The following is a 57,671-nucleotide window of genomic DNA, read 5'->3' on the forward strand; positions in this document are numbered from 1 at the left end:
GTGCCGCACATTCTTTTTTGTGAACCCCTCTCCATAGAACACATGCCCCAGATGAGCACCACAATAAGCGCAAACAATTTCTGTTCTTATTCCATCTCTATCAATTTGCTTAAATACCGCACCAGGAATCTCATCATCAAACGCAGGCCAACCACATCCAGAGTGAAATTTATCAGAAGAATTGTACAATGGGATTCCGCAGTTCTTACACACGTAAATGCCTTTTTCGAAGTGGTTTTCGTATTCCCCAGAAAATGGTGGTTCGGTACCTTTTTCAAAAAGCACGAATCTTTCAAATTCGCTCAGTTCTGGATTGATGATTTTCTTTCTCATACTCTTCCCTCTCTGTCCTTCTGAAATTCCTACTTATCACCAGGGAACTCTACCTGGAGCTGTCCTTTTCTCAATAGCCTTCTTTGCTTCCAAGATAACAAACTCATCACTTGAGTAAACAACGACACCGGTTGTTGCAAATGGCTTTCTTATATGTATTTCTCCTTGGCTTATATAGATAACTGAGTTAATCAAGACGGCTCTTCTCAAAGTGTCAAGTTCCGGAGGTTTAGTAGACCAATACAACTTTGCTGGCACACCGTTTAAGAACAAAAAAACATCCTTATCTTTTTTGATGAAAAGTGCTGAATATCCAAGGTTTCGTAGTAAATTCGCTTTACCTTCATCTTCAACTAATACTGGATATGTGAGTTTACGTGTTACAAGTGACGAAATCAAATTTACGTCGATTTTCCCTCTTCCATCAAAAATAGGAATTACTCCCGCAATGGAAAGACCAGTAGAGAACTTTTCGTAGATATCGGCGGTTATATAGGGAGACTTGTGTACTCTGTAGAAATAGTCTTCATCATCTACGCTTAATGTATCAAGTGGACCAACAAGATAATAAGAAAATCCTTTAGATTTTACATACCATCCGACATATTTGCCAACGTCTTGGGCAAGTAGAGTATTTCCAAGGCTCCCAAGTGTCAATAAACTGATATCTTCAATAATTTCTTCTAACCTTTGTGTGCAAATCAAACCGGTTTGAATTTTCAATGTTCCTATTTCCGATGTTCCAGGATTACTTGGAAAATTCAATTCCCCGAAGATACTCAGGGAAAAGGTGAACAAAACTATAAAGAACACCATTTTCTTCATTAGATTTACTAACAAAATCCGCCACCTCTTTTAACTTGTCTACGGCGTTTTCAACGGCAACTTTTGTGCCTGCAACTTCGAACATATAAATATCGTTCTCGTTGTCCCCAAAAACGACAGTGTTTTTAAGGTCGAAGCCCATATAATCCGCTAAAAACTTAAGGGCATTACCTTTATTAGCATTGGCAGGGACAATGTCCAAAAAGATTGGAAAACTCTTGAAAACGTTCGCTCTTCCATCCACAATTTCTTTGAGAGGTTCGATTAAGTTGTCGAGAATACCTTGCTCAGCAATCGCTAACATTTTTATCGGTGGATGTTTGATTGCTTTCAAGTCATCAACTACGTAGTAAGGAACATCCGCATGTTTTGAGTACAATTTTATTTCTTCGTTGTCTTTTTCGCTGTAAAGTCTATCATCGACATACGTTTGAACATGGACGTTCCTTTGCCTGAGAAATTCTATAACATTGTGTGCTGTTTCCATATCTAATGTTTTCTCATAAATAAAACCCACGTTCGGAACGTATACAACTGCTCCATTGTAGGAAATTATTGGGAAAATATCCTCACCAAAAACATTTTCCAATAATTTTTTAGCTGAGATATGCATCCTTCCAGTTGCAAAAATTACGTTATCACCGTTTTCAAGAATGTTCATTATCAATCGTTTCGTTTCCTGCGGAAATTCATTTTTAGAATTCAGCACGGTTCCGTCCAGGTCAAAGACGAAAGTTTTTGTATTTTTCAATTTTCGAATATTACTCAACCTACTTCCCTCCGTTCCTTTAATTCTCATTTGTAAATTTTGACCAAGTTTTCCACAGCATCAGAAATTGTTCTTCACTGAGTTGTTCAGGCCTTGCATTTGATGGAATGTTTGCTTCTTGGATTATCAATTCTAAAACCTTCGTATCTTTGGTTATGGTTTTTAGATTATTGTATATCGTTTTTCTCTTTTGAGAGAAGCTATCGGAAACAAATCTCCAAAAAGATTCAAGTTGTGAGCTATCTACGAATGGAAAAGGTTCTTTCCTTGTAATTTTCAGAACAACGCTATCCACTTCCGGATTTGGCACAAATGCACTTTTTGGAACCACCAGAATTTTTTCTATGTTCGCAACCGTTTGGAGGACAACAGTTAGGAATCCTCTATTTGAGCTGCCAGGTTTTTCCAGCAATCTTTCTCCAACTTCCTTTTGCATCATGATAAAGAGTGCTGAAAATGGTGTAAAAATAAGCCTTTTAAGTATGGGAGCGGTGATGTAATAGGGAATGTTCGAAACGCATTTGTACCCACTTGGAAGAAACGATAGGTCAAGGGCTAGGAAATCGGAGAAAATTAGATGGACATTCTGAAATGTTAATAACCGTTCTTCAAGGATAGGCTTGAGCCTTTCGTCAATTTCTATAGCATAAACCGTTGCACCAGTTTCAGCCAGTGCAACGGTTAAAGTTCCAGCTCCCGCACCTATTTCAAGGACTGTATCATTCTTGTCCACTTCTGATAACTCGACGATTTTTTTTGCAAAAACTTCGTTTGACAAAAAATTTTGACCCAAAGATTTCTTTAAAGTAACACCGTATTTTTTCAAATAATCGGACGTTTTCAGTTGGAAGCTCACCATCCTATGAATTTGTTTCGTTGTAACTATTTTCTACTTTTCATATTATTTTTATTTTTCATATTTTCTTGATTTTGGTGCATTGGTGGAAGTGTTGTTTCAGGTTTCTTTTCTACCACTCGTTCCACCACAATTCCGTTGTTGTATTCCATCCTTACTATACCCTTCTCGTCTGTTGTTATCTTTATTTCCGTTCCCTCGTAGCTAAGAACATAGGAACGGTCCGATAATCGTTTCAGCATTGCAATTCCTGATGCTTTGTCTGTTTTTGATGGATTAAAGAGCGCTTGAGGTATGATAATTTGGAAACGTGGCTGAGGCATTCTCAATATCATCTCAAAGTGAGGGATAATAAAATTGTTATCTAATAAAACGATATTTGGTTCTGTGAATGTAAATGTTTTGACAGATGGCGCTTTTGGATCATAATACGCATATAATGTTATTGTAGTTTTACCTGCTTTGTTAACACCAAGTATTTTAGCGACCAACTCTCCGTTTGTCCTAAACGTTGCTTCGTAGACCTGGAAGAATCCATTAGGACCATAAGCAGTTCTTGTTTCAATAGTATATTTCTCACCGTACTGTATTTCACTAACACTTATCCACCCGTTTTTTGTGTATTCAACTCGAATACGCCCCAGTTCCATGTTGTCGATACGCGCGATGTATTCAACGCCAAACGTTGTCGCAGAAATGGCAAGTAACAACACTCCAACGTATATCAACCTTACAATATGTTTTCTCATATGATTCACCTCCAGGATAATCATACAGGAAAAACCTTAAAAAATCATTAGAATTTCGAATAAATCTTACTTCAGCTTACACTGTTGTCAGACATTCAAGCACTTTATCCCAATACCTCTTCAACGGTTCCATACAACGGACCTGCTGTGATTTTGTTTATCTTTACTATGACAGTTTTTCCAATAAGTTCGTGAGAACCTTCAAAAGAGATAATTTTGTTACGTATATCCCTTCCGTAAAATAGGCCATTTTTTGCTTGTGCCTCAACTATTACCTCAACTCTTTTGTCTCTATAGGCTTCATTCAACTCTCTGTTTATCATTTTCTGCAGATTCAATAAGTAAGACATTCTACGAACCTTTGTCTTATATGGTACATCGTCCTTAAAGTATTTCCATGCAACGGTTCCTTCACGTGGAGAGTAAATAGCAAGGTTGAGTCTCTCGAATTTTATAGCCTTTACAAGTTCAACAGTTGCTTCAAAGTCCTCGTCAGTTTCCCCGGGGAAACCTACGATGATATCACTCGAGATAGAGGCATCCGGAACAATATTTCTTATGTTATTTATCAATCCAATATATTCGTCGCGAGTGTACCTTCTATTCATAGTTCTGAGTATCTTATCACTTCCGTGTTGGACTGGAAGGTGTATGGATTTCGCAATCTTGGGATTTTCAACCATAGCTTGTGGTATTTCTAAAGAAAAGTCAGTGGGGTATGATGTCAAGAACCATAGTCGCTTAACTCCATCAATTTTTGCTGTTTCTCTCAGCAATTTAGCTAATGATGTTCCATCATTCAGGTCTTTCCCATATGCATCTACATTTTGCCCAAGGAATGTGAATTCCTTGTAGCCTTTTTCAACTAAGGAACGCACTTCAAGTAATACACTTTCCATTGGTCTTGATTTTTCCCTACCTCTTGTATACGGCACTATACAGTAAGTACAAAATCTGTCGCATCCGTATATGATGGTTATCCAGGCGTGATGTTTTGAACTTCTGGTTTCCACCTTATGGTAATCAATCTCATCGAGTGTATCATCAAGATAAATTTGTTTGGCACCATCTTTAGCGTTCAAGACAGCTTCTGGAATTTTGGCAATCGCACGAGTTCCAATAACAAACGAAACGCCTCTTTTAAAGAGGTTTTCTTTTTCCTTATCGGCAACACATCCCATTATTCCTATTTTTTTCCCTTTTTTTCTGAGTTTTCCAATATGACTATAAACCTTATCTTCCGACTTCTTTCTTACGGCACATGTATTGAGAATTACTATGTCAGCTTCATCCTCGCTATCAACAACTTCAAATCCTCCATTTAGAAGCAGTTGCTTAGCTATTTCCGTGTCATTTTCGTTCATTTGGCAACCGTACGTATAAATATGGACTTTCATACTGAACCTCCTTAAGATGCACATGTCGTAGTTGTATATTTTCGTAAAGTAATTATACTTTATATACTCAAAAATTCAATCTATTTACACTGAGAAAGATAAAAAATTCGTCCATCTAATTAAATAACAGATAGACGAATCTGAGATATTCGTTAGAAGGTTGTATACAGGACTATATTAAATTCTGCACATATTCAACCACAACTTCGATAGCCTTTTCGTTGTATCCTCCACGCGGTATGATTATATCTGCATGCTTTTTCGTAGGTTCAACATAAGCATCATGCATTGGTTTTACAGTATTTAAATATTGGTCTATAACCGACTCGATAGTTCTTCCACGTTCGAAAATATCCCTTTGTAACCTTCTTATAAATCGTTCGTCTCCTTCAGTGTCAACGTATATTTTCAAGTCAGCCAATGCTCTCAGCTCGTCATAGTAAAGAGCGAAGATGCCCTCGATTAACAGAATTGGCTTCGGTTCAATTTTTGTAAAATTCCCCGTTCGCGTATACAAAGTAAAGTCGTAGTCAGGTAATTCTATGGCTTTTCCTGTTAAGAGTTCCTTCACATGTTTCACAATCAAAGTGTGTTCAATCATATCCGGATGGTCATAATTGTATTTCTTCCTCTCTTCCAAGGGTATATGCGACATGTCTCTATAATAATTATCCATTGGGAGCATGACACATTTTTCCGAGCCCAAACGTTCCATAATACGCTTAGCAACTGTTGTCTTCCCTGAGCCTGTTCCTCCTCCGATAAGTATTATATACATTCTTTACTACCTCCTGAAAGTGGTATCAAACTCTACAGTTTGGACGCTCGAGATTTTGAAAAGGTCTTTTTTACATAATTTACAGCAGCCTCTAATGAAACTCCTCTTTCGACAGCGTCATGTATATGACCGTATCGAACAGAAAAGTTGAAATTTGGAGAGAGGCTTTTTGCTTTCATTTCGATTTGCTGGGCTAGCCATTCGGAGCTTCCTTCTCCGTAAATCGCAATATTGCTAACACCTAAAATCAGCGAAAGATTTCCAAGAACGTATGCGAGCTTATCTATGACTTCAGAATAAATCTCCTTTGCTTTACTTTCGTCGGTTTTATATAAATTCCTAATTGTTTTCAGTTCATTGAGATAATTTTCCTCGTGGGCTATGAAATCAACAAATGATATCGGACTCCCGGTATATTTCTTGAAAACAACAAAATCAGAAGCGACAGTTTCAAGGCATCCATAAGCTCCACAATAGCACTTTTCATCTCCACCAAAGTATGTATGTCCTAAGGCAATGTTCTTAAACTCATCTTTACTGAAAAGAGCGTGGTATTCGTAATAGCACGCTCCGATACCTGTCCCGTAGTTCAAAACAAAGACACGTTCTCTTCCAGTAGTTTTGGACTCGTAAGCTGCGATTGCTTCAACATCCGATAAAATTACGTAAGGAACACCCAATGATTTGAGTTTCAACAATTTCACAGGGTCGTATCGCTCAAGCTTTAGAATCTTTGAGTAGACCTTTTCGTCGACAACACTTCCGGAAAACGCTATTCCAATGCTATCAAAATCATAAAACTTCTCTAAGGTCTTCTTTAGAAGTTCGTTTATACCATCATTGTTCAAAAACTCACTTTTTACTTTATACTCCGCACTTTCCAATTCTTCACCTTTCCCATTGTAAACAACAGCTCTTATACGTTCTCTACCAACGTTTATTGCTAGTATATGCCAAGCTTCTTTTGAGATCGAAATCAATTGAGGAGGTTTTCCCATTGCTGGGAATTCCTCCTCAATTTCTACATAATCCCGTAATTTATCAAGTAGATACGTCATTGTTGAAGGATTAACGCCAATAATTTTCTCAAGTTCCTTTCTCCTAAGTTTTTTTTCTCTCAAAATATGAAGCAGTATTTTGGCTTCGTTCTTCAATTCCCTACCTCCAATCCAAATAAAACAAAGAGTCAACTATTTTCTGTCCACCCTGATTTATATTATACAGAATAACTTTCATTTAACAACAGACTTTATAACTTCCAAATATCTTTTCACGTGTGCGGTTGATAAATACGTTTTTCTAACCTTTTCTTTAGCATTTTTCCCAAATTCGCGGAGTCTACTTTCACTTTCCAAAAGGTCACAGATAGCATCCGCAAGTTCTTCAACACTTTGTCTCAAATATCCGTTTACACCGTCATCAATCTGAATTTTAACACCACCGACTGGTCGTGCAACAACAGGATGTTCTTTCCACATCATTTCACTAATTACAAGTCCAAAGCCTTCCCTAGTAGCTGTGTGTAACCCTAAAGTAGAAAGTCTTTGAATAGCGTTAACTTCTAAATGACCCACACCTTTAAGGTCAGTGAGGAATAAGATGTCCTTATCAACACCTGCGTAGCGGAGGATTTCTTCAAAGAAAATCCAACCTTCCGGATCATCCTTTGCCATAGCTGAGACTATTGCAAGTTGTACATCATATCTTTCTTTCACTTTACGATACACATCGATAGCTGAGAATAAATCCTTCCATGGGTCAAACCTGGCAACAACAGTTATAAGTGGTCTTGAAACATCAATTTTGTAACGCTCAACTACACTCTTTAACTCTGCTTCTGAAAGTTCTTTGTTCTTTGGGCTGAGAGGGTCAATGCTTGGAGGAAATTCAACTGCAATGTTGTCAAATGGTGCTCTTACATAGTCCATTATATGGAATAGAGCTTTTTCATACTTTGTCATCTTAGAAGTTAATCTGTTCCAGACTTTCAGATTGGGGGTGCTTGTGTCAATATGGCATCTCCAAATGTATTTCGTATGTGTATCAGACCTGAAATATGGGATGTAGGCAGGTTGAGGGTCGTGGATTATTACAACGTCGGCATCGAGATTCAGTCTTTTGGCATTTTCTTCGTTCACTTTTTCGAAAAGTTCCCATTCTTCTTCTGAAATTTCAATATCAGCACCCTGGAGGGTATTGTGAAGTTTTTTAGTTACATTGAAAAATTCCATGGGCGCTTCAAGTACTTCCCAAGATGCATCCAACCCTGCATCCTTCATTAAGGGAACAATAGTCATGAGCAACTCGGCGACACCACCACCATATGCAGTTGCGTTAACGTGCACAACTTTGAGACCTTTCAGTTTTTCTCCAAGTTCGAATATAGCTTCCACATCCTCTTTCGAGAATACGCTGTAATCAGCAAGCCTTTTAACCGGTAGTTCTACAGTCATAACCAACGCCTCCTTCTAACGGTTTTGTGCTAGAAAGAATAGATTTTGTTCCACGGTAAGTTCGAATTTCGAATACAGTTCCAAGAGTATTGTACCATATATCTTGAACGGTAGACTAAGTAGAAAAATAGTAAAAAAGATGTAAATTGTTTCATAGTAGCTTTCTATTTAATCTAAATAGCTTTTAACTATATCTTATACGTTATTTCTTGCTATTTCTATATTTCTTTATTTCAGGTACCTCATGCTATACTACATTTGAAATTCGAAGAAACCCACACTACTTAATGGGAGGTGTAAGTATGAGGAAGTTCTTATTTGCAGTTTTATTGTTGACGCTTGCGGTAGCGGTGTTTTCCAGTTCTCGAGTTACGATTACGATGACGGCAGGTGCAGTTGGTAAAGAGCTTGAGGTTCTCTATGCTCAGCTCGATGTTTTCATGAAACAGAACCCAAATATCAAGGTTTCCGTCATGCCTATGCCAAACTCATCGACGGAAAGGCACGACCTTTATGTTACCTACTTAGCTTCTGGAGAAAAAGAACCCACAGTTTTAATGCTTGATGTTATCTGGCCAGCAGAATTTGCGCCGTATCTTGAAGATTTAACAGCTGATAAAGATTACTTTGAGCTAAACAAATTCCTTCCTGGTACAGTTAAAGCAGCAACAGTAAATGGAAGAATTGTAGCGATTCCATGGTTCACTGATGCAGGCTTATTGTACTATAGAAAGGATTTACTTCAGAAATATGGCTTCAAGAACCCACCAAGGACTTGGGATGAACTCGTACAGATGGCAAAGACAATAACAGCAAAAGAAAAGAATATGGTTGGTTTTGTATGGCAAGGTGCAAGGTATGAAGGTTTGGTATGTGACTTCATGGAATACCTTGTCTCATTCGGTGGAGATGTTCTTGATGACGAAGGAAATGTTATCATAAACAGTCCGGCTGCTGTAAGAGCACTTCAATTCATGGTTGACCTTATTTACACGCATAAGGTTTCTCCACAAGCGGTCACAACATACATGGAAGAAGAAGCGAGAAGAGCCTTCCAGAATGGTCAAGCAGTGTTCATGAGAAACTGGCCATACGCGTGGGCTCTCTTGAATGATCCAAAAGAATCGAAAGTAGCTGGAAAAGTTGGAGTTGCACCACTTCCAGCAGGTCCAGCTGGAAAGTCAGCAGCAACACTTGGTGGATGGATGCTTGGTATTAACAAGAATGCTACTCCTGAGGAGAAGGAAGCCGCTAAGAAGCTCATTAAGTTCTTAACTAGCTATGAGCAACAACTCTACAAAGCAGTCAACGCAGGACAGAACCCAACAATGATGGATGTTTACAAAGACCCAGCACTCAAAAAGGCAGCTCCATTTATGGTTGAATTGTATGGAATGTTCATTAACGCTGTTCCAAGACCAAGGACAGCGAAATACAGTGAAATATCCGATGTTATTCAAAAGTATGTGCATGCAGCTTTGACAAAGCAAACAACACCACAAAAAGCAATCGAAGATATGGCTAAAGAATTGAACAAAGTTCTTGGAAAATAAAGTAAATCGAGAACCAGTGTGATTAACCAAAATGATGAAAAGCACGACCGGGGGTTTGCCCCCGGTTTTTCAAGAAAGTGGAGGTGAAGCCTTTGAAGGCAAAGACCAAAGAAACCGTTGTAGCATGGTGGATGGTTTTACCCGCACTATTGGTGATTTCTGTCATTGCTTTCTTCCCTCTGTTTAAAACATTCTACGATAGCTTCTTTGAATTTGGATTGAGACCAGATATAGAAAAAAAGTTCGTTGGACTTAAGAATTACGTAGATTTATTCCACGATGATCGTTTTCTCGCAGCTTTAAAGACAACGATAATCTTCACTGTCGTCTCTGTGGCTCTTGAAACCGTACTCGGTCTTTTAATAGCTATTATTGTGAACCAGCCTTTCAAGTTCAGAGGAGCTGTTAGAGCAGCTATGCTTATCCCTTGGGCGATACCAACCGCGATATCATCGCAGATGTGGAAATGGATGTTCAATGACCAGGGAGGAATAATGACAAAGCTTCTTGAAAAGCTAAATATAATTGAGCCGGGTTTTCCTATTCTTGGCTCACCAAATACCGCACTCTGGGCGATTATTGCAGTAGATGTATGGAAAACAACACCTTTTATGGCTTTGCTCATACTCGCAGGTTTACAGTTAATTCCAGAAGAGTTGTATGAAGCTGCAAGAATAGACGGAGCTAATTTGTTACAGCGGTTCACAAAAATTACTCTCCCAATGTTGAGTTCAACGATAGCTGTTGCTTTGATTTTTAGAACGCTTGACGCTTTAAGGGTCTTCGATGTCGTATTTATAATGACCCGAGGAAGTGTAGGCACAGAAACTTTGGCTGTTTATAACCGCGTATTGCTGATGGATAGGGCTTTTACAGGTGCATGGTTTGGTTACGGTTCAGCACTTTCTGTGATTATATTCCTCTTAATCTCAATATTTGCAATAATTTACATAAAAAGCTTGAAGCTAAAACTGGATTGATTACCAAAAAATAAGAGGTGATAACCGTGTCCACGAAGACAAAAAAGTTGATTTTCAAGGTAACATTGACCATTGCAGTTATATTCGTTTTAATATGGTGCATTTTCCCATTCTACTGGGCGGTGGTATCATCCTTAAAACCCAATATAGAACTCTTTGATCCAAATCCTACTTTATTGCCGAAAAATCCGACATTTTCGAACTATATCAAGGTCTTCGCGGAAAGACCATTCCATGTAAACATTTGGAATAGCATAGTTGTTTCTGGTATAACTACATTAACTACACTTATTTTTGGTTCCTTTGCCGGATATGCGATAGCACGCCTACGTATGAAAGGTAAAGCATTCGTAATGGCTCTTATTCTCTCTGTTAGTATGTTTCCGCAGATTTCTATCTTAGGTTCTCTCTTTGTTATCCTTAGAAAACTTGGAATGATAAACACTTACCAGGGCTTGATTTTGCCGTATGTGGCTATAACCTTGCCGCTGACTACTTGGATACTCCAAAACTTTTTCAGGGACCTTCCAAAAGAGATAGAAGAGGCTGCAGCAATTGATGGGTGCTCTCGTTTGAGGACTCTTTTCCAAATAGTTTTTCCCATGTCTGCACCGGGTCTTGTTGCAACGGGACTTTTAACGTTCATAACTGCATGGAATGAGTTCCTTTTCGCATTTACGTTCATGCAAAAACCCCAGTATTACACCGTTCCTGTTGCTATAGCTATGTTTGCCGGTAGGACTCAGTACGAACAGCCGTGGGGTCAGTTAATGGCTGCCGCTGTTATTGTAACTGCCCCATTAGTAGTCTTGGTTTTAGTGTTTCAAAATAGAATTATATCTGGTTTGAGTGCAGGAGCAGTGAAAGGATGAAAAAATCGAAAACAGGCATGGTGCTTTTTGTTGGAGAACTCTTGGCGGATCTCATAACCTGGCAAGATTTTCATGCTGCTGAGGAATTTGTTATGAAAACAGGGGGCTCTCCAGGAAATATAGCACGGTTCGCCTCTCAACTTGGAGTTCCAACTAAAATCATTTCTCGTGTAGGAGATGACCCTATTGGTAGTAGAATTTTGAAAAAATTGAGGCAAGCAGGGGTGGACATTTCATCAGTTCAGATAGACAAAGACCATGGGACAACACTTGTGTTCGTTCAAAAAACTCCAAACAGTCCTGACTTTTTCGTAATTCGAGGTGCGGATAGGTATCTTAAATTGGAGGATGATGAGATTGAGAATATCTTAGATGGTGCTAGTATCGTTCACTTGAGTTGCTGGACGCTAACACATGAGCAATTGTATGAAACAACAATGAGCATAGTTCACAAAGCGTTAGAAAGGGGAATTCAGATATCATTTGATCCAAATTGCCGGGATAAATTATTCAGTTGCAAAAAAATAAATCTTTCAAGAGTTTTTGAATTATTAAAACACACAACGTACTCAAAACCTTCCATTGACGATGCACTAGCCTTATTTGGAATGCCTGACAATCCAGTTTCTGACTGTGAAAAACAAAAGGAAGGGTTATTTTCTTCAAACGAAATAGACATTGAACTGGTCAAATATTATGTAAGCAAGTTTCACGAACATGGTGTAAAGTACGTTGTGCTCACAGCAGGAAAGGATGGAGCATTTGCTTCTAATGGAGAAACTTTGGTCCATATCCCAGCTTCTGCAAGAAAAGTAGTTGACGCAACAGGTGCCGGTGATGGATTTTGGGCTGGTATATATTATGGACTAATTAATGGTTGTGATTTTCTACAATCTTGTAACATAGGTTCAATGGTCGCTGGTTACATAGTTGGTTTTGTTGGTGCGGAGGTAGATATAACTAACTTGAAAAAAGAACTCGAAAATAATATTCTAAGAAGATAGAGGTGAGACTTTGAGCACAACAAATACAATAAAAAAGGTAGCTTTCTTTAATCCACAGGGGAATTTTGATAAAGATGATAGTCACTTAACAGAGCATCCCGACTTCGGGGGACAGCTAGTTTATGTGAAAGAGCTTGCAAAAGCCATGGGAGAACTTGGCATAGAAGTTGATATTATAACGAGGCAAATTATCGACGAAAATTGGCCCGAATTTGCAGAACCTTTCGATTATTATCCAGACGCTCCTAATGTTAGAATAGTCCGAATCCCGTTTGGCGGAGATAAATTTTTGTGCAAGGAAGATTTATGGAAATATTTGCCAGATTACGTTGACAAAATTTACGAGTTATACAAATCAGAAGGAAGATTTCCAGACTTTGTAACTACCCATTATGCTGATGGTGGTATTTCAGGGGTAATGTTCCTTAAAAAAACAGGAATACCGTTTTCCTTTACGGCGCACTCGCTCGGTGCATGGAAAATGGAAAAGGTCTTAGAATCAGGCATGTCGCGTGAAGATGCTGAGAGAAAATACAAATTTACAGTGCGTATCACAGCTGAGAATCTGTCAATGCATTACGCCTCGTTCATAGTTTGCAGTACGAGTCAGGAAAGATATGAACAGTATTCCCACAAGCTTTACGATATAGACCCTTACGCCGATAAGTTCAAAGTTATTCCTCCGGGAATCAATCACAAAATCTTTAATCAAGAATCCAAATCCGAAGACAAGCAGATGGAAGAGTATGTAAGTCAACTACTTTCGAAAGCACCTATAAAAAGGCACAGATTGCCGTTCATAATTATGTCGAGTAGAATCGATAGAAAGAAAAACCACATTGCTGTAGTGAAAGCTTTCTTGCAGAATGGATATCTCAAAGATAGAGCGAACTTACTTATCGTTGTGCGTGGCATTAACAACGTTCTGGAATATGTAAACACTGAAAAAACAGAGGAAGCAACAATTCTTAAAGAAATAGTTGAAAGTTCCGGTAATGAAATAGGAAAGAGCATATTTTTTGCAAACATATCCGACCAAAGACATTTGGCAAGTTTGTATCGTGTTGCTGCTGCAAGGGGGTCAGTATTTGCACTTCCAGCTCTCTATGAACCTTTTGGGCTGGCTGTTGTTGAAGCCGCTGCTTGTGGACTGAAAATTGTCGTGACAAAGAACGGAGGACCAGCGGAAATATTTTCACATGGAGAAGGGCTTCTGATAGACCCAACTAATATCAATGATATCGCAACAAAACTACTACTGGCTTTGGAAAAATTTGACTGCCGAAAGTCAGTAGAACTTGCAAAGACGTTCAGTTGGGAAAACACGGCGTTAGCATATTTGGAAAATATAAAACATGTCTTGGCTAATCTAGATAGTATAGTTAGTGTAGACGAGCAAAGGCTTAAAAAATTCTATGACTTAATTAATACACTCTGAAAAATGTCAGATTTTCTAAAATCGATAAGTCCCTCAAGATAAGCCGAGGGACTTTTTTCTTTTTTAACGAACCACATTAAACAAATATCCTTTCGTATCAGTTGAATAATTATGTAGGGGTGGTATAATTTAAGCGGTGACCCAATCTTGCGATAGGAAAAAGGGGTGGATTACTTTGAAACTGAGACATCTTTTGGAAAGTATTCAAAAATTTGTTGTTTTTGACAACATACCAGAAGAATTAAAGGATAAGGACGTAACTGGTGTCTTCAACAATTCAAGAAAGGTAGTTCCAGGCTCTCTTTTCATTTGCAGGAAAGGGACAAAGTTTGATTCACATACCATTGTTGACACACTTCACAAAGAAAGCGGAGTAATTGCATTTGTTACAGAGAGAGAAATCAATAATAACCTTCCTTACGTCCAGGTTTATGATAGTAGACTTGCGGAAGCTTACCTTGCAGCTGAGTTTTACGAACATCCCTACAAGAAGCTAATAACTTTTGGAGTGACTGGTACGAACGGAAAAACTACATGTGCGCATTTGTTCCACCATATAATGCAGCAACTGGGGCTCACAGGAAGTTTATCTGGAACAGTCATGAACGACATAATGGGTGACAAATTCTACATACATAACACCACCCCTGATGCGCTCACGATAATGGAAAACATGGCAAAAACGGTAAAGAGTGGTGGGAGCTATTATTCAATGGAAGTCTCCTCCCATTCGTTGGACCAAGCACGCGTGGAAACCATCAGATTTGATATAGCAGGTCTTACAAACATAACCAGAGACCACCTTGATTATCACCCAACTTTTGAACACTACGTGAATTCAAAGCTCCACTTGTTTGATTTGCTTAAAAAAGACGGAATAGCAGTTGTTCATGAAGATTACGCATCACTTGTCTCAGGTAAAAAGGTGCCTAAGCTTGTCACATTTGGAACGAGTGAAAACGCAATTTATAGGATTTCAGATATATCAACCACTTGGAATGGAACAACCTTTACACTCACATCACCTTACGGTACAAGGAAAGTCTATACACAGATGATAGGTGATTACAACGCTTTCAATGTTACGTTGGTCATTGCCGGGTTATTCGAGCTTGGATACGAACCCGACGAAATCATCAGTTATGTAAGCACGTTTAGAGGTGTTGACGGAAGGTTTGAACCAATTCCAGAAGCAAGAAAACTTGGAATTGAAGTAATAGTAGATTTTGCTCACTCACCAGATGCCTTGGAAAAAGTAATACTTGCCGCAAGAAAACTGGCAAAAGGAAGACTTATAGTTGTCTACGGAGCTGGTGGTCAAGCAGATAGAGGGAAAAGACCGATGATGGCAGAAGTGGTAACGAAACTCGCGGATATAGCTATACTTACAACAGATGACCCTCGTGGAGAAGATCCAGAGGAGATTATAAAAGAAGTTGAAAAAGGTGTCCAACCTAATTCCCTTTCACTCACCGTCCTTGATAGGCGCGAGGCTATAGACACAGCAATAACACTCGCAACAAGAGGAGATGTCGTGCTTATTACCGGAAGAGGCCATGAACCATACCAGATATTCACAGAAACATTAAAGATACCTTTCAAAGATAGAGATGTTGCTCTGGACATAATTCTTTCAAAAATTAACAAAAATCACTCAAGAGACGTGGATAAATAATATAACTAACAATGGGGTGTGAGTGAACGAAATGGAACTGAAAGACTTGGTTGGTCATCGTTTTGTTACAGATTCCAGAGAAGTAAAACCTGGCGATGTGTTTGTTGCGATAAAAGGTAACCGTGTAGATGGACATGACTTTGCACATCAAGCAGTTCAAGCGGGTGCGTTTGCTGTTATCGTTGAAAAAGACGTGTCACTGCCTAATCAAGTAATTGTTCCAAACACAGTTGAGTTTCTTGGAATGTACGCTAGTAAGATACTAGAAAAATTCCGTCCGAAGATTGTTGGCATAACAGGGTCTAACGGTAAGACAACAACAAAGGAGATAGTTGCAAATGTGCTCAGTGCGGAAATTCCTACGTTTAAAAATGAGGGAAATCTTAATTCGGAGATAGGACTTCCTCTTTCGATTATAAACTCCTATCGCGGTGAACCTGTTGTTGTGTTGGAAATGGCTCAAAGAAATGTTGGAGATATTGAATACCTTTGTAAGCTCTTCCCTCCAGATATAGGTGTTCTTCTCAATGTAGGAAGTGCACATGTTGGTGTTGCTGGTAATATTGAGAATATATTCAAAGGCAAATGGCAAATTGTTGAAAATTCGAAAGAAGCTTTGGTTAATTTCGATGACGAACGCATGAGATGTGAAAAGTGCAAATACTTTGGCACAAAAGGTGGAAACTACGTATTGAAAGAAAGAAAATTTGATGGAAAAAATACATTACTAACGTTCGAAACACATGAAGGTGAATTTTATTACGCTTTGCCAGGCTTTTGGCCAAAAGCGATGGCCATTTCTGTTCTTGTAGCATTCGCAGTTGCCGATATGTTGGACATTTTATTCAATCCTGTAAAACTTTTGACTTTCAAACCTCTCAAAGGTCGCTTTAACATCTATAGGTTGGGAAAAACTTTCGTAATTGACGATACATACAACGCGAGCTATGAATCTTTTAGGCACGGGATAGAAGAAATCAAAGAACATTTTCCAAGGCCAGCTTATGCAGTTGTTGGTGCGATGAAAGAGCTTGGAGAATACTCCACATATTATCATCAGTCGTTATCAAAACTGCTTGAGGAAATTGATGGTGTCGTAGTGTATGACAAAGAACCGGAATCCAAAGATATAGCCCCAACCAATCTTTTATTCAGAAGTGAGAAAGAAGATGAGATTGTAAAGTTCATTAAGGATAAGATATTGGTATCTGAGTTTTCTGGAACTCTTTATTTCAAGGCATCCCGAGCAGTTGAGTTAGATAAGATTGTTGACAAACTTTTAGAGCATTTAGATGGATGAATATAACTTTACGGAGGTCTGAAAAATGCAAACTTCGAATCTTTTTTTGGCAACGGTCCTAATTGCGGAATTCCTGATAGGCCTCTTGGTCTTTCCAAGATACATTAAATATATGAAAAAACTAAAATTAGGGCAGTACATAAGACAAGAGGGTCCTGATTTGCACAATTATAAAGAAGGAACCCCAACAGCAGGAGGTATAGTCTTTTTAGCAATTGCACTTATAGCTGGAAGCGTGCTTGGTGTGAAAAAAGAACTCCTGCTGACAATTCTTTTCTATGGCTTTATCGGATTTTTGGATGACTTCGTTAGCATAGCAAAGAAGCGTTCTTTGGGACTTAAAGCTTGGCAAAAGTTGGCATTGCAGATGTTGTTTTCGATATGGGTAGCTTACACGGTTCTTCACTATCGTGAAAGCACTATATTTGGTTTTCCCGTTCCAAAGTGGTTTTTTTACATATTTACAATGTTTTTAATTTCTGGGTATTCCAATGCGACTAACCTTACAGATGGGCTTGATGGACTTGCCGGATGGGTATTTGTCACAAGTGCACTACCGTTTTTGTTTTTGGCAACCGATTACAATCAAGTGATTTCAATATTAGTTCTCATCATGCCGTTGCTTTCGTTTCTTGTGTATAACACAAGACCGGCAAAAGTGTTTATGGGAGACACTGGCTCATTGGCACTGGGAGCTTATATCTCAACGTATGCATTAATGACATGCAATGAACTGCCACTTATTTTCTTTACTACCATATTCTTGTTAGAAACGATAAGTGTGATACTCCAGGTTGGTTCGTTCAAGCTCAGGGGAAAAAGGATTTTTAAAATGGCACCTATACATCACCATTTTGAATTGCTCGGCTGGTCAGAAGAAAAGATAGTTGGTGTCTTCAGTGCTTGGAACCTTGCAATCGCAATTACTTATCTCTCTTTCGTTTTAAAGTTGTAGGATTATCAAAATCTTTTAACAACGGGGGTTTTTGTTACTTGCATTACTTGAATCCGTATTCGTTGGGATTTATTTTTAGCACATTGTTTTCCGCTCTTTTTATCCATTGTTGCAAAAAATTTAACATACTTCTTGACCATCCATCGGAGAGGAAAGAACACAAAGAACCAGTTCCTCTCATAGGTGGAATGGTTCTCTTTATTTATACAATGTACTTAAAACTCAACCAGCAGTTCATAGATATAAGGAAAGAACTGCCATTGTATATTGTATTCACGATAGGTCTGATTGATGATTTGGTAGAATTGCGTTATTACACGAAGTTAATTTTACAATTCCTCGCAGGTGCGTTTTTTATCAACGCATATCATTTTGTATTTACAAACAATGCAATGCTTGACGCTTTTTTGACCCTTGTTTTTTTCGTGACGCTTTTGAATGCTTTCAACCTTGTGGACGGAATTAACGGACTTCTTGTAGGACTGGCAATAATTTACTTTACATTTACGCAGAATTTTGTATACTTACCGGTGCTCTTTGTTTTGTTTCTTTTTAACGTGTTCGACAAATTGTTCATGGGTGATTCCGGTGCATTTTTAATCGCTTATTTACTCATCTCTGATAAACATGTTCCCAGGGAACTTACCAAGACTTTGGTATTTTTTGGCTATCCTATGTATGAAATAGCCTCCTCGTTTCTGAGGAGGCTACTTTTGAAAAAGAACCCGTTCAAACCCGACAGATTTCACTTGCATCACATAGGAACCAAAGTTTTTGGCAGTACGTTTTTTTTGATTCTTGCGTACTCGTTAGTCATAGGTTTTGTGTTGCTATCAACCAAGGAATTCGGGTTGTTCGTATATATCGCTATCAGCTTGTTGATTTTTCTCTTCCAGTTCATCTTTATCAAAAACAACCGCAGCATCAACGACTCCAATGGCATGACGGAGAGAAACGAGAGCAACTTCTAATTGTGAATCATCTGGTTCAGCAGTTGTGAGTTTTTGCAGAATCATACCAGGAAGCGCTAAAAATCGGATTTTTGGATATTTGTCAAAAAGTCTCAACAACTCGTAAGAAATTCCTGCAACCACGGGTATTGCAATAATTCTGAAAATGATACGTCCTAACATTGTAACTCCGAGAAGACCGTATAAACTGTGCACCAGTATTGCGGTTATTAAGAAAATCATAACAAAATTCGTTCCACATCTTGGATGTATTGTTGAGTATTTCCTTGCATTTTCGACAGTCAGTTCTTCGTTGTGTTCGTATGTATGAACTGCCTTATGCTCAGCCCCATGGTATCTGAATACGCTTTTAACATCCTCAAAGAGTGATATGAAAAACACGTATGATAGGAAAAGCCCCAACCTTATCAAACCATCCACCAAAGAAAAGAGAAATTCGTTATCATTGAACCCCAACCATTTTGTTATATAAGCAGGAAGGACAATAAACAAGCCTACAGCCAAACCAACAGCTACAAGAATCGAGAAGAAAGATTCGCCTTTCTTCATTTTTTCATCAGAAGAGATTTCAGCACTGAGATTCAATGCCTTCATCCCAAAGTAAAGAGAGTAGTACAGACTTATAAACCCTCGTATAAATGGTATCTTCATCCATTTTTGACTGACACCTGGGATTCCAAGTTCACGAACCTCTATCTCTCCTGACTGCTTTCTAACAGCTACAACTATCTTTTTACCCATCATTAAAACGCCATCAATTACCGCTTGACCACCGACTTTCAAAACCTTCACCTCTTTCCTGTTCACTTTACATTTAAAAAAGGTGCCACAAAGGCACCTAATTAAAATTATCGTTCACTTTCCCTTTTAATTTCTTGGTAAAATTCCATAACCTTCCTTGCATTTTGGTCTTCTAATATGATTTTGTAGAACTTGTAAGCTTCCATATCTTCTGGTGAGTTTTTTGTCATAAAATAACTGACTACTTTGCTTCGAAATTGTTGCAAATCCTCTTGCGACATTTGTGATATTGAATAGACTATCTCATAAATCCTTTCGTCTGTAATGCAAGCTCTTGCAATAGCTTTCAGTTCTTCCAAACGCTCCTCCATCTTCCATCAAATTCTTTCAGTTCCTCAAAATCATTTCTTAAACTCACTTCTTTTGAAGGTAAACTTTGAAAGATATACCGGTTCTTGTTTCATTACCAATTTGAATTTCTATGAACGCTGGGACAACGTAGAGGTCTAATCCTTCTTGCTCCAAGAACCTTCTTGCAACGGCTAAAGATTTTGATGCTTGGTTAACTGCACCAGCACCGATAGCTTGAATTTCCACCTTTTCGTTCTTCTTGAGTGACCCTACAACAGCACCCGCAACTTTGTTTGGACTTGACTTTGAGCTGACCTTCAAAATCTCCATAATGCCTATCCTCCTTGTTCTGCAGAGATTAGAATTGGCTTAGTATGTTACTAAGTTTGGTTATATTTTACCACAAAATTATTAAAAAAGCAAATTCTTTTTGCAGAAATCCAATCTTTGATAAACACACTTGTAGATAGATACCAAAAGTTGTCCAAAACGTTTATTTATGCAGATAAACGAATTTTTTTGGAAAAATCTTTTCCAAAATTTGACATTACTTTCTAAAAAGTGGTATACTATGTGCAGTAATGGGGGTACTGGGGATAGGTGGGAGCTGTCTCTATAGGTTATGTGTGCACGCCACAGGCGTGCACACTTTTATTTTTTTGCTATACCTCTACTTGGAGAGAACCGAAATATATTTCGAACCATCGTCTGGAAAAACGGTTGCAACGCGCTCTAAGCCATACTTTTCTTTAACTAATATACTTGCGATTAAGTTAGCAGCGGACGAAATTCCTACGAATATTCCTTCCTTCCAAAGCTTAGGAGTCCATCTTATAGCTTCTTCGTCATCTACTTGAATAACTTCATCTATCACCTGCAAATCCAAGATTTTGGGTACGAATCCAGCACCGATACCTTGAATTCTGTGTTTACCTGGTGTTCCCCTGGTTATAACAGGTGATTGTAATGGTTCTACACCTATTATCTTGATGTCTGAACGAAAGTTTTTGAGAAACTTTCCCACACCTGTTATTGTTCCTCCGGTTCCGATACCTGCTACGAAGGCATCTACCTGAAAATTCATTTGGCTCAGTAACTCTGGTCCAGTTGTCACGAAATGTGCATTTACATTTTCAGGGTTCTCAAATTGATTTGGCATGAATGCGGACTTTGTTGAAACAATCTCAAGAGCTTTTTCTACAGCCTTTGCCATATTCTCGGTAAAAATTACGTCTGCACCTAAACTCGTCAATATTTGACGCCGTTCCACAGAAACAGTTTCTGGCATTGTAAGGATTGTTTTTAGGCCTAGTTTTGCGCCTATCCAAGCGAGAGCAATTCCCGTATTACCACTGGTTGGTTCAACAATAATAGTGTTCGGATTTATTAATCCGTCTTTTAAAGCCTTCAAAATCATAAAGTAGACAGGTCTGTCTTTAACACTACCTGTTGGATTGTTTCGTTCGACCTTAACATAAATAGAGTATTTCTCCAGATAAATAAGAGGAGTCTTTCCCACGATTATATTTCGAAACATACGTAGATATTCAGACAGTAACTGATTACTAAGACGTTCGTTCGTCATATCAGTACCTCCTCTAAGTTGTTTTCCTTTTTGCGACAAAGTTCATCACCTGCATCGTTTTTGTCTATTGTGGAATCAAATAGATGAGATTTCACGTTTTCTGTGTTATTCTTAAGAACAATACGTGCAGGAATTCCGACAGCGGTTGCACCTTCTGGAACATCAGAAATAACAACACTGTTCGCGCCTATTTTGACGTTATCTCCGATAGATATTGGTCCAAGCACTTTTGCACCAGCTCCAATAACCACATTCCTCCCAACAGTTGGGTGGCGTTTTCCTTTTGTTATGTATTTTGCACCAAGAGTAACACCGTGATACAGTACTGTACCACTACCAACTACCGCCGTTGAACCAATAACGAGACCCGCTCCGTGGTCGATTACAACACCCGGTTCTAACAGAGCAGCTGGATGAATATCAACGGCGTATAATATTCGATTGATATGGTATATTAGATATGCCACAAACTTGAAACCCGACACGTAGAACGCATGCGAAATTCTGTAAAGTCTTAAAGCTCTGAAACCGGCGTGGAAGAGATACTGGTAGGAGCTTTCAAAGGATGGATCTAAACGTCTTAGGTATTCTTTGTCAAGCTTAATGGCCCTACTCGCATTAATTAGCTCTACTGTGAGCTTTTTAAATTTTCTAAAATCTACCAAAAGATGCACCCCATTACGATCACTCTCCATCCATGTGAATTTACTCACTTAGGTCAGACTAAGTATAGGGTATCATAACATTCCAAATTTGTCAAGCATGGAAGAAAAATCTTTAGATTCTTAAAAAGTTCACTTAAGAATAACAGAAAAGCACTCTTGAAATCTTTGATAACTTTGTGGTATAATAAATTTGGACATTGTAAAAGGTTATACCGAAGTTCAAGGAGGCGGCGAGATGGTAAAAAGTGATGTGAAAGACTTGAAAAGCGAGATACGCGAGTTGTTGAAAGAAAAAGGTGTAAAACCTACTGTCCATCGAGTGGAGATTTTAGAATACCTTAGTAAGACTTACTCACATCCTTCGGCAGATGATATTTATGAGCACTTTGTTAAAGAACAAAGACTACCAGTTCTTTCAAGGGCAACTGTGTACAACACACTTAGAGCTCTGGCAGAGGCTGGATTGGTTAAAGTGATCATTACCCCCGATGCTATAAGATACGATTTCGCAAAGGAAAATCACCACCATTTTTACTGTACACAATGTAAGAAGATATACGATGTTGAACTTAACGTTGAGCTTCCAATTATTACCAATGTCGATGGTCATGAAGTTCGAAATGTGCAGCTCACATTGGTAGGTGTGTGCAAAAACTGTTTAAATCGCTGATACTATACCAGTTTTTCAAATAGTTTTGTTCATCTGTCCTCTGTCAAGGGAAGATGAACTTTGTAAAAGAACTTTGTAAAAAAACTCAAGGGGAGGTGTGAACATGAGGGATATGACAAAGAAGTTCCTTGAAGATGCATTTGCGGGTGAGTCTATGGCACACATGAAGTATCTCATTTTTGCAGATGAGGCTGAAAAATCCGGATTTAAGAAATTAGCAAAGCTCTTTAAAGCCATTGCTTACGCAGAATTTGTTCATGCTAGAAACCATTTCAAGGCGCTCAAGAAGTTGGGAGATAATCCTGATAACATCCAGTCCTGTATTGCAGGTGAAACATTCGAAGTAGAAGAAATGTATCCTGTTTACAACGAAACAGCGAAGTTGCAAGGGGAGAAAGAAGCACAAATAAGCACTTACTATGCGTTGGAGGCGGAAAAGATTCATGCTGAAATGTATAAGAAAGCGCTCGAGCTTGTAAACGCAGGAAAGGATTACGAGGCTGAGAAAATTTACATTTGTTCCGTGTGTGGATATACAACAGAAGAAGAGGTACCAGAAAAGTGTCCAGTATGTGGTGCTCCAAAATCATCGTTTGTTGAATTTTAAAGCTTCATACTTTGGAATCCATGAAAGGGGGTTAAAAAATGATAGGTGATTTTGTAAAATCCGGAGATTTTAAAGGTGAAAAACACGTTCCAGTAATCTGTGCTCCAGACAAGGTTAAGAAAGGTGAATGGTTTGAAGTTGAAGTGTCTGTAGGAAAAGAGATACCGCACCCAAACACGGTTGAACACCATATTGCCTGGATAGAACTTTATGCAATGCCGGAAGGTGCACCTTACATACTAAGAATTGGAAGATACGAATTCTCGCCAACGCTTGAAGAACCAATCGTCAAAGTCAAAATAAAACTCGATAAGACATCAAAACTTATTGCCCTGTCTTACTGCAATCTCCACGGGCTTTGGGAAGGCTCAGCAGACGTTGTTGTGGAAGAATAATAGGTTTCAAACAAGTTAAGTAAATTTAAGTTAAAGCCCCCTCTCTTAGGGGGCTTTGCTGTTTGTTATATCTCATTATTTAAACAGTGTTGTTAGAAATGTAAGCATCGGAGAAACCAAAAGTGCTGGTAAGTAATTCCCCACTTTGGTATCTTTTATTTCAAGTATTCTCAGACCTATTCCAAAGACCATCAAACCACCGGCTGCAACAAGGTCATTAAGATACATCGGGTCTGTCAAAAAGGTTAGTAGTCCTGCAAAGAGTGTTATTCCACCTTGGACTACCAACACACTGACAGCAGAGAGCATCACTCCAAGTCCATAGGTTGATGAAAGGACGATAGACGAGACAAAATCAAGCAGTGACTTTGTGTAAATAAGACTGCCATCACCTTTGAGACCTGCAGTTATAGAACCAACAATTGTCATAGGTCCTACAAGGAACAATAGCGAAGAAGTCACAAATCCAGTTGAAAAATCTCCTTCTTTGATGTTATCTCCAATTGCTTTTAACTTGCCTTCTATGTTGAAGAATTCGCCAATCACACCACCCAGAACCATGGAAAACAATACTATTAAAAAATTATTTGCACCTAGAATCATCTTTGAACCTATTCCAATCGTCGATAAACCAACAGCTATAAACAAGACTTTCTTGTACCTTTCCGATATGCCTTTCCTAAAGAAGAAACCAATAGAACTACCAAGAACAACGGCAATGGCATTTACAGCCGCTGGTATCAAACCTGTTATGTTCGGCATATTCAAATCCCCCATATTTTTCAAAGGTTATTCATCTTAGAAAGGCAGATAAATTGCAAAATTGATAAAGCTTTTAGGTTTATCAAGTAAGTCTTTTCCGCCAGCTTCGAGAGAAAACGTTACGTAGTTTATACCACTTATTCGAAAGTCGTAACCTACTGACAAAAATAGGTTTAAATTTGACTTGTAAGGCAGATAAAAACCAGGCGATATATATAACCCTTGTGTCTGTTTGGAAGATAATCTAACACCAAATGATACGTAGTTAACTCCCAAGTCGGCGAAAATATAAGAATAAGAATCATTCGACATCCTTAACTCGATTCCGACAAAATTTTCAACGTTTAGAAACACAAAGACTTTCGAAAGAGCGGTATTTCCGAATGTCCTAGAAGAAAAAGCCAAAAACATAATAACGAGTAAAGTAAACAATAAACCCCTTTGTTTCACAGTGCCTTCACCTCCGTTTAACTGTTTATTTATTCAAAACTTTCGATTAAGGCGTTATATAACTCATTGTGTAAGCGTTTGTCTGTCGCCTTAGGAAGAATCATATATCTATCTGGTTTAACCATTTTTGCGATTACTTGCGCGGCTTTCATAAGTGTTGAAAGTGTTATTTTTCTTTGCTTTTCGACAGCTGCACGCATGATTCCTGGGAATGCCAGTAAGTTATTTACTTGGTTTGGATAATCGGACCGACCTGTCGCAACTATAAATGCACCGTTTTCATAAGCGACTTCAGGTGCTATTTCTGGTGTTGGATTAGCAAGAGCGAATATGATAGGCTTTCCAGACATTTGCTTAATATCTTCAGCTGTTAAAATATTACCCTTTGAAACTCCGATGAAGACATCAGCTTCCTTCAAACATTCTCTAAGAGTTGCAGAATTGTTGCTTGGATTTGTAAGTCTTGCAATCTCCAGGTGGTATTCATGAAGTGATGTTTTCTCATTCAATAAACCGTTGATATCGCAAGCAAAAATATTCTTTGCCCCAAATTCGAGAAGAAGTTTTACTATATTGTAGCCTGCAGCGCCTATACCGTTTACAACAATTTTTACATCTGATATTCTTTTACCTGCCAATTTCAGAGCATTTAACAACCCAGCTACCACAACAACGGCTGTTCCCTGTTGGTCATCATGAAACACGGGAATAGTCATTTCATTATCAAGACGGTTCAATATTTCAAAACATCTTGGGGCAGATATATCTTCTAAATTTATACCTCCAAAAGAAGGTTCAAGAGCTTTTACAATGTTTACTATTTCCTCTACATTTTGAGTGTTGAGACATATTGGAAACGCGTCCAAATTTCCAAATTCCTTAAAAAGCATAGCTTTTCCTTCCATAACTGGTAAAGCACCATAAGGACCTATATTACCAAGACCAAGGACCGCACTTCCATCACTTACAACGGCTATTGTATGTTTTCGTCTGGTGTATAAAAAACAATTACTTGGGTCTTTTGCACATTCTAGTGCAACCTCAGCTACTCCAGGTGTATAGAGATATTTTAAGTTATCTTCAGTAACTTCCAATGGTGTGGTTATTCTGTATTTTCCTTGTAAAAGCTTGTGAATTTCTAAAGGTCCCACTTTTCATGCACCTCCAAGGATACGACTATGAAACAAATCAAAGAGAAGTTTTATGTTTTTATTCAATTTTTGTACTTTTTCCTGTTCCTTTTCACAATGATTATGAATAAATATGATATAATTACTTTTGGAAATGGTTTCAAAAAAACATCTCACCAATTTTCAAAAGAGGTGATATTTATTTCCTTAGTTTTGAACAAACTTTTGGCGTTGTCTGGGTTGTTGGTGTCGGTTGTTAATTTCGTATATGTATTAGACAGAAGAGTTTACAGGCTCTCAAAAGCTTGCATTCAGATGGCTTTATATGTCTTATGTTTCAGCACTTTTGAATTTTTCAAATACGAAGTGCCCAATATAATTTTTCTAGAACAACTCCAAGACATACTTTTACTCTATATTCCGGTCACTATTTTGTTTTTCAGCCTAGATTTATCGGGTCTTCAAAAGTCCAGGCGAATGACTTTCCTTGCATACTCTATACCCACGGTTTACCTAATTTTAGCATTTACTAACAAATTTTACAAGTTATTTTGGTTGGACGAAATTGCAACTGAACTTTACGGTTCAGAGAAGATGCGTCCACATGGTGGGTTGGTTCCTTGGACGTATTTCATTTTTGCAACCGTTTTGCTTACGTTGGCCTTTATTTATATAGCTAAAAGTAAGAAACTTGACTTAAGAACGAAACGTCTTACAGGTTTTACATTTGCTTTTGGAATGATTGGATCGGTTACTGCTTACCTTCTGAACTTTAACTATACACTTCTTTCTTTCATATTGTCACATACTACAATGTTACTAAATCTTGTAGCTGTAGACTTGGTGTGGAGGAAGTTATCACTTTCTGCGCGATACAACGCATATGAACACTCCGATGAAGGATATATCGTGATTGATAAACTTAGTGAACGTGTTATTGATATTAATGAAAAAGCAGCTCACCTTCTAAGTTTAGATAAAAAAGATATAGTTGGTAGAAAGGAGGAGAAAATACAGGCTTTAGTTAAAAGAAGTGGAGAAATACTCTTTGAGGCGGACAAATATTTGAAGATTTCCACCATCGAAGATGAGAAAAATAGAGCGTTACTTGTTGTTATAAAAGATGTAACATCAGAAATCAATTCTAAAAAAGATATTGAAAAAGTGCAAACCCTTTTTAAAAACCTTTTCGAGAATATTCCTGATGGGGCAGTGATAGTTAGTAAAGAAGGAACGATAATTGAGTGCAACAAGCAATTTTTATCAATGTTTGGATATACAAAAGAAGAGGTACTCGGGAAAAATATAGACGATTTGATAGCCCCAAACGATTTGCAAAACGAACCAGACAAACTTAGAAAATTAGCTATTGAGCAAAAAACGTTAAGGGTTGAAACAACGAGAAAAAGGAAGGATGGCTCATTAATTGAGGTCAGAATTACCGTATCCACAATAGACACCGGGGAAGAAACACTTATATATGCGATATATACAGACATAACAGCAGAAAGAGAAGCGATGAACGTTGTTAGGAACATCTTACAAAAAGACCCACTTACTGGACTTTACACAAGGCAGTATTTCATTAGAAAACTGAGCTCTACCATTGAATTTTCTTCTATAGACGACTACAACGCAGTTATTGCAATTGATATTCGAGAGTTTTCTTTGTTTAACAGTACCAGGGGACATAGCTTCGGTGATGAATTACTAAGAGAAATTTCAAAGAGATTAAAGAGTGTACTTCGCGAGGGTGATACTATAGCTAGACCATACGCAGATGAATTTTGGATTTTGCTTGAAAAAGTAGGCAAAGAGTACAGGCAAGCAAAAGAAACGGTTGCAAACATCGTTGGGAAAATTGAATCGGAACTTAGGAAGTTCTATAACATCACTGGAGAAATTTTAGACATAAGATTTTCAACCGGTATACACATCTTCACTTCAATGGACAGTGTGGAGGATGTATTAAGAAAACTTAACTTAGCTCTTGCACGTGCGAAAACATCGAGAGATGGTGTGGTTTACTACAGCGCTCTTATTGATAACGAACTGCAAGAATTGGCTGCCAAAGAAAGGGCACTGAAAGAAGCAGTCTACAACGGGGAATTAAAGATTTTCTTACAACCTATATGTAACTCATATTCAGAAGTGGTTGGGGCTGAAGCCTTACTGCGCTGGGTAAAGAAAGATGGTTCCGTAGTTCCGCCTATGGACTTTATAAGAATCATAGAGGAAAACGGTATGATAATAAGTGTCGGTGAAGAAGTGTTAAGACAAGTGTGTGAATTCATAGTTGATAATGATACTTCTGTAGGTTTTGTTGATGTGAACGTGAGTCCTGTACAACTGAGATATCCAAATATGGCTGACCGCTTTATTGAGATTATTTCAGCTCATGAGATTGATCCAAGAAAAATAGTGCTTGAGTTCACAGAGAACATCATTATAGAGATGAATCAGGTAGTTAAGGACAACATAGAAAAATTGTTGAGTTTTGGTTGCCAGCTTTGTATAGATGATTTTGGAACAGGCTACTCATCGCTTTCATATTTAACAATTTTACCGTTGAAAAAAATAAAAGTAGACAGGTCTTTCGTATCGCGAATACCTGAGGATTCGCGTTCAGTAAAGGTGCTGGAAGCGATTTATAATATTGCACGGTCATTTAATTTGGATGCAATACCAGAAGGTGTGGAGAATGAAAAACAACTTGAAGTATTATCAATGATTGGTTACAGATTATTCCAAGGTTATTACTTTGGAAAGCCAATGCCTGTTGATGACTTCGCCAAGATTTTACGTGAAAGGTCGAAGTTTACGAAAAGTTAATTTTTTAGATTAATTGCTACAATACATTTTTCACTTAATCTCACCTCAGAGGAGTATAATTATCTCTGAGGTGATTTTTTTGATATATACATTCCTAAGTTCCAGAGAAGCTCAAGAATGGATAACTGAGCAGCGTAAGTTATTTGCGAAACAATTCAACGTTTCCGTTGTTATCGATGTACTGCGTGCAACATCTACTGTAATTACAGCACTGTCAAATGGTGCAAGAAGTATTATACCAGTTTCAACTATTGAACAAGCTCTGGATTTGAAACATCAGCATCCGGAATATATAATTGCTGGTGAACGCGGTGGAGAAAAAATAGAAGGCTTTCAACTTGGAAACTCACCTACGGAGTACACGGAAGCAGTTGTTAGGGACAAAACCGTTGTTCTTACCACAAGTAATGGAACAAACGCTATAATCAACGCTTCGAATTTAGCTGAGAGAGTTTTGATAGCATCTTTTCTAAATTTAACTACTGTTGTGCACGAATTATCTGGTTATGATTCTTCAACAAACATTGCTATCGTTTGTGCAGGCAACAACGGTGAGATTTCTTACGAAGATACACAAGTTGCGGGAGCGATTATCTCAAAACTTATCAAGAACCGTGCTCATTATCTATCTGACAGTTCTAAAATAGCAATGGAACTATGGACGGCTTTGAAAAAACCGGATTTCTCAGGTGAACACGCGAAGAAACTTTCTCAGTTAGGTTTTACCAAAGATTTAGAATTCTGCCAGAAGGTGGATTACATACCAATTTTGGCCGAACTAAGGGATGGTAAAATAATTAAGGTAAAATGCCAGAAAATTCAAATGAGGTGAAAGCGATGCTGGAATTGGTTGAGGTATCATACAAAACAAACGAGAAAGAGATATTAAGTGATTTGAGTATGAAGTTTCTACCTGGCTACAAGTATGCAGTAATAGGGACTAACGGCGCAGGTAAGAGCACTATTGGTTACGTTATAATGGGGCTGAGTTCTTACAAGCCTTACAAAGGAAAGGTTTTACTTAATGGAAAGGATATTACTAACTTGCCAGTAACAGAAAGGGCAAAGCTTGGAATTTCATTGATGTGGCAAGAACCCGCAAGATTCGAAGGAATGACTATCGAAAACTACTTGACGCTCGGAGGGAAATTGTCGGTTCAAAAGAGTGAAGTGACCGAAGCTATGGAGTTTGTAGGTCTTAATCCAAATTTTTACCTGAAGAGGTTTGTTGATAAAACTCTCAGTGGAGGGGAAAGGAAACGCGTAGAACTCGCTTCCATAATTCTATTAAAACCAAAGTATGTGATTCTAGATGAGCCAGATTCAGGTATTGATTTGATGAGTTTGAGCATAATCAACGATGTAGTCAACTACATTGCTCAATACGGTGGGACTCCAATAATTATAACCCATAGGGAGGAAATGGCTTATAATACGGACTACGGATACCTAATTTGTGCAGGAAAGGTGCTTATGCATGGTAAAACAGAAGATGTCCTTAATGCATTTCGTAATACCTGCGAAACATGTGCTCATCCGAATATTCCTGAAATTAACGAACTTAGAAAGTAAGGGGATGAAATTATGGACGTGAAAAGAGAATTTGAAGCGATTGTAAAAACCGCGGAAAAACTTGGAACTGATGCATCTAATTTTATGGATAAGCGTATTGCCTCAATCATAATTAGTGGCAATAGAGTCATAGGTCTCAACAACGTTCCAGGTCTGAAGCTGGTTCCCACAACATTGGAAGATGGTGTACAAGTTGATATGGAGATTGAGGAGAACACTCAAATTCCTTTTCCTGTACATGTGTGCACAGGGTATCTAGAAAAGAAAGGATATCAACGTGTTATATTCAATATCAGGGTGAAAAAGAATGCAAAAGTTAAATTCACCGCACACTGCGTTTTCCCGCAAGCTGAAGAATTTACACATGAGGCAACGTCCAACGTCATTGTTGAAGATGGAGCCGTTATGGAATACAATGATGAGCATTATCACAGCGATGCGGGAACGATAATTTTGAAAACAACAACCAATTCAGTAGTTGAAAATGGAGGAGTTTATAGAAACACTTTTCACCTCACAAAAACCAGGGTTGGAAAGTTGGAAGTTAAAATGAACCTAACTTTGAAGGAAAATGCCGTAGGTGAACTTGTTAGTAAGGTAAAAGCTTCGAAGAACGATGAGGTTGATATAAATGAAATAATTCATCTCGATGGAGAAAAGGCAAGGGGACTCGCCAAAACGGTCGTTGTTGGACTTGATGAAAGTAGGGTTAATGTTTTGAACGAAGCGTATGGTAATGCACCTTATTCAAGAGCCCATATTTCATGTGAGGAAATCACAAAAGGAGAAAAAGTCATAGTAGCGACCACCCCTGTTTTGAAAATCACAAACGACCTTGCGGAGTTAACTCACGAAGCTTCCATAGGACGTGTAAGTGAAAAGCAATTAGAAACTCTCATGGCTAAAGGATTAACAGAAGAAGAGGCAACTGAATTGATAATCAAAGGACTTCTTATGTAATTTTTTTCCTCTGCAACAGGTGGTCTGAATGATAGCTACGATTATTACAATCCACTTGTTCTTTGCTACCGTTTATCTCGTTATTAAAGAACCGGAATTTATGGTAAAAAACAAAAAGGTTGTATTAGATTATGCCAGGGTTTCTTTGGGCGTGCTTGGATTGTTGCTGGCTTCAGGGATAGCGTCTCTTACGACGATAAAATCTGCTATAATGCCTCAAATGAACATAGTTCCTTGGCAGATACTTATCATTTTCTTTGGCTCTGCTTACATATGTGGTTCACTTGATGCCTCGGGTGTGCTTAAACTTATCGCCTATAAATTTGCGAGCGTTTCAAAGAATGGGAAAAAGTTGTTTATCAATCTCGTTCTTCTTGCAGGCATCCTTACCGTATTCACGTCGAATGACATTGTAACCTTGACACTGACACCTATCATAGTTTACATAAGCCAGTATGCAAACATAAACCCTATACCTTACTTAATTGCCGTTTTCTTTGCTTCGAATACTTGGAGCATGTTCTTTTACATCGGAAACCCAACTAATGTTGTGGTGGCACAAGCTTATTCACTCAGCTTTGTTGGATACGCAAAGCTGATGTTCTTTCCAACAATTGTAGCAGTACTTACTTCATTTTTCGGTTTTTATTTCAAGTATAGAAGCATTTTGCCAGAAAAGATAAATATTACATTCGTTGACGAAAACAGTAACGTAGAACTTAGAAATTTCATTAAAGACACACGATACGCTTTTCTATCAAGTGGTTTTTTTGTATTATTCTTTATCACCATAGCTATTGGAGATTTGATAGGTCTGCAACTTTGGAAATCGATTTTGATATTCTCTGGTATATACCTTATACTGAACACCGCTTTTTCTGATGTGCTTTCTGAGAAAGAGGAAATCGTTATTGAAATTGGAAGGTTCGACTACAATCTCACATTCTTGTTTGATACGATGAAAAGAGTTCCTTGGAAGATGTTACCAATGGTGCTAACCTTCTTTGTATTTGTTCATATCTTTACAAGGTTTGGTATAACAAGGTATGTTGGGTCGCTTTTTAATTTTCAAAGCGAGTTAATTGGAACGATAATCACGACTTTCATCACAGCTTTTGCTGCAAACGTTATGATAAACCAACCTATGACGATATTCTTTGCTCAAGCATTTTATAAAAAGCCGATAAACTATGAGCTTAATTGTGGGTTCAAACATCGGTGGAAATATAACATTGATAGGTGCGTTAGCGGGTGTTATGTGGTCCAGAATACTAAGATTGTATGGAATAGAAATGAATAACAAAATATTTGTCAAGGAAACACTTTTTGTTGCCATGTTAACTTTATTTACCACTAGCCTAGCGATTTATATAGTGTATGTGCTATAATGTTAACCTGTAGCTTTTGTATTACTGAAATGAACAATGGTTATCGTATCAAAAAAAGGAGGGTGTTAATTTGTACACTTATACTGAACACGGGAAAGCCGTAGTTATAAAGATTGAAGGAGCATTTGATGTACAAAATGCGGAAGGTTTTAAGGACTGGATTGTTTCTGAATTTTTGGAAAATGACAAAAAGTATATAATACTGGATATGACACATGCAACAAACATTGATAGTTTCGGCTTAGGCATTCTAGTTGGTATATATAAAAGAATACTAGCAGTAGACGGCTATTTGAAAGTTGTTTCACCTAATAAGAATATTCGCACCTTGTTTGAGATAACAGGGCTGGAGAGAATTATAAAAATTTATAACACTGTTAGTGAAGCACTTGATGAGGAATAGTAATTAGTGTTGTTTTTAAAACTCAGCAAAAAAGTTTAAAGGAGGTTTGGCTATGTTTAACTTTTTTGTGCTGTTTTTGGAATACATCCTCTCTGCAATGATTATTTTGCTGGCACTGAGGTTTATGAAAAAAGAAGGCGCTTATGTAGCGCTCGCAACTCTCATTATTGCATCCAACCTCGGTGTCGCAAAACTCTTCCAATTGTTTGGGATTGAAGTAACAGCGGCAAACATGAGCATGGGTATGGCATTCGTTATTTACTCTATTTTGACAGAAGTCTATGGCAAAGAAGAAGGAAGAAAAGCTGTTTGGACCGGTTTCTTTGCTCAACTTGCTTTTGTTTTGCTTGGCTTAGTTTATACAAGTTATCTTCCTTCGCAAAATGATTTTTCTCAGAGTTACTTATCACAAGTCTTTGCAGTAACCCCTAGGATAGCATTTGCAAGCTGGACGGCCTTTATACTTTCAGGTTATACAGCTGTATGGATACATCACGTACTTAAAGGAAAAACCAAATTGTGGATGAGAAACAACGTTGCGACAAAAATAGGACAAATTGTTGATAACCTGATATTTGTAACTATTGCATTCTTAGGTCTTGTGGACTTTAAGACCTACCTTCAGATATTTATCACAACAAGCATTGTTGAATTCGCATTAGATTATGCAGATACATGGGTTGTATATCTTGGAGTTGGTTTTCTGAAGGACGAAGAGCAGAACGGAAATTTTAAAGTAGCGGAAGCTAAGGATTAAGTTTTCAAAAAAATCAGCATAGAAAATTTTGATATTCGTGAGCAAACAGGGGAGATGGTTCCCCTGTTTTTTATTGTTTTTCGATTTAGCTCGCAAAATACTAAAAAGTTATTTATTCGAAAAATATTGGGTTTATGGTACAATTTATTTTGATACATATTCGTCTTTCAGAAAAAGGAGGGTATCTTGTGATTTACAAATTCCTGTTCTTTACATCAAGTTTCTTCATACTATTTGGATTGGTTACTGGCAATGTCAACATACCTTCGCAGATTGCCACAATTATCAAGTCACCTGACTACTTGATAACGGATTATGTGGAAATTGCTGGTGTCGGTGGAGCATTCTTCAACAGTGGTTTAGTTATGCTTTTGTTTACATTGCTCCTAAAATTACTAAGGGTTAACCCTACAGGTGTTTCGATTGCTGCAGTTATGACTATCGGTGGTTTTGCTCTATTTGGAAAAAATTTATTCAACGTCTGGCCAATCGTGGCCGGTGTTTTTCTTTATACGTTGATGGTAGGTGAAAATCTCAAGACATATTTATATGTGGCACTTTTCGGTACCGCACTGGCTCCAATAACTACTCATCTGGTGTTTGGGAACAAGTTTAATATACTAGGAATCGTGATAGTTTTGTTTATAGGTTTTTTCCTACCACCACTTGCAAGCTTTGCACTAACGCTTCACAAGGGATATAATTTATACAACGTTGGTTTCACAGCAGGTTTTTTAGGAATGTTTATAGGTGCACTTTTGAGAGCATACGACCTTCATCCAGAACCAAGGCTGATATGGCACGAGAAAAATCAAATTTTATTAGCTGTTTTCATGTTTTTATTTTTCTCTATCGTTCTTATCTTCGGACTCAAATCGAATGGTTGGAAACTTAACGGTTATAAAAACATACTTAAGTACTCGGGCAAATTATTAACAGATTTTGTGTTGTTGGAAAACGAGGCGATAACATTTATAAACGTAGGAATCCTCGGCTTGGTAGGCACTATTTATGTACTTGGAGTTGGTTCAAAACTCAATGGTCCTACGATTGGTGGCATCATGACACTTGCTGGTTTTGGAGCTCTTGGAAAACATCCAAAGAACGTTTTACCTGTTGTGGTAGGTGTTCTTATAGGAGCTCTGACAAATTCGCAACCTTTTAATAGCCCTGCTATGGTGCTAGCTGTTCTATTTGGAACTACCCTTGCACCAATTGCCGGCGAGTTCGGTTTTTTGTGGGGGGTTATCGCAGGTTACTTGCACAGCGCTTTGGTTATAAACGTTGGTGGCCTGCATTTTGGAATGAACTTATACAACAACGGATTTTCTGGAGGTTTTGTTGCCATGTTTCTTCTTCCAATAATAGAGGCTTTTAAAAATATGAAGAACAAGTTTATGGAAAGAATAAGAAACAACATTAAGGAGTGAAGCGGTATGGAATTAGAAAAATTGATAGTGTCTGTCATGAACGAAATGACTTACTACCTTTTAAAAAACGGTGCACATATTGTTTCCTCTGAGATTGTTGCGCTGGAAAAGAACTTCTACATAGTGCTCGAAGCTCGAATGAATGTTAAAAAAGAAATGATAAAGGAATTAAAAAAGATTTCGAAGATAAAAGATCATCCAGAATTAAGATATTATTCCTCACTTGCAACAAGTGTAGGTAATTTGCAGGATATATTTACCATAGCCCCCCACATGAAAAAGTTTGAAATTTTCGAAGATGATAACAACATAAAAATAGAAATATTTGTCGAACGCTAATAAAGATGGTAAGAAGACTCGGAAATACAAAGTTAAGGAACCAAAAGGAGTGAAAGATTTTTTATGTTCTACCTTGAAAAGATGCGCCATCCCCTAAAGATTTCAAAGCCTGCAATCTTGGTTATTGATGTTCAAGAATACTTTTTTGCTGAATCTTCACTGGCCTTTCTCAGAGGTAGCGAGAGAGTAAAAGAAAATATTCGAGCATTCCTTAAACAGCTTCGAGAGCTGTCAGAAGCGTTATCTCTGGATATACCTGTTGTAGCGACCATTCACAAAGGTGGAAGTAGAAATATGAAGATGTGGTGGGGCAACACTGTTGAAGACCTGTGGGCTAAGCTATCGATAGAAGAAGAGTTTGTAGATTTTATAATTTACAAAGATACCTACGATGCGTTTTACATGACTGGTCTTCATGATATCCTCAAGAAGAAATTTGTTGACCAACTCATTATCACTGGTGTTATGACCCATCTTTGTTGTGAAACAACAGCACGTTCTGGATTCGTTAAGGGATACGAAATAGTAATGGTTGAAGATTGTTTATGGGACAAAGACGAATGGTACCATTACGCATCATTGAAAAACCTGGCTCATGGATTTGCTGTTATTTCCACAAGCCAGGAGATTATTGAACTATTGAACAAGTTAAATTGGTCAAATAACTCCTGAACGGTGACTCTCTATTTAACTTCTGCGACTTTAATCGAACGCTTTTTAAAGGAAAGCAAAATACCAAGGAATACGGAGAGCAAAGCAGCAACTAAAACCCTGTAGTTGGAAGGTAGTAAGAATGTCACCGTGTGAGCCGGTATCCAGAAGAACGGGATAGTTTTCCCAAGAACAAACTTCACAAAAAACCTCCAATCAATAGCATTTAAAACATCATCAAATTTTGTGGTGAATATCTTCTTCAGATTGCCGTTGCCAAGGTCTATGTACGCATCTGTGATTCTGTGAAATGCCATGAATGTAGGAGCAAAGATTAAATTCATGAGAACGCTTGTATAAAAAGCTTGAAAGAAAGTTCTTGCATTGTTGGTATAAGGAAGCAATTGCTTTTCCAGTAGTGCTTTTGTTCCTGATGAGAAAAGTTCAAAGACTGCAACAAATACGACACCCAAAAATCCCCATACAATAAACCTGTAAATTACACCCACCGGTTTTGAGTACTTTCCTTTCGATATTCTTAACGATAAAATCTCGCCGAATGTAGCTAAAATCCCAACCTTCAAGAAACCCAATACATAAGGGTGCGATGAGTTCAAATTAACATATGCAGTTCTTGTCTTATCGTTTAACAAAAGGACTGCAAGTAATACAAAAACTAAAGTTGCCAGAGCGTCACCAAAAAGTAGTCTCGGAGCTTTTTCTTGAGCACTTCTAATGGTCTGCTTCATCATTTTTGATCCTCCTTAGAAATTATTTACTCAACTAAACCAACAACGACAGCAAATCTCTTTTTTGTCTTTTCTCTTCGGTAAGAGTAGAAAAACTCCGTATGTTTGTACGTATCCACGTTCGAGAATTCTATCCTAAAGACTCCTACAGAGTTTAACGTTAGCTGAACTGCTTTCCATAGGTCCACATATATCTTTTCCTCGACTTCTTTGACAACTTCTCTTCCAAACTTCATTAAAAATTCGATAGCCACTTCTGGCCCAACTTCAAAACTATCTGGACCAATTGAAGGACCAATAGAAACAAAAATTTCTGATGGTTCACTTCCAAATTCTTCATTCATTCTTAATATCATCTCTTTTGCAATTTCCAATAAAGTACCTCTCCAACCAGAATGTGCAACTCCCACAACACGTTTTACTGGGTCGTATGCAATAATGGGCATACAATCAGCGTATGTGGTGACAAGAAAAAGCCCTTTCTCATTTGTTATCAATCCATCGATTTCTCGAAGTTTTCTGTTCCAATATGGATTCCCTATATCTTCACTGGTCACAACTTTGACATTTTTGCTGTGGACCTGGTGTGAAAACACACATCTTTCAGGGTTTATTTTCACCTTTTTTGCAAAGAACTCAAAATGCTTTGGGAAATCTTCACAGCTAATCGCCAAATTCAGTTCAGAAAATGTGTTATCTTCACTGTTTTGTGTAATCTTTCTTGTAGTTACGTAATGTACAAGTTCATTAAACTGGCTGAGTAATGGGGATTGAGAAACCCAGACACCATCAATTTCTTTCAATAGATAATTGCCAATGTGCTTTATTTTATTCATTTTCTCACCCCTTCTGATGCACATTATTCACACGAAGGTCCAAGTATTGTTCTACCTTTTTCAGTATTAATTATAGCATGTACTGTGATGACTCGTTCTTTTCCTACTTTTGCTTTTTTTTGATAGCCACTGTTACAAACAGTACATTAAACTTCTTCCAAATCCAACTCGATTCTTCCTAAGCGTTTGTGATTGCTCTTTTTCTTTCTTTCCTTTGGAAATCTCTTTCTTCCTTGAGTATGCATTAGAAATTTCTAGTTTCCAACGTTAGAAAGAGCTTCTTAAGAATGATATACTGAATATTGAAAAAATTAGCACTTTGTGTTTCGAAAGGAGGGAATGAACTTGAAGGTAATATCCTTTGACGAAGCAGTTGAGTTTGTCAAGCCTGGTAGCACAGTTATGATTGGAGGATTTCTGGGAGTAGGCACTCCAGAAGGGATAATAGACAAAATCGTTGAAAAAGGTATTGGGAATCTCACAGTAATAGCCAACGATACTGCTTTTGAAGACCGCGGAGTTGGAAAACTTGTTAAAAACAAACTGTGCAAGAAAGTTATAGTCTCACACATAGGAACAAATCCAGAGACGCAGAGGCAGATGATAGCAGGAGAGTTGGAAGTAGAACTCGTTCCGCAGGGTACTTTGGCAGAGCGTATTAGAGCGGGTGGGGCAGGTCTGGGTGGTATACTTACACCTACCGGCGTGGGAACTGTTGTTGAGAATGGCAAGCAGATTATTGAAATTGAAGGAAAGAAATATTTGCTTGAATTGCCTTTAAAAGCAGACATTGCATTAATCAAAGCTAAGAAGTGTGACTATTACGGTAACCTTGTTTACAACTTTACAGCCGAGAATTTCAACCCGCTGATGGCTATGGCTGCTGAAATTGTAATTGTTGAAGTTGAGGAAATCGTGCCTGTGGGAGCCTTGGCACCCAACGAGATAAGAACACCTGGAGTTATTGTAGATTACGTCGTAGTTTCTCAGGGGGTGAAGTGATATGCCAGTTGACCCAAAAGAAAAGATAGCAAGAAGGGTCGCTCAAGAATTAAAAGAGGGTGACCTCGTAAACCTTGGTATTGGACTCCCAACTCTCGTAGCTAATTATATACCAAAAGGTGTGCATGTCTTTTTCCAGAGCGAGAATGGAATAATTGGAATGGGACCAGAACCTGAGAAAGGCTTTGAGAATAAAGATTTAACGAATGCAGGTGCAGGATTTGTTACCGCACTGCCAGGAGCTATGACTTTCGATAGTGCATTTTCATTCGCGATGATTCGTGGTGGTCATCTGGACGTAACTGTCCTTGGGGGCCTTCAGGTCGATGAAGAAGGTCACCTTGCAAACTGGATGATACCTGGCAAGATGATACCAGGAATGGGCGGTGCAATGGACTTAGTTACAGGTGCAAAACGTGTTATCGTTGCTATGACCCATACAGCAAAGGGTGAACCAAAAATAGTTAAAAAGTGCACACTGCCACTAACTTCAATACGACGAGTTGACCTCATAGTGACAGAACTTGCCGTTATAAGGCCAACTGATGAAGGGCTCGTGCTTGAAGAAATAGCCGAAGAAACAACACTTGAAGAAGTACTGAAATTGACAGAAGCTAAATTGATAGTCTCCGAAAACTTGAAGAAGTTTTAATCCAAGATTTGATGTAGGGGATGAGAAAATGGAAAACGCAAAGAAATCACCGTTGCCGAAAGCAATGATTAGGGTTCGTATGAGCCAAGCAGATGCACACTATGGAGGAAACTTAGTTGACGGTGCTAGAATTTTGCAGCTCTTTGGAGACGTGGCTACTGAACTCTTAATCAGATACGATGGGGATGAAGGACTTTTCAGGGCGTATGACAACATAGAGTTTCTTGCTCCAGTCTTTGCCGGTGACTATATCGAAGCCTACGGGGAAATTGTCGAGGTTGGTCGCACTTCAAGAAAGATGAAGTTTGAAGCTTACAAGGTCATTCGTTCAAGACCAGACATAAATGATAGTGCAGCTGAGGTTTTGGATGAGCCAATTCTTGTTTGTAAAGCGAGCGGAACTTGTGTTGTTCCAAAAGATAAACAGAGATACAACCATGAAGAATGATAAAGTGAACCAAAGACTTTATAGGCAATTTGGTAATTTGCGAGGTGAAAACCTATGGAAAAGTTGATTATTACAGTCGCAGTCACGGGAGCAGAAGTAACAAGAGAACAACAACCTAACCTGCCGATAACACCAGATGAAATTGCAGAAGAAGTTTACAGATGCTGGCAAGCTGGAGCATCTATTGCACATATACATGCAAGATTACCGGATGGAACTCCTACTCAATCAAAGGAAGTTTATGCCGAGATTAAACGAAAAATCCAAGAAAAATGTGACATAATCATACAGTTTTCAACAGGTGGAGCTGTGTGGCACACACCTGAAGAACGAATTCAATGCTTAGATGCTATGCCAGAAATGGCTACGCTTTCTGCTGGTTCTTGCAACTTTGGAAACGATGTCTTCATGAACTCTCCATCGTTTATGGAACTACTTGCCAAGACTATGAAAGAAAAAGGCATCAAACCAGAGATAGAAATATTCGAACCAGGTATGATAGAAAACGCTTTGAGGCTTGTTAAAAAGGGATTGTTGGAACTGCCACTCCATTTTGATTTTGTTTTGGGTGTTCCTGGTGCAATGACTGGAACTATCGAGGATTTGCTGTTCTTAGTCAAAAAAATACCACAAGGTTGCACATGGTCGGTGGCGGGGATTGGTAGGTACGAACTTCCATTAGCCGTCCATGCAATAGTTATGGGGGGACATGTAAGGGTAGGTTTTGAGGACAACATTTATTACAGAAAAGGTGAACTTGCGAAAAGTAATGCACAGCTTGTTGAAAGGATAGTGAGGATAGCGAGAGAAGTTGATAGAGAAATCGCCACACCTGATGAAGCAAGAAGAATATTGGGGATTAAGAAACAATAACCGAATAGATTTTTCAGGAGGTATCAGTATGAAAAACATTAAAGGATGTCCATTTGGAACACACAGGGTTATTGAACCAAAAGGGACTCTTCCTCAAGCAGCAACGAAAATTGATAACACCATGGAAATCTACACTAACGAGCTGCTAATCGATGTCAAGACCCTAAACGTAGATTCCGCCAGCTTCACGCAAATTAAAGAATCATGCCATGGGAATGTGGAGTGTATCAAGGATACTATACTAAAAATCGTTGCCGAACGTGGAAAATTGCAAAACCCAGTAACAGGTTCAGGTGGTATGTTGATAGGTGTTGTTGAAGAAATAGGTCCAGACTTTCCAACAGACCTAAAGGTTGGAGACAAGATAGCAACACTCGTTTCTTTATCGCTCACTCCTTTGAGGATAGATAAGATACTTAATGTAAATGTTGACACCGACCAAGTGGACATAGAAGGTAAAGCAATCCTATTCGAAAGTGGTATTTACGCTAAGTTGCCCGATGACATACCAGAAAAACTCGCGTTAGCGGTTTTAGACGTAGCAGGTGCTCCAGCCCAAACACGCAAGTTGGTCAAACCAGGGATGACAGTCTGTATTATTGGTGGCGGTGGAAAATCAGGTGTACTTTGCGCGTATGAAGCGATGAAAGCCGTTAGTAAAGATGGGAAGGTCATAGTTGTCGAATACTCACCAGAGAACGCAAAAAGAGTAGAAGAACTCGGTCTTGCACACCATGTTATTATAGCGGATGCTACAAAGCCGGTTGAAGTTTATCAGAAAGTTATGGAAGTTACCGGTGGACAGTACTGTGATGTAGTAATCAACAACGTCAATGTACCAGCTACCGAAATGTCCTCAATTCTTATCACAAAAGATGAAGGTATTGTTTACTTCTTCAGTATGGCAACATCTTTCACAAGAGCAGCACTCGGTGCTGAAGGTGTAGGGAAAGATGTGACGATGATAATAGGAAATGGGTACACGAAAGGCCATGCAGAAGTGGCGTTAAATATACTCAGGGAATCAAAGAAGATAAGAGAACTGTTTGAGAAACTGTATGTCTAATATGACAGGAGGTATCCTAAAGATGGCAAGGTATTTTAAAGAAATTCCACTTTGGAGAAACGTTACGGAAGAAGAATGGAATGATTGGAAATGGCAACTGAGAAATAGGATAATGGATGTCGATACACTAAAGCAGGTTATAAACCTTACACCCGAGGAAGAAGAAGGTGTAAGGAACGCTTTGAAAACTCTGAGAATGGCGATAACACCATATTACGCAAGTTTAATGGACCCAGATAATCCAAAATGTCCAATAAGACGTCAAGCTGTTCCAACAGCAAAAGAACTTTACGTATCTCCATGGGATATGACAGACCCGCTCCACGAGGATGAGGACTCGCCTGTGCCTGGTCTTACTCACAGGTATCCTGACAGAGTTTTGATGCTTATTACCGATATGTGCTCAATGTACTGTAGACACTGTACACGTAGAAGATTTGCAGGTCAACACGACCGGGCAAGAACAAAGCAGGAAATCGATGCCATGATTGAGTACATTAGAGAAACACCTCAGGTAAGAGATGTGCTTTTGTCCGGTGGAGACGCTCTACTGGTTGGAGTAGAGATGCTTGAATACATTCTTAAAGAACTCAGAAAAATTAAACATGTTGAGGTAATAAGAATAGGAACAAGAGCACCTGTTGTCTTACCACAAATCGTGACTCCGGAATTAACCAACATGCTTAAAAAATACCATCCAATTTGGTTAAATACACACTTTAACCACCCAAAAGAAATAACACCTGAATCATCAAGGGCATGTGAGATGTTGGCTGATGCAGGTATACCGTTAGGTAACCAAACCGTGCTTTTGAGAGGTATAAACGACAGTCCATACATCATGATGGAGCTGGTCCACCAGCTTGTAAAAATAAGGGTCAGACCATACTACATTTACCAATGTGACTTATCTATGGGATTAACACATTTCAGAACCTCGATAAAGAAAGGTTTAGAAATAATGGAAGCGCTCATAGGTCACACATCCGGTTTTTGTGTGCCTTCCTTTGTTGTTGATGCACCTGCGGGTGGTGGAAAGATAAGGGTCATGCCAAACTACGTCATATCCATGTCCGACCACACGGTCATACTGAGAAACTACGAAGGTGTCATCGTTGCTTACCACGAGCCTGAAGATACCACTAGTGACGTTGATGACTCAGAATACAGGGCGAAATACCAATTCTCAGGTGTTGCTAGTCTATTTACAGACAAAAAGATAAGTATCGAACCGGCGCACCTTGAAAGACATGAAAGGATTAAGGAATGGAAAGAGAAAAAAGGAGGAGCAAAAAATGAACATTGATGATATTTACATTGGTCAGGTTTACGAGGTGAAGAGAGTTGTAACAGATGAGATGGTTAAACTCTTTGCCGAAGCTACCGGTGATAAAAACCCTGTGCATCTTGACGAAGAATACGCCAAGAATACCATCTTTGGTGGGAGGATAGCGCACGGCATTCTTTCACTTGGAATTATCTCATCTGTTCTTGGCATGGAATTCCCGGGAGCAGGGACAATTTACTTGATGCAAAACGCCAAGTTTAAAAGACCTGTTTACATTGGAGAAGAGGTCACTGTAAAGCTGATAGTCAAAGAAATTGATAGAGAAAAACGAAGAGTGCTCTTGGAAACCTATGTTGTAAAAGAAAATGGTGAAAATGCTATAGAGGGTGAGGCACTGGTAAAGATTTAAGGACGATATGGTTGGAATAGAAAAAGTAGAAAACGGAAGTGATTTTGAAAAGCTTATTAACGAAATCCTAAAAAGGAAAGTCATTGCTATCATTGGGCTTGAAAAAAACACGGGCAAAACAGAAACGCTGAACTTTATTGTAAAGCATGTAAGCCCTCAGAAGAGATTAGCACTAACATCCATAGGTACAGATGGAGAGGAAAAAGATTTAGTTTTCGGTACATTTAAACCATCTGTGTATGTGGATTACGGTTTTGTATACACAACAACCGAACTATTTTTCAAAAGAAAAACAGTGCTTTCAGAAATCATCCATGTTTCACATCAGCATACACCAACTGGGCGTGTTATCATCGCAAAAGCATTAGAGCCGGGAAAAGTCGTGCTCTCAGGACCACCAACAGCTACATGGATGGAAGAAACTGTAAGGTTGTTGAAAGAACACTCAGACATTGTTATCATTGATGGTGCACTTTCTCGCTTTAGTCAGGCAACACCATTTATCGCCGATGGTATAGTTCTTGCAACAGGCGCAGCCTATTCTTTGGATAAAAGGGAAATAGTAAAATATACCCGATACATATACTCACTCTGTCAGTTATCTGAAGCATGCATGCAAGACAAAGAAAGATTGGTTACGGCTAATACCGTTCATGTATTCCAAAGTGGGGATTGGAAAGATTTGGGTATTGAATCGGCACTTCAGCTTAGTAAAGTCTTTGAAATAAGTTTAGGTGAGGATACTAAAAAGATATACATTCCTGGGGCACTTACAGATAATGTCTTGAGATTTCTAAGCACCAAGGGTATTGATGAAATAATAGTTAGGGATTTCACGAAGATTTTTGTTTCGTATGAAAGCTATATGAAGTACAAGCCGACAATAAGAGTATTGAAAGGTGCAAACATAATAGGTATCACAGTTAACCCGTTTTCACCAACAGGGTATGTTTTAAATTCACATGAAATTATCGAAGAACTTAAGAAACATGTCGATGCTCCTGTAATCGATGTGAAATTAGAAACAGTCAAGAATATTTGACCAGTTGAAGTGGGTGAGTTCTCTGATGTCACTTAAAACAATTCCTTCCAAAAGGGAAGATTTTGAAAGACTAACTGGTTTTGAGTATATTAAAAGCAGACTTAATCCCAAAACACATATTGGGCAAAGATATTTCAAACACATTCAACCATTAAGTTATGAGCATATAATCGAGCACTTTGATGACACTGCATTTGTTATACGCTTGATTGAAGGTGAAGCTAAACTAATTGCTGATATTGAACATGATTTAGAATGCATTCTTGATGTTTCGAGAACGATAGAGAAAATAACAAACAACGAAATACTTGATGAGATAGAACTATTCGAATTGAAGAATTTCGTTCTTGTTGCACAGGAAATCAGAAATAAAACCCAGCAGGTGTTTTCTAGTAACGAGCGTTTTTCATTGCCCGATTTAGAAGAAGTAATAAACCTTCTTGACCCTGAGCGTCTCAGACTCCCCACGTTTTACATCTACGATGCTTACGACGAACGTCTTTCTCAAATCAGGAAACAGAAAAGAGAGTTATTACAAAAGAAAAATGCAAAGGATGATAATTTAAAAGAACGAGAAAGTATTGAAGACGTCGTTCTTCAATTAACAGAGCAGGAAAGAAGTGTAGAAAACGAAGTATTAGAAAGGCTATCTAAAAAACTTTGGAATTTCGCTGATTTATTGGAAGAAGCACTTCAGAAGATTAGATATCTCGATATCATACTTGCAAAAGCTAAGCTATCAATAGAGTTAGAACTTTCAAAGCCAATTCTGTATAGTAAAGACCACGAGCTCCAAAACATACAAATAACTGAAATGTTTAACCCTCAATTAAAAGACGAGCTTGCGAAACATGGCAAAAGCTACCAACCCGTTGATGTGACGATTAAGCGTGGGGTCACTGTGATTGTTGGAGCCAATATGTCAGGTAAAAGTGTGGTTTTGAGAACTGTTGCATTAATCCAATACATGGCACTCTTAGGATTTTTTGTACCGGCAAAATATGCAGAACTTCCATTTTTGGAACTCATAGCGCTTATAACTGAAGATTTTCAGCGTCCATTGAGTGGACTTTCGTCGTTTGCTTCAGAAATAACTTTAATTGATAGCGCGTACAGAAATTCTCAGAATACCTCTGCACTCATACTGATAGACGAGCCCGCGAGAACCACAAACCCATACGAAGGTACGGCTATAGTTAACGCACTTGTAAAATGCTTTGAAGAAACAAAAAGCTTCGTAGTGATAGTTACTCATTTCGATGATGTTGAATGCCATACGCGTTTCAGAGTTAAAGGGTTAAAGGAAGATGCGCTGGAAAACATCCAATCATTTAACGACATACAAGAACTGATGGATTATGAACTCATCCCTGATGATGGAAAGAGTGTTCCAAAAGAAGCTATAAGAGTGATGGATTTGTTGGGTGTGAGCAAAGATATAGTATCGCAAGCTTTGAAACTCTTAGACAGACATTCCGAAGAATAAAAATAATAGAAGACAATTAGAACCTACTGGTAGGGAGGGAAAAATCGATGGAGCATTTTGAAAGCAAACTGGGGATAGATCCGAAAAGGGTGGAAAAAGCCCGGCAACTGGCAAGAGATATCGCTGTTGATGTTGTTAACTTTGTTCAAAAATACTCAACCGTTAGTGTTGAAAGGACCATTTGTAGGTTCTTTGGAATAGATGGAATTAACGAGGAAGGTGTGCCATTACCAAACGTTGTTGTTGACCATCTGAAAGAAAGAGGGGCTTTAGAAAATGGTGTTGCGTTATACATCGGTAATGCTGTGCTTGAGACAGGTATGACTCCTCAAGAAATTGCTGAAGCCGTTGCTGCCGATAAACTCGATCTCACGAAATTACCGATGCACAATATTGATGACATTAAAGGAGTTGTCGATGAGTTATCTGACAAGGCAATTAAAATAATTGATGAGAAAAAAGCCGAACGGCAAAAGATGCTTGAAGAACTGGGAGACCCACCACAACCTTATATATACGTTATCGTCGCAACTGGAAACATATACGAAGACGTTGTACAAGCACAAGCAGCAGTAAGACAAGGAGCAGATATCATTGCAGTTATCAGGTCAACTGCCCAGAGTTTGCTGGACTACGTGCCTTACGGAGCAACAACGGAAGGGTTTGGTGGGACATACGCAACACAAGAGAACTTCAGAATAATGAGAAAAGCACTTGACGAAGTGGCAAGAGAGGTAAAAAGGTATATCAGACAAACAAATTATAGTTCAGGTCTATGTATGCCAGAAATTGCAGCACTTGGCGCCTTGGAGAGACTTGATGTAATGCTAAACGACGCGTTGTATGGTATCCTATTTAGGGACATAAATATGATAAGAACAATGGTTGACCAGTACTTTTCCAGAATTATACTCGGGTATGCTGGGATTATTATCAACACAGGCGAAGATAACTACCTAACAACTGCGGATGCTTACGAACAAGGTTATACTGTAATCTCCTCACAACTAATCAACGAACAACTCGCGTTACTTGCAGGTATTCCTGAGGAGCAGATGGGACTTGGGCACGCATTTGAGATGGACCCATCACTGGAAAACGGATTTTTGTACGAATTGGCTCAAGCACAGTTATCAAGAGAACTTTTCCCAAAAGCGCCTCTTAAATACATGCCTCCAACAAGATTCATGACCGGTAACATCTTCCGCGGTCTTGTCCAAGACGCCATGTTCAATGTTGTTGGTGTTTGGACAAAACAAGGTATCCAACTACTCGGAATGATGACAGAAGCCATACACACACCGTTCCTTTCAGACAGATATGTGGCTATCGATACAGCAAAGTACATATTCAACAACATGCGTAACATAGGCGATGAAGTTATTTTCAAGCCCGGAGGAATAATCCAAAGAAGAGCTCAACAAGTACTCGAACAAGCGATAGAACTGTTGGAAAAGATGAGAGAAGATGGTTTATTCAAATCACTCGAAAAAGGTGTCTTCGCTAATACAAAACGTCCGATAAAAGGTGGAAAAGGGCTTGACGGAGTCTTCGAAAAAGGAAAACATTACTACAACCCGTTTGTTGAAAAGATGCTCAAAAAGCAATTAGACCTGTGAGGTGAAAAAGATGAGTGGAGGACTCTATTCACTTGAGAAAAAAGATTTCGATAAAACCTTGAATTTAAAAGCCATAAAGCCATATGGAGATACAATGAACGATGGTAAAGTTCAAGTCAGCTTTACATTACCTGTTCCAGATTGTGATGAAGCTGTAGAAGCGGCAAAACAACTCATGAAAAAGATGGGTTTAGACAACCCCATGATTGTTTACCACTATCAACTTACACCAGGGTTCACGTTTTTCATAGGGTATGGTGACTGTGTACACACTGTAGATTTCACTGCTATTAAAGTGCCAAAGGTAGAGGTTCATAAAATGACGATGGAAGAGATAGACGAGTTTATTGAAAAAAACATTGGAAGAAAGCTCGTAGTCGTCGGTGCAACAACCGGAACAGATGCACATACAGTTGGGCTCGATGCTATTCTTAACATGAAAGGTTTTGCCGGTCATTACGGGCTTGAGAGATACAAGATGTTTGAAGTATACAACATGGGAAGCCAAGTGCCAAACGAGGAATTTGTTGCGAAGGCTATAGAAGTGAAAGCCGATGCTCTACTTGTTTCACAAACAGTAACGCAGAAAAACATACATATAAAGAACCTAACCCATCTCATAGAATTACTTGAGGCGGAAGGAATTAGAGATAAAGTAATAGCTATCGTAGGTGGTCCAAGAATTACCCACGAGCTTGCAAAAGAACTTGGATTCGATGCCGGTTTCGGTCCCGGAACATTTGCCGAAGACGTTGCCGCATTCATTGCGCAAGAATGGGTTAGAAGGTTCGGAAATAAGAAATAAAGTCAATAAAAGAAAGAGCAAAGCCCTGGATTCCCCAGGGCTTTTAATTTTGGTGGAGCCGATGGGATTTGAACCCACGGCCTCTACCGTGCGAAGGTAGCGCTCTCCCAGCTGAGCTACGGCCCCACATACAGTATCTTTGTACCTTCGAAATTTTAACACATAAGTTGTATTTTTTCAAGAGGGTCATCAACAGAGGAGAAAATTGATGTTCAAACTGCGTTAGTTAAAAATTCCCCGAAGAAGTGTATAATATATCTTAGAAGTCAATAACGCGTTCCTTCCATGCAAGGGGGTATGATAAGTGAGAAGGTACAATATTAAAAAGGGCCGGAGGTATACGTTCTTATCAGTAGTTTTAATAGGAATCGTCGTTGTTATACTCTCAGCCTTAGTCTACTACAACTCACTTAAAGGGATGGTTGATAAGTACTACGGCGATTTCAAAGTACTTACAATAAGGGAAACTTTCGAAAATGCATTCAAGAACGTTTCAATTCAACCTTTTGGTTTTGGTATAGTCACTATAACAGGTATAGACGAAATGAGTAACGTATATACTGCTCGTGTAACGAAGGAAGGTTTGATGAGTATCGCTGTTGGTAACCAAATTAGCCAAAATCTCGAAGAGGTGTATAAAAAAATCTACGCAAAGGCGTTCTATAACTTGGTCTTAACCCAACCCATCGCAGACTTTGAATCTTCAGACCCTAAGAGCGTGTTGAATTATCTAAGCGATATTGGCTATGATTATTTCCAAGAAAACGGACGAGAGTATGTGGTCTTGATTGGAAAGGACGAGCTTGGAAACACGATACAAATCGTGTACAACATTAGCAAGGTTAGTGGCAAAATAAGAGTAGTTGCTGAGAAAGTCTTCGTGAATGGCAAGTTACTTAGCGATGTTGAAAAGAGAATTTTCCTTGCCAAGATTTACAAAAAATCCATAGAATATGACCTTCTTGAAGTTGTAAAAAATAGCTTTTTGAAAGATTATCCCGGAGTATCAATCGGTGAAGCATTCTCAAAGCTAAGCAACGCAAGGTGGACGATAAAAGATGAGAGCAGAAAAATGGTAGAATTTAACGGAATGGATGTTATAGATGGCAAAGAAGTGGTTATAACAGTTGGTTTCAAGATAGACGAAAACGGAGAAATTATTGTGGCTTATGCTTTGTTGAACGGTCAGGATGTGGATAAAGAGAATATACCTTACTTAGTGTCATACTTGTATAGCAGATATTCTAATATCGATAAGAACAAAGATCTTGACAGGTACAAGCAAATCATATTCTCAACAAGGATTCCGAATTCAACAAATACGTTTGGAGAACTCTTCACAGAATATGTTGTGAATGACCAATGGAATATAGAATACTTTATCGATAGTGTAAAATTACTTGTTACAGCACAAACCAAAAAGAACGATGAATTCTATATGGAGTTTATCTTTAAAAAAGATGGTGTTTATCTTGCCAAAGCCACGCTTAATGGTAAGGAAGAAGATTTTGATGTTTTAACCAACAAGATATTTGCTAAAGGTATAAGTTCAGAAGAAGTCGACAAAGTACAAAAAGTTAAATCTGGCAAGATTGTGAAGTACTCAAGTTTTACAAGTAACGAAGAAGCTTTCAGAAGTTACCTGAAAAATCCTACATGGTCGTATGATAAAGAAAAGGACAGAGTCGTATTGACAGGCATTGGGAAATACGGAACGAAGAACTGGAACTTCACCTTCGTTTTTGACCTTTACTTTGGTCGCGAACCTGTGCTCGAAAGTATGTATATGGACGGAATTACTGTCATTGACGAGGTATCAGACTACATAGTCTCCAAAATCTTCAAAGTTGACACTTTAGGTAACAACTTGATTGAACTTGTAAAAAATTCCATCTTCATATCGAAGACGTACGAAGAGATACTGGGACCAAAAGGTTGGAAAATTGACAGAAACAACGATAGAGTCCTCTACACAAGTGACAACTTGCAAATAACATTTGCGGTTGAACCCGCTGGTCAGGTAAAAGTTGTTCAACTATTCTATAATGGCGAAAACTGGACAACAAAGTCTTACGATGTGTTAAAAACACTCGAAAACGGTGGTAGCCTCACATCTTTAGAACAACTGCAGCAGAAAACAATAGAAACAAAAAATGAGAACGTAGAACCGGCTTTAGAAGAACCAGGAATAGAACAACCTGCAGATGTGGAACCAGGAGAAGAAACAACACCACAGTACGGACAATTTTGATTTTACATTTCTAAAGGATGAAACACTCTTGTCATACAGAGCAGGCTGAGTTCAGCCTGCGATTTTATTTTCCTCAAGATAAATGCAAGGTTTGACGTGTATTCAGTTGTCATAACACCCAAAGAATAGTGTATAGTATATAAGCTGAACAAAATACCTAAAGGGGAGGAACTTATATGGAAAACAAATTTGATTCGAGGCTGATAGTTTTAGCACTCTTATTCCTATTAGCAATTACCACTTATTTACTCAAAATGAAAGCCGAAGTTGTCGAACTTGTGGAAACTAACACAGAAACAGAATTTGTAAAAGTCCACATACAAATCCCAAAGTTCCGAAATACATATAATCTTAACTTTGAAAACATTTTGAACAGTAAAATACAAGAAAAGGTCAGGAATATAGTTGAAGAAATTAAAGAAGCTGCACACCAAGCAGCAAAGGATGGAATACTGCAAACCAAATATGAAGTCTATATCTCAACAGAGGTGAAGTTTAAATCTAAAGATTTTGTGAGCTTGGTAATATACTACTACACATTTACAGGTGGCGCTCATGGAATTACCACGTTCGATACGTACAACATTGACCTCAAAAATTCAAACTTCCTTACATTGGAGGATATTTTCTCTGACACATGCAATTACGAAAAAACAATTAAAGATTTTATCACTAAGCAAGTAATCAGTCGAAAAGAAGAATTCTTCCCAGAGTCGGTTGAATACATCAACGAAGACGACATAACCAAACGACCGTTTACCGTTACAAAAGAATCGCTCCAAATTTACTACGAGGACTACGAGATTGCACCACACTCAACAGGATTACCGGTATTTGAAATTCCACTATCCCTTCTTAAGCCTTGCCTTCGAATTAAGATTAACTAAACCACATGCTCCTACAAACTAACTGCTAAAGCTACACAATATACACTTAGGCATTTCTAATATTGTTTTGTACTACTTATCCACTACTCTTAACAATGCTTGGTAAGGTGCCTTTGCAATACTTAGCCTCCATTGACTTACTACGTATATACAACTTGTAGATTATCATAATAACACATTTAGTCCTTACTACCTCCATATGCTTCTAAGACAAAACTTGTACAGGTGTGTAAATCCTGTTTCAAAAGATATATAGCCCACAAAAGCACGGGCCAATCATAGCACTAACTGGACTCCCGTTTTTACAAAATCAATTACATTATACCATCACGAGCTTTACCCATAAACATGAACAGGGGTTTTTTACAACCGAGTTCTAAGAATATCATTAATAAACATACTTTGAACGTTTGCTCTTAAAACGGTCTACAACGTTGTTTGCAGGAGGGGGTTGAGAAAACTATTGTGATTTTCTCACAGAGTGTGTTATAAGCCAAATAAAAAGGACGAAGTTTTGGTAGGTGTTTGAAGTGTTGTTCGAAACAAGGTTTTCTGATGGCTTTCTCACAAAAGTCAAAAAATGCAATATAAGGTTTCTTATATTGCATTTTTCACCCGTTACTGAACCATCATAAAAGCGCATAAATAAATGATTTTTTAAATATAAGTCCTCATATCCGAAAAAGTTATATTTTACATCCTATGCTCAGGACGTTTCAATTGACCAGTTGGCTTTCTGAACCAACGCCGAAACTAAACGAAAGCCATTAAATAGTGTAAATCGAGTAAGCATATTCTGAAAAGACAGAATACGGGCACCTGAGAATGATACAGGAAATCTGTTGAAGACAGTATGAGATTATCGGAGTTGCGAAGATTTTGAAAAAATTGAAAAAAATAAAGCATTGGAAAATCCTTATGTTTATTTATCTACCAAAAGAAGTCTGGAAATTCAACACTTACAAGAACTAAAGAATTTTAGCACCGTCTTTTAACGTTCAAGAAGGCGTGTTAAGTAATAGCATTTTTCAAATACCATTCTTGTCAGACGGAAAATACATTAGAAGTATGTAGTCATATATTATGTAATTAAGTAAGACTATGTAGATTATAAAATACACAGCAACATACAAAACAGGAAGTGGATTAGATATAGCTAATTAAAATCAGATAACTAATCTACTTGAGATTACTATGTCAGTTTTGTATAGCACTCTAATCACACAAACGAAAACAACTTAGTAAGCACTAACACACTTTCTTGTAGAACTCCGTCTCGGATAACCATCCCATCTTGAACAATATGGTGTAATTACTTTTGGGCGACCACGAAACACCAGTTAATTACTTTCATCCTAGATGCATGCGGTTTAGTCGCTATTTCTGGTATCCAAGATAAGAGACTTACTCACCATTAGCTGAGGGACTTTTGGGTGTGTAATTGTGAAAAAATAGACAATATCTATCGACAAAAAGAAAATCACTGATACAATAAAATAAGGTTATAATAAAGAACTGGATAGCCAAGAAAACAGCATTTAGTAGTCGATAGGTTAACACACAACTATATGTAAGAAGTATAGCTTAAACTTCGTTGAGTATTAAAGTGATAAACAGTTAATTGTATCTACTTGAAAAAGGAGGAGTTTTTATGCTTGAAACAGACATTTTAGTAATCGGTGGGAGTGCAGGTGGAATACTGACAGCGACAACTGCAAAAAGAATCTATCCAGACAAGAAGGTTGTCATGGTAAGAAAGAACAAAACAGTTATGGTTCCTTGCGGGATTCCTTACATCTTTGGAACTCTCTACGACACTTCAAAAAACAGAATTCCTGATGAGATGGTTAAAAATGCAGGTGTTGAACTAATCATAGACGAGGTTATTAGCATTGACAAAGACAGGAAAGTAGCAGTTTTGAAGAGTGGAGAAGAAATCAAATGGGATAAACTTGTTCTTGCAACAGGTTCACTGCCAGTTATTCCAAAATGGCTACCTGGACATGACCTTGAAAACGTTTTTCCGATTATAAAAGATGAAGAATACCTCTCAAACATGCTTAACAAACTCAAAGAGATTAAGGACGTTGTTATAATCGGTGCTGGTTTTATCGGTGTGGAATTTGCTGAGCAACTTGCACTTGCCGGTAAGAACGTAACACTTGTTGAAATAGCCCACAAGATACTTTGGCAAGCGTTCGATGATGAATTCGCAGCGATAGCAGAACAAGACCTTGAAAGCCATGGTGTCACACTCAAACTGGGAACGAAAGTCAAAGCAATTCTTGGCAGTGGCAAGGTAGAAGAAGTGGAATTTGAAAGTGGAGAAAGAGTCAAAGCAGAAGCTGTTATCCTATCGATGGGTGTCACGCCAAACACAGAGCTTGCTAAACAATTGGGGCTTGATTTAACAAGAAAGGGCGCCATAGTAGTTGATGAATACATGAGAACAAGTTCTCCAGACATCTTTGCTGTTGGTGACTGTGCACTTAAAAGAGACTTCTTCACCAGTAGACATGTTCCTATACTTCTTGCATCAACTGCCGCTATGGAAGCAAAAATTGCAGCAGCTAATCTGTATGATATCAAGTTCATTAGAGAAAACAGAGGCACTGTAAGTGCATTCTCCACAAAGATATTTGATAAGACTTACGGAGTTGCTGGTATAATCGAAAGGTTTGCAAAAGAAGATGGATTTGATTATGTAATCGGAAAAGCCGTCTCTATGGATAGACATCCGGGTTCTTTACCAGGTGCAAAGAAAATCGAAGTTAAACTCATCTTCTCAAGAACATCAGGAGTTCTCATAGGTGCTCAAGTAGTTGGAGGCGATAGTGTTGGAGAAATGATTAATATACTAAGTCTTGCTATCCAAAAAGGTCTTACGGCCAACGAACTCAACACTATGCAAGTCGCTACTCATCCACTCGTGACCGCTTCACCTGTGACTTACCCAATAAATGCAGCAGCACTCGATGCCCTTGTAAAAATCTGTACAAAATGCTGAATAAAAGATACTAAATAAAAGGTCTGGGTGCTTTCCCAGACCTTTTCTTTTTAACTATTAGCCCTGAAATTTACTTTCTCAACAAAAATCCCAATCTCCTGAGTGCTGCCACTGCAATAACCGCCCCGAATGCTATTGTTCCAAGCTTTCCACCCGCACCTCCGAAATACGGTGCACTGAAGATGAAGATAATACCACAAAACATCCCAGCCATAACTGCGTAAAACTCATTTGGTAGTCTCTCCTTACTTGACATCCCAGCAAACGAAGCACAGATAACAACCAATGCCAAAATCTGACCTATCTCTGGAAATATTTCAGGTAAGACAAGTCCTCCGATGAGTCCAACTGTTGCTGAACTTAGCACAGGACTTTTTCCATAACGTACATTCAATAAATATGTTGCCAAAATTCCGATTATAGCAAAAATCATTATCAAAAGCCCTACTTCCCATCCAGGCAACGAACTTTTTGTAAATTCTCGCCCAGTGATAACAGCACTTAAAACGGCACCAAGGAGCGCTATAGTCCCAAGCTTACCTCCAAATCCTTTGAATATACGCTTAGTAATGACAAAAATTATCCCGGCAAGTACGGAAGCTATTAACAGATGTTCGAAGTCATATACATTTGCTGAACTCATTCCTACAAAGCTACCACAATAAATAGGCACTTCATATTTTGATGCAACAACAAAACCAAGAATTCCAACAATTCCGGCAGCAACAACCGCACCCAGTCCGACGTGATTATTTAGATAGAAAGTAACTACCGCACCTACCACTACTGACATGAAATCAGCAAACTTATGTAACCACCGTTCAGTATCATTATCTTTCCTATCCTTATCTGAACTTATCCTATTTCTAATTTCTCTGTACCCTTCAAATACCAATAAACCAGTTAGAAGAAAAATCAGTAGTGAAATGAGTCCCAATCCTTCGTTCCTCAACGACTCAAACATGGTAACAAAAAAAAGAATAATAGTTTTTCCTAACAACAGTAAACCACCGAGGATTGTTGTTATCATAACCGTCAACTCCTACGAGTGTAGCTATTGATTGGCACATGCAAAGACTATTTTACCATAAAAGAATCAAATATATAGGCTGTTAAGACTATATTACGATAAGTCTACAATAACAACCTTAGTCTTGCCTAATCTATTATCTGTGATAAAATTAACATGTACAACGCAAACTGAAAGACTGGAGGTATCAAAAATGGATGCGCGAAAATCTGTGAATGACTTTATGAACACCATGAAAGAACTTGCAAAGACTGACAAGGCATATGTTGATGCATTTATGAACTTCTTCAAAGAAGCCGAAAAGCCAGGAGCTTTAAGTGCTAAACAAAAAGCATTGATAGCGGTAGCTATTGCCGTTTCTGAAAGGTGTTCCTATTGTATCGCTGTCCACACAAAGAACGCTCTTGATGCAGGAGCAACTCGTGAAGAAATTCTTGAAGCAGCAAAAGTTGCAGGCTTAATGGGTGGTGGACCAGCGCTTGCTTACATAACTCTCGTTTTAGAAGCGCTTGATGCATTTGAGAAAAAACAAGATAAATAAAGATCTGGAGAAAGAACAAAAAAGTCCTGGGTTTTTCCCAGGACTTTTAGTTATTTTATTTACATAAGGTAGTCGTAAAAAATTTAAAAACTAATGGTATAATTAAGTTACACTGTTTGTTTTAACCTGAATCATAAGCGGGTAGACGGCTTCAAATTGTTCACAAAACAAAGTCAGTTTCAAACCCTATAGAAAGGGGGAATTTGTATGGCAAGAAAGTTTATTTTGACGGTTGTTTTCAGCATACTGTTTTCGACATTCTACCTATTCGCTATCACCATATCCGTTCCAGGAAACTCCGATTTCGTTATGTACCTTAACCTCAGTAACATCGGTGACCAAGAACTGGCAACTGTTCTCCAAGATGCTGGTATTACCCCAATAATCTCTGTGTATGGAAAACTTTCATTCGGTAGTGCTCTAAACCTTTCAATTCTTGAAGAACTTGAAGATTTTTCACTTAAAGTGTTAATCGGTTCACCAATAGGTATAGTTCTCCCGGGAAAAATTGGAGACAAGAGTTTGGAGTTTTTGATTAGTTACATATTTGATGCCAGTGTCCAAATTCCGAAGCTAACAATGAACGAACCGTCGGTGGTCACAGTTGGTAACAGAAAACTGAACATCATACGTTCAAAAGATAATATTTATCTATGCTTCAACAAAGATGTTTCCATGTTCACTAAGGACATGCTTAATGCCAAAATTTCAAGTATATCTCTATCACCAAAAGATGACGTTATAGCTTACTTTAAGACATACAAAAAATCACTCATAGGCGAACTCTTATACACGTTTGGAGATTATTTTGGCATTCCTGTTTCCGATGAACTTGTTATCACCAAGAAAGGTGAAAACTATAGCTTAAACATGACGATTAATAAAGCATTTTCTGACTACGAGAAAAAACTAGTACTTACCAGAAGAGGTATCTTGAAAGGAGTTTCCTATCTGGAAGGAGCTAACGTTATTCTTGCATTAGACACAAGTGACATTGCAGACCTCTCTTTGTTAAGTAGCAATTTGGATATGGATATTCCCGAAGAAATACAGAAAGTATTCGAATTCTTAGACATCTTTAACT

Annotated in this window: 58 protein-coding genes, 1 tRNA gene and 1 pseudogene (2 of these 60 cut by a window edge); 39 read left to right on the plus strand and 21 right to left on the minus strand. The window is 38.3% G+C overall.

Going from position 1 to position 57,671, the window contains the following annotated elements; all coding sequences use genetic code 11:
• The 9 genes from AC3M61_RS04370 to AC3M61_RS04410 form a co-directional block, all read right to left on the minus strand.
• On the minus strand, positions 1 to 333 hold the beginning of the coding sequence (locus AC3M61_RS04370; protein WP_500779674.1) for a bifunctional methionine sulfoxide reductase B/A protein. 528 nt of this gene lie to the left of the window's left edge; 333 of the gene's 861 nt are visible here — the first part of the coding sequence; the start codon lies at positions 331 to 333; its stop codon lies off the left edge, out of view.
• A gap of 36 nt (positions 334 to 369) precedes the next feature.
• Positions 370 to 1,098, minus strand: a complete 729-nt coding sequence (locus AC3M61_RS04375; protein ID WP_500779675.1) for a hypothetical protein — start codon at positions 1,096 to 1,098, stop codon at positions 370 to 372.
• Positions 1,082 to 1,927, minus strand: a complete 846-nt coding sequence (locus AC3M61_RS04380; RefSeq protein WP_500779676.1) for a Cof-type HAD-IIB family hydrolase — start codon at positions 1,925 to 1,927, stop codon at positions 1,082 to 1,084. The genes AC3M61_RS04375 and AC3M61_RS04380 overlap by 17 nt, the downstream gene beginning before the upstream one ends.
• Before the next feature lie 19 nt (positions 1,928 to 1,946).
• The gene (rsmA, locus tag AC3M61_RS04385) at positions 1,947 to 2,786 is read right to left on the minus strand and encodes a 16S rRNA (adenine(1518)-N(6)/adenine(1519)-N(6))-dimethyltransferase RsmA (RefSeq protein ID WP_500779677.1); all 840 of its coding nucleotides are present in this window, start codon (positions 2,784 to 2,786) and stop codon (positions 1,947 to 1,949) included.
• A 23-nt stretch (positions 2,787 to 2,809) separates the two neighbouring features.
• Positions 2,810 to 3,532 (minus strand): hypothetical protein, encoded by a 723-nt coding sequence (locus AC3M61_RS04390; protein WP_500779678.1) that lies wholly within the window; start codon positions 3,530 to 3,532, stop codon positions 2,810 to 2,812.
• A gap of 104 nt (positions 3,533 to 3,636) precedes the next feature.
• Positions 3,637 to 4,929, minus strand: a complete 1,293-nt coding sequence (miaB, locus tag AC3M61_RS04395; protein WP_500779679.1) for a tRNA (N6-isopentenyl adenosine(37)-C2)-methylthiotransferase MiaB — start codon at positions 4,927 to 4,929, stop codon at positions 3,637 to 3,639.
• Between the two features lie 172 nt (positions 4,930 to 5,101).
• The gene (gene udk, locus AC3M61_RS04400; RefSeq protein ID WP_014451104.1) at positions 5,102 to 5,707 is read right to left on the minus strand and encodes a uridine kinase; all 606 of its coding nucleotides are present in this window, start codon (positions 5,705 to 5,707) and stop codon (positions 5,102 to 5,104) included.
• A gap of 32 nt (positions 5,708 to 5,739) precedes the next feature.
• Positions 5,740 to 6,861, minus strand: coding sequence for an ROK family protein (locus AC3M61_RS04405; RefSeq protein ID WP_500779680.1), 1,122 nt, complete (start codon positions 6,859 to 6,861; stop codon positions 5,740 to 5,742).
• Positions 6,862 to 6,939: 78 nt separating this feature from the next.
• The gene (locus tag AC3M61_RS04410) at positions 6,940 to 8,160 is read right to left on the minus strand and encodes a glycosyltransferase (protein ID WP_500779681.1); all 1,221 of its coding nucleotides are present in this window, start codon (positions 8,158 to 8,160) and stop codon (positions 6,940 to 6,942) included.
• Between the two features lie 302 nt (positions 8,161 to 8,462).
• Here AC3M61_RS04410 and AC3M61_RS04415 point away from each other — a divergent pair, with 302 nt between their 5' ends.
• The 9 genes and pseudogenes from AC3M61_RS04415 to AC3M61_RS04455 all read left to right on the plus strand — a co-directional run.
• The gene (locus AC3M61_RS04415) at positions 8,463 to 9,713 is read left to right on the plus strand and encodes an ABC transporter substrate-binding protein (protein WP_500779682.1); all 1,251 of its coding nucleotides are present in this window, start codon (positions 8,463 to 8,465) and stop codon (positions 9,711 to 9,713) included.
• A 131-nt stretch (positions 9,714 to 9,844) separates the two neighbouring features.
• Positions 9,845 to 10,693, plus strand: a complete 849-nt coding sequence (locus tag AC3M61_RS04420) for a carbohydrate ABC transporter permease (RefSeq protein WP_500779737.1) — start codon at positions 9,845 to 9,847, stop codon at positions 10,691 to 10,693.
• A gap of 26 nt (positions 10,694 to 10,719) precedes the next feature.
• Entirely contained in the window at positions 10,720 to 11,565 is an 846-nt protein-coding gene (locus AC3M61_RS04425; protein WP_500779683.1) for a carbohydrate ABC transporter permease, read from the plus strand.
• The gene (locus AC3M61_RS04430; RefSeq protein ID WP_500779684.1) at positions 11,562 to 12,569 is read left to right on the plus strand and encodes a carbohydrate kinase family protein; all 1,008 of its coding nucleotides are present in this window, start codon (positions 11,562 to 11,564) and stop codon (positions 12,567 to 12,569) included. Before AC3M61_RS04425 ends, AC3M61_RS04430 begins: the two co-directional genes overlap by 4 nt.
• Before the next feature lie 10 nt (positions 12,570 to 12,579).
• Entirely contained in the window at positions 12,580 to 14,007 is a 1,428-nt protein-coding gene (locus tag AC3M61_RS04435) for a glycosyltransferase (protein ID WP_500779685.1), read from the plus strand.
• 175 nt (positions 14,008 to 14,182) lie between these two features.
• Entirely contained in the window at positions 14,183 to 15,682 is a 1,500-nt protein-coding gene (locus tag AC3M61_RS04440) for a UDP-N-acetylmuramoyl-L-alanyl-D-glutamate--2,6-diaminopimelate ligase (RefSeq protein ID WP_500779686.1), read from the plus strand.
• Positions 15,683 to 15,713: 31 nt separating this feature from the next.
• Positions 15,714 to 16,982, plus strand: coding sequence for a UDP-N-acetylmuramoyl-tripeptide--D-alanyl-D-alanine ligase (locus AC3M61_RS04445; protein ID WP_500779687.1), 1,269 nt, complete (start codon positions 15,714 to 15,716; stop codon positions 16,980 to 16,982).
• Positions 16,983 to 17,007: 25 nt separating this feature from the next.
• Positions 17,008 to 17,937, plus strand: coding sequence for a phospho-N-acetylmuramoyl-pentapeptide-transferase (gene mraY / locus AC3M61_RS04450; RefSeq protein WP_500779688.1), 930 nt, complete (start codon positions 17,008 to 17,010; stop codon positions 17,935 to 17,937).
• Between the two features lie 209 nt (positions 17,938 to 18,146).
• Positions 18,147 to 18,539 (plus strand): annotated as a pseudogene (locus AC3M61_RS04455) (MraY family glycosyltransferase); the annotation flags it as partial.
• 231 nt (positions 18,540 to 18,770) lie between these two features.
• Here AC3M61_RS04455 and AC3M61_RS04460 read toward each other — a convergent pair.
• The 5 genes from AC3M61_RS04460 to epsC form a co-directional block, all read right to left on the minus strand.
• On the minus strand, positions 18,771 to 19,691 hold the full coding sequence (locus AC3M61_RS04460) for a DUF1385 domain-containing protein (RefSeq protein WP_500779689.1): 921 nt from the start codon (positions 19,689 to 19,691) through the stop codon (positions 18,771 to 18,773).
• Positions 19,692 to 19,756: 65 nt separating this feature from the next.
• A complete protein-coding gene (locus AC3M61_RS04465) occupies positions 19,757 to 20,008 on the minus strand; it encodes a hypothetical protein (RefSeq protein ID WP_500779690.1) in 252 nt (83 codons plus the stop codon).
• 55 nt (positions 20,009 to 20,063) lie between these two features.
• Positions 20,064 to 20,330, minus strand: coding sequence for a stage V sporulation protein S (locus AC3M61_RS04470; protein ID WP_500779691.1), 267 nt, complete (start codon positions 20,328 to 20,330; stop codon positions 20,064 to 20,066).
• Between the two features lie 340 nt (positions 20,331 to 20,670).
• Positions 20,671 to 21,537, minus strand: coding sequence for a PLP-dependent cysteine synthase family protein (locus AC3M61_RS04475; protein WP_500779738.1), 867 nt, complete (start codon positions 21,535 to 21,537; stop codon positions 20,671 to 20,673).
• Between the two features lie 44 nt (positions 21,538 to 21,581).
• Positions 21,582 to 22,259 (minus strand): serine O-acetyltransferase EpsC, encoded by a 678-nt coding sequence (gene epsC / locus AC3M61_RS04480; protein ID WP_500779692.1) that lies wholly within the window; start codon positions 22,257 to 22,259, stop codon positions 21,582 to 21,584.
• Positions 22,260 to 22,485: 226 nt separating this feature from the next.
• On the opposite strand from epsC, the gene AC3M61_RS04485 reads away from it, so the two are divergent.
• The 3 genes from AC3M61_RS04485 (at position 22,486) to AC3M61_RS04495 (ending at position 23,922) form a co-directional block, all read left to right on the plus strand.
• Positions 22,486 to 22,920 (plus strand): Fur family transcriptional regulator, encoded by a 435-nt coding sequence (locus AC3M61_RS04485; RefSeq protein ID WP_500779693.1) that lies wholly within the window; start codon positions 22,486 to 22,488, stop codon positions 22,918 to 22,920.
• A 103-nt stretch (positions 22,921 to 23,023) separates the two neighbouring features.
• The gene (locus tag AC3M61_RS04490; protein ID WP_500779694.1) at positions 23,024 to 23,527 is read left to right on the plus strand and encodes a rubrerythrin family protein; all 504 of its coding nucleotides are present in this window, start codon (positions 23,024 to 23,026) and stop codon (positions 23,525 to 23,527) included.
• Between the two features lie 38 nt (positions 23,528 to 23,565).
• Complete coding sequence (locus tag AC3M61_RS04495; protein WP_448379249.1) at positions 23,566 to 23,922, plus strand: class II SORL domain-containing protein; 357 nt, start codon at positions 23,566 to 23,568, stop codon at positions 23,920 to 23,922.
• A gap of 75 nt (positions 23,923 to 23,997) precedes the next feature.
• Here the strand turns inward: AC3M61_RS04495 and AC3M61_RS04500 are convergent, their stop codons facing one another.
• From AC3M61_RS04500 to AC3M61_RS04510, 3 genes are read right to left on the minus strand one after another with little or no spacing between them, the layout of a single operon-like run.
• The gene (locus AC3M61_RS04500; RefSeq protein ID WP_500779695.1) at positions 23,998 to 24,684 is read right to left on the minus strand and encodes a DUF554 domain-containing protein; all 687 of its coding nucleotides are present in this window, start codon (positions 24,682 to 24,684) and stop codon (positions 23,998 to 24,000) included.
• Between the two features lie 36 nt (positions 24,685 to 24,720).
• Positions 24,721 to 25,134: a hypothetical protein gene (locus AC3M61_RS04505; protein WP_500779696.1), complete on the minus strand. Its 414-nt coding sequence runs from the start codon at positions 25,132 to 25,134 to the stop codon at positions 24,721 to 24,723.
• A 29-nt stretch (positions 25,135 to 25,163) separates the two neighbouring features.
• A complete protein-coding gene (locus AC3M61_RS04510) occupies positions 25,164 to 26,285 on the minus strand; it encodes an NAD(P)-dependent malic enzyme (protein ID WP_500779697.1) in 1,122 nt (373 codons plus the stop codon).
• 27 nt (positions 26,286 to 26,312) lie between these two features.
• Here AC3M61_RS04510 and AC3M61_RS04515 point away from each other — a divergent pair, with 27 nt between their 5' ends.
• The 11 genes from AC3M61_RS04515 (at position 26,313) to AC3M61_RS04565 (ending at position 36,617) form a co-directional block, all read left to right on the plus strand.
• The gene (locus tag AC3M61_RS04515) at positions 26,313 to 29,096 is read left to right on the plus strand and encodes an EAL domain-containing protein (RefSeq protein ID WP_500779698.1); all 2,784 of its coding nucleotides are present in this window, start codon (positions 26,313 to 26,315) and stop codon (positions 29,094 to 29,096) included.
• A 79-nt stretch (positions 29,097 to 29,175) separates the two neighbouring features.
• Positions 29,176 to 29,928: a 2-phosphosulfolactate phosphatase gene (locus tag AC3M61_RS04520; protein WP_500779699.1), complete on the plus strand. Its 753-nt coding sequence runs from the start codon at positions 29,176 to 29,178 to the stop codon at positions 29,926 to 29,928.
• Positions 29,929 to 29,933: 5 nt separating this feature from the next.
• Positions 29,934 to 30,668: an ATP-binding cassette domain-containing protein gene (locus AC3M61_RS04525; protein WP_500779700.1), complete on the plus strand. Its 735-nt coding sequence runs from the start codon at positions 29,934 to 29,936 to the stop codon at positions 30,666 to 30,668.
• Positions 30,669 to 30,680: 12 nt separating this feature from the next.
• Positions 30,681 to 31,628, plus strand: a complete 948-nt coding sequence (locus AC3M61_RS04530) for a SufB/SufD family protein (RefSeq protein ID WP_500779701.1) — start codon at positions 30,681 to 30,683, stop codon at positions 31,626 to 31,628.
• 28 nt (positions 31,629 to 31,656) lie between these two features.
• Positions 31,657 to 32,928, plus strand: a complete 1,272-nt coding sequence (locus tag AC3M61_RS04535; RefSeq protein WP_500779702.1) for an ArsB/NhaD family transporter — start codon at positions 31,657 to 31,659, stop codon at positions 32,926 to 32,928.
• Complete coding sequence (locus AC3M61_RS04540) at positions 32,885 to 33,016, plus strand: hypothetical protein (RefSeq protein ID WP_500779703.1); 132 nt, start codon at positions 32,885 to 32,887, stop codon at positions 33,014 to 33,016. Before AC3M61_RS04535 ends, AC3M61_RS04540 begins: the two co-directional genes overlap by 44 nt.
• A gap of 70 nt (positions 33,017 to 33,086) precedes the next feature.
• The gene (locus tag AC3M61_RS04545; RefSeq protein ID WP_500779704.1) at positions 33,087 to 33,419 is read left to right on the plus strand and encodes an STAS domain-containing protein; all 333 of its coding nucleotides are present in this window, start codon (positions 33,087 to 33,089) and stop codon (positions 33,417 to 33,419) included.
• Between the two features lie 52 nt (positions 33,420 to 33,471).
• Positions 33,472 to 34,176: a queuosine precursor transporter gene (locus tag AC3M61_RS04550; RefSeq protein WP_500779705.1), complete on the plus strand. Its 705-nt coding sequence runs from the start codon at positions 33,472 to 33,474 to the stop codon at positions 34,174 to 34,176.
• Positions 34,177 to 34,364: 188 nt separating this feature from the next.
• Complete coding sequence (locus AC3M61_RS04555; protein WP_500779706.1) at positions 34,365 to 35,606, plus strand: DUF1576 domain-containing protein; 1,242 nt, start codon at positions 34,365 to 34,367, stop codon at positions 35,604 to 35,606.
• A gap of 6 nt (positions 35,607 to 35,612) precedes the next feature.
• The gene (locus tag AC3M61_RS04560) at positions 35,613 to 35,945 is read left to right on the plus strand and encodes a hypothetical protein (protein WP_500779707.1); all 333 of its coding nucleotides are present in this window, start codon (positions 35,613 to 35,615) and stop codon (positions 35,943 to 35,945) included.
• Between the two features lie 63 nt (positions 35,946 to 36,008).
• Positions 36,009 to 36,617, plus strand: coding sequence for a cysteine hydrolase family protein (locus AC3M61_RS04565; RefSeq protein WP_500779708.1), 609 nt, complete (start codon positions 36,009 to 36,011; stop codon positions 36,615 to 36,617).
• Positions 36,618 to 36,628: 11 nt separating this feature from the next.
• On the opposite strand, the gene AC3M61_RS04570 is transcribed toward AC3M61_RS04565, so the two are convergent.
• Both AC3M61_RS04570 and pgeF read right to left on the minus strand, forming a co-directional pair.
• Complete coding sequence (locus AC3M61_RS04570) at positions 36,629 to 37,348, minus strand: hypothetical protein (protein ID WP_500779709.1); 720 nt, start codon at positions 37,346 to 37,348, stop codon at positions 36,629 to 36,631.
• 23 nt (positions 37,349 to 37,371) lie between these two features.
• Complete coding sequence (gene pgeF / locus AC3M61_RS04575; RefSeq protein WP_500779710.1) at positions 37,372 to 38,181, minus strand: peptidoglycan editing factor PgeF; 810 nt, start codon at positions 38,179 to 38,181, stop codon at positions 37,372 to 37,374.
• A gap of 339 nt (positions 38,182 to 38,520) precedes the next feature.
• Between pgeF and atoD the strand changes: the two genes are divergently transcribed.
• The 11 genes from atoD to kamE are packed head-to-tail and all read left to right on the plus strand — an operon-like array spanning position 38,521 to position 48,871.
• Positions 38,521 to 39,183, plus strand: coding sequence for an acetate CoA-transferase subunit alpha (gene atoD, locus AC3M61_RS04580; protein WP_500779711.1), 663 nt, complete (start codon positions 38,521 to 38,523; stop codon positions 39,181 to 39,183).
• Position 39,184: 1 nt separating this feature from the next.
• Entirely contained in the window at positions 39,185 to 39,835 is a 651-nt protein-coding gene (locus AC3M61_RS04585) for a 3-oxoacid CoA-transferase subunit B (protein WP_448376413.1), read from the plus strand.
• A 28-nt stretch (positions 39,836 to 39,863) separates the two neighbouring features.
• Positions 39,864 to 40,283, plus strand: a complete 420-nt coding sequence (gene kal / locus AC3M61_RS04590; protein ID WP_500779712.1) for a 3-aminobutyryl-CoA ammonia lyase — start codon at positions 39,864 to 39,866, stop codon at positions 40,281 to 40,283.
• Positions 40,284 to 40,337: 54 nt separating this feature from the next.
• On the plus strand, positions 40,338 to 41,156 hold the full coding sequence (gene kce, locus AC3M61_RS04595) for a 3-keto-5-aminohexanoate cleavage enzyme (protein ID WP_500779713.1): 819 nt from the start codon (positions 40,338 to 40,340) through the stop codon (positions 41,154 to 41,156).
• 28 nt (positions 41,157 to 41,184) lie between these two features.
• The gene (kdd, locus tag AC3M61_RS04600; protein ID WP_500779714.1) at positions 41,185 to 42,222 is read left to right on the plus strand and encodes an L-erythro-3,5-diaminohexanoate dehydrogenase; all 1,038 of its coding nucleotides are present in this window, start codon (positions 41,185 to 41,187) and stop codon (positions 42,220 to 42,222) included.
• Between the two features lie 22 nt (positions 42,223 to 42,244).
• Complete coding sequence (kamA, locus tag AC3M61_RS04605) at positions 42,245 to 43,528, plus strand: lysine 2,3-aminomutase (protein ID WP_500779715.1); 1,284 nt, start codon at positions 42,245 to 42,247, stop codon at positions 43,526 to 43,528.
• Positions 43,518 to 43,919 (plus strand): MaoC family dehydratase, encoded by a 402-nt coding sequence (locus tag AC3M61_RS04610; protein ID WP_500779716.1) that lies wholly within the window; start codon positions 43,518 to 43,520, stop codon positions 43,917 to 43,919. Before kamA ends, AC3M61_RS04610 begins: the two co-directional genes overlap by 11 nt.
• Before the next feature lie 7 nt (positions 43,920 to 43,926).
• Positions 43,927 to 44,961 (plus strand): lysine 5,6-aminomutase reactivase subunit KamB, encoded by a 1,035-nt coding sequence (kamB, locus tag AC3M61_RS04615; RefSeq protein WP_500779717.1) that lies wholly within the window; start codon positions 43,927 to 43,929, stop codon positions 44,959 to 44,961.
• Positions 44,962 to 44,986: 25 nt separating this feature from the next.
• Positions 44,987 to 46,447 (plus strand): lysine 5,6-aminomutase reactivase ATPase KamC, encoded by a 1,461-nt coding sequence (gene kamC / locus AC3M61_RS04620; RefSeq protein WP_500779718.1) that lies wholly within the window; start codon positions 44,987 to 44,989, stop codon positions 46,445 to 46,447.
• Positions 46,448 to 46,494: 47 nt separating this feature from the next.
• Positions 46,495 to 48,066, plus strand: coding sequence for a lysine 5,6-aminomutase subunit alpha (gene kamD, locus AC3M61_RS04625; protein ID WP_500779719.1), 1,572 nt, complete (start codon positions 46,495 to 46,497; stop codon positions 48,064 to 48,066).
• Between the two features lie 10 nt (positions 48,067 to 48,076).
• A complete protein-coding gene (gene kamE, locus AC3M61_RS04630) occupies positions 48,077 to 48,871 on the plus strand; it encodes a lysine 5,6-aminomutase subunit beta (protein WP_500779720.1) in 795 nt (264 codons plus the stop codon).
• 50 nt (positions 48,872 to 48,921) lie between these two features.
• Here the strand turns inward: kamE and AC3M61_RS04635 are convergent.
• Positions 48,922 to 48,997: transfer RNA gene (locus AC3M61_RS04635), tRNA-Ala, on the minus strand.
• 178 nt (positions 48,998 to 49,175) lie between these two features.
• On the opposite strand from AC3M61_RS04635, the gene AC3M61_RS04640 reads away from it, so the two are divergent.
• The 3 genes from AC3M61_RS04640 to AC3M61_RS04650 all read left to right on the plus strand — a co-directional run bounded on the left by AC3M61_RS04640 (position 49,176) and on the right by AC3M61_RS04650 (position 55,016).
• Positions 49,176 to 51,122 (plus strand): hypothetical protein, encoded by a 1,947-nt coding sequence (locus tag AC3M61_RS04640; protein ID WP_500779721.1) that lies wholly within the window; start codon positions 49,176 to 49,178, stop codon positions 51,120 to 51,122.
• 176 nt (positions 51,123 to 51,298) lie between these two features.
• A complete protein-coding gene (locus AC3M61_RS04645; RefSeq protein ID WP_500779722.1) occupies positions 51,299 to 52,009 on the plus strand; it encodes a DUF3298 and DUF4163 domain-containing protein in 711 nt (236 codons plus the stop codon).
• Positions 52,010 to 53,660: 1,651 nt separating this feature from the next.
• The gene (locus AC3M61_RS04650) at positions 53,661 to 55,016 is read left to right on the plus strand and encodes an FAD-dependent oxidoreductase (protein WP_500779723.1); all 1,356 of its coding nucleotides are present in this window, start codon (positions 53,661 to 53,663) and stop codon (positions 55,014 to 55,016) included.
• A 70-nt stretch (positions 55,017 to 55,086) separates the two neighbouring features.
• Here the strand turns inward: AC3M61_RS04650 and AC3M61_RS04655 are convergent, their stop codons facing one another.
• Positions 55,087 to 56,046: a hypothetical protein gene (locus AC3M61_RS04655; protein WP_500779724.1), complete on the minus strand. Its 960-nt coding sequence runs from the start codon at positions 56,044 to 56,046 to the stop codon at positions 55,087 to 55,089.
• Between the two features lie 193 nt (positions 56,047 to 56,239).
• Here AC3M61_RS04655 and AC3M61_RS04660 point away from each other — a divergent pair, with 193 nt between their 5' ends.
• Entirely contained in the window at positions 56,240 to 56,587 is a 348-nt protein-coding gene (locus AC3M61_RS04660) for a carboxymuconolactone decarboxylase family protein (RefSeq protein ID WP_500779725.1), read from the plus strand.
• Between the two features lie 207 nt (positions 56,588 to 56,794).
• Positions 56,795 to 57,671, plus strand: partial view of a hypothetical protein gene (locus tag AC3M61_RS04665; RefSeq protein ID WP_500779726.1) — the beginning only. Its footprint extends 884 nt past the window's final position; 877 of the gene's 1,761 nt are visible here — the first part of the coding sequence; it begins with the start codon at positions 56,795 to 56,797; its stop codon lies off the right edge, out of view.

It is taken from the genome of Fervidobacterium sp., from assembly GCF_059913585.1.

Bases quoted from the DNA above. Each gene is read 5' to 3' on its own strand.
- AC3M61_RS04550 (WP_500779705.1), top strand. From the start codon at position 33,472: ATGTTTAACTTTTTTGTGCTGTTTTTGGAATACATCCTCTCTGCAATG.
- AC3M61_RS04560 (WP_500779707.1), top strand. From the start codon at position 35,613: ATGGAATTAGAAAAATTGATAGTGTCTGTCATGAACGAAATGACTTAC.
- AC3M61_RS04530 (WP_500779701.1), top strand. From the start codon at position 30,681: ATGGACGTGAAAAGAGAATTTGAAGCGATTGTAAAAACCGCGGAAAAA.
- AC3M61_RS04420 (WP_500779737.1), top strand. From the start codon at position 9,845: ATGGTTTTACCCGCACTATTGGTGATTTCTGTCATTGCTTTCTTCCCT.
- AC3M61_RS04515 (WP_500779698.1), top strand. From the start codon at position 26,313: ATGAAACAAATCAAAGAGAAGTTTTATGTTTTTATTCAATTTTTGTAC.
- AC3M61_RS04445 (WP_500779687.1), top strand. From the start codon at position 15,714: ATGGAACTGAAAGACTTGGTTGGTCATCGTTTTGTTACAGATTCCAGA.
- AC3M61_RS04500 (WP_500779695.1), bottom strand. From the start codon at position 24,684: ATGCCGAACATAACAGGTTTGATACCAGCGGCTGTAAATGCCATTGCC.
- miaB (WP_500779679.1), bottom strand. From the start codon at position 4,929: ATGAAAGTCCATATTTATACGTACGGTTGCCAAATGAACGAAAATGAC.
- AC3M61_RS04410 (WP_500779681.1), bottom strand. From the start codon at position 8,160: ATGACTGTAGAACTACCGGTTAAAAGGCTTGCTGATTACAGCGTATTC.
- kamE (WP_500779720.1), top strand. From the start codon at position 48,077: ATGAGTGGAGGACTCTATTCACTTGAGAAAAAAGATTTCGATAAAACC.
- AC3M61_RS04660 (WP_500779725.1), top strand. From the start codon at position 56,240: ATGGATGCGCGAAAATCTGTGAATGACTTTATGAACACCATGAAAGAA.
- AC3M61_RS04535 (WP_500779702.1), top strand. From the start codon at position 31,657: ATGATAGCTACGATTATTACAATCCACTTGTTCTTTGCTACCGTTTAT.
- kce (WP_500779713.1), top strand. From the start codon at position 40,338: ATGGAAAAGTTGATTATTACAGTCGCAGTCACGGGAGCAGAAGTAACA.
- AC3M61_RS04470 (WP_500779691.1), bottom strand. From the start codon at position 20,330: ATGGAGATTTTGAAGGTCAGCTCAAAGTCAAGTCCAAACAAAGTTGCG.
- AC3M61_RS04650 (WP_500779723.1), top strand. From the start codon at position 53,661: ATGCTTGAAACAGACATTTTAGTAATCGGTGGGAGTGCAGGTGGAATA.
- kamC (WP_500779718.1), top strand. From the start codon at position 44,987: ATGTCACTTAAAACAATTCCTTCCAAAAGGGAAGATTTTGAAAGACTA.
- AC3M61_RS04415 (WP_500779682.1), top strand. From the start codon at position 8,463: ATGAGGAAGTTCTTATTTGCAGTTTTATTGTTGACGCTTGCGGTAGCG.
- AC3M61_RS04475 (WP_500779738.1), bottom strand. From the start codon at position 21,537: ATGTTTCGAAATATAATCGTGGGAAAGACTCCTCTTATTTATCTGGAG.
- AC3M61_RS04390 (WP_500779678.1), bottom strand. From the start codon at position 3,532: ATGAGAAAACATATTGTAAGGTTGATATACGTTGGAGTGTTGTTACTT.
- AC3M61_RS04485 (WP_500779693.1), top strand. From the start codon at position 22,486: ATGGTAAAAAGTGATGTGAAAGACTTGAAAAGCGAGATACGCGAGTTG.
- AC3M61_RS04525 (WP_500779700.1), top strand. From the start codon at position 29,934: ATGCTGGAATTGGTTGAGGTATCATACAAAACAAACGAGAAAGAGATA.
- pgeF (WP_500779710.1), bottom strand. From the start codon at position 38,181: ATGAATAAAATAAAGCACATTGGCAATTATCTATTGAAAGAAATTGAT.
- AC3M61_RS04490 (WP_500779694.1), top strand. From the start codon at position 23,024: ATGAGGGATATGACAAAGAAGTTCCTTGAAGATGCATTTGCGGGTGAG.
- kamB (WP_500779717.1), top strand. From the start codon at position 43,927: ATGGTTGGAATAGAAAAAGTAGAAAACGGAAGTGATTTTGAAAAGCTT.
- AC3M61_RS04570 (WP_500779709.1), bottom strand. From the start codon at position 37,348: ATGATGAAGCAGACCATTAGAAGTGCTCAAGAAAAAGCTCCGAGACTA.
- AC3M61_RS04585 (WP_448376413.1), top strand. From the start codon at position 39,185: ATGCCAGTTGACCCAAAAGAAAAGATAGCAAGAAGGGTCGCTCAAGAA.
- AC3M61_RS04540 (WP_500779703.1), top strand. From the start codon at position 32,885: ATGTGGTCCAGAATACTAAGATTGTATGGAATAGAAATGAATAACAAA.
- kal (WP_500779712.1), top strand. From the start codon at position 39,864: ATGGAAAACGCAAAGAAATCACCGTTGCCGAAAGCAATGATTAGGGTT.
- kamA (WP_500779715.1), top strand. From the start codon at position 42,245: ATGGCAAGGTATTTTAAAGAAATTCCACTTTGGAGAAACGTTACGGAA.
- AC3M61_RS04610 (WP_500779716.1), top strand. From the start codon at position 43,518: ATGAACATTGATGATATTTACATTGGTCAGGTTTACGAGGTGAAGAGA.
- AC3M61_RS04655 (WP_500779724.1), bottom strand. From the start codon at position 56,046: ATGATAACAACAATCCTCGGTGGTTTACTGTTGTTAGGAAAAACTATT.
- kamD (WP_500779719.1), top strand. From the start codon at position 46,495: ATGGAGCATTTTGAAAGCAAACTGGGGATAGATCCGAAAAGGGTGGAA.
- AC3M61_RS04565 (WP_500779708.1), top strand. From the start codon at position 36,009: ATGTTCTACCTTGAAAAGATGCGCCATCCCCTAAAGATTTCAAAGCCT.
- AC3M61_RS04645 (WP_500779722.1), top strand. From the start codon at position 51,299: ATGGAAAACAAATTTGATTCGAGGCTGATAGTTTTAGCACTCTTATTC.
- AC3M61_RS04430 (WP_500779684.1), top strand. From the start codon at position 11,562: ATGAAAAAATCGAAAACAGGCATGGTGCTTTTTGTTGGAGAACTCTTG.
- udk (WP_014451104.1), bottom strand. From the start codon at position 5,707: ATGTATATAATACTTATCGGAGGAGGAACAGGCTCAGGGAAGACAACA.
- kdd (WP_500779714.1), top strand. From the start codon at position 41,185: ATGAAAAACATTAAAGGATGTCCATTTGGAACACACAGGGTTATTGAA.
- atoD (WP_500779711.1), top strand. From the start codon at position 38,521: ATGAACTTGAAGGTAATATCCTTTGACGAAGCAGTTGAGTTTGTCAAG.
- rsmA (WP_500779677.1), bottom strand. From the start codon at position 2,786: ATGGTGAGCTTCCAACTGAAAACGTCCGATTATTTGAAAAAATACGGT.
- AC3M61_RS04495 (WP_448379249.1), top strand. From the start codon at position 23,566: ATGATAGGTGATTTTGTAAAATCCGGAGATTTTAAAGGTGAAAAACAC.
- mraY (WP_500779688.1), top strand. From the start codon at position 17,008: ATGCAAACTTCGAATCTTTTTTTGGCAACGGTCCTAATTGCGGAATTC.